Genomic DNA, 57671 nt, shown 5'->3' with positions numbered 1-57671 from the left:
CTCGGAGCGCCGGCCCCGGTTGTGGCGGGCACCACCGGCCCGCACGCAATCGTCGGAATCCTGCGCTCGGCATCGCTGCTCGTCAGCGCGCGCTATCACGCCGTGCTGCTGTCCATGGCCGCCGCAGTGCCTGCGATCGGCCTTGCCTACGACCAGCGGGTCCGCGCCCTGTTCGCCGAAGCTGGCCATCCCGGCCTCGCACTCGAAGCGCGCGCGCCTGGGCTGGCCGAACGCCTGTCCGCCGGTCTCCGGCTTCTGGCGGCGGAGCCGGATGCCGGCGCAGACTTCGCGGCCTTCGCCGCCGCCCAGCGTGCCGTTCAACGCGCCGCGGGCGAGCGGGTAGCAGCCTATCTTCGCGGATCTGCGGATTGAGCGGGCTGCCCGGCAATCGCAACGCTGTCTGGGACAGGGTTCTGGCGGACACGCTGCATGCCCATGGCATCCGCCGGATCGTCTTGTGCCCCGGCGGGCGCAACGGCTTGCTGGCCATGACACTCCACCGCACGCCCGGCATCGAGTGCCTGTTCCATGTCGATGAGCGCAGCGCAGGCTTTCTCGCGCTCGGCACCATTCTGGCAGACGGCCGTCCGGCAGCGGTGTGCACGACATCGGGCTCCGCCGTCATCAACCTCCTGCCTGCGATGGCGGAGGCGGAAGCGCGCGGGCTGCCGCTGATCCTGCTCACGTGCGACCGGCCAGTCAGCGGCCGAATGCCCGGCGAGCCGCAGACACTGCCGCAACAGGCGCTCTGCGCCCCGCTCGCACGGGTGCAGCTTGCCCTGCCCGATCCGCTCGATGGCTCCATGACGCTGCCCGCCATGCGCGATGCGCTGGAAGAAGCCCTGGCAGAAGGCATCGCTGGCACCAGAACCGGCCCGGTCCACATCAATATCCCGCAATGGGGCGACTATTGCGCGACCGAAGACGATCCGGCCAGCCTGCCTCCGCTCGAAGCCCGGCCGGGCCGCGCATGGCAGCCGCGCTTGGCATCAGCTTCCGGCGTTCGCGATGCGATCGGCGAACTTGGTCTTTCGAAGGCCCGGCGCGGGCTGATCCTTGCCGGACAGGACCTGCCCATATCGCCTTCCGAGGTTGCCGCGCTGGCCAGTGCAACGGGCTTTCCGGTGATCGCCGACATTTGCAGCGGGCTGCGCCATCACGCCCCGCCCGGATTGCTCACCACAGCCGACGCACTGGCCGAAGCCGGCGTTGCGGGGATCGAGGACGCGGACCTGCTCGTGCGGCTGGGCGGCGCGCCGGTGAGCCCCGGCCTGATCAAAGCGGTCAAGCGCTTCGACGGCCCGGTCCTGCACTTGGCCCGCCACGATCCGGGGGGAGATTTCCTGACGCCTTCCGCTATCGGACTTCCGCCTCCCGGCGCCGATGCGCTGGCCTTGCTGGGCGCGTCGCTCGGCCAGGCAGCCCCCGAATGGCAAGAGACGTGGCAGGCCCGCGAAGCGATGGCCGGGGCCGTGCGCGATATCATGATCGACGCGGTCGAATGGGGCGAACTGGCCGCTGCCGCGCAAGTGGTGCGCGCCAGCGGGTTTGGCGCCCTGCATTGCGCCAATTCGATGTCGGTGAGGCTTGCCGGGCTGCTCGCCGGGCGCGGCGATGGGCCCGCGCGCATATTCAGCGCCCGCGGTGTCAATGGAACCGATGGCACGCTGGGGCTGGTACTGGGAGAAGCCCTTGCCGCGAATGCCCCGATACTCGCGCTGGTTGGCGATCAGGCTTTCACCCACGACCTGCCCGCGCTCGCCAACCCGCTCTGGCACGAGGTTCGCGGCGCGATCTGCGTGATGAACAATGCAGGCGGCGGCCTGTTCGATCTGACCGCCGCCCGCCGCATCGAAGGATATGCCGCCACGATGCGCAATCCGCCCGCAATCGACTTCGGCGGGATCGCACGCAGCTTCGGATTTGATCACCGCCGCTGCGGCAACCGCCAGGCCCTCGCCGAAGCGCTCGGCGAAGCGACAGGCGCCAGCCGTCTCCTGCTGATCGAGATGGCCGTGCCCCCCGGCACTCCCGTGCGCGATCTGCCCCGGCTTATTTCGGCGATGGGCAGCAGCGCCCTTGCCGTGCGCCAAGAACCCGTATGCAGCAACACCGTGCCCGCCGCTTGACGCGCGCCCCTGCCCCCGGCACGGCTCCTTACGAAGCCCTCACCGGACTGGCAAAAGCGGGCATGACCTGTTCGGCGAACAATCGCATCGAGGCCAGTATCCGCTCTTGCGGAAGATCGCCGAACCAGAAGCTGCAATTGAACGTATCGGCGCCCAGACCGTCCTGAATGCGGCGGATCTGATGGATGCAGTGGTCCGGTGTTCCAATCACCACTTTGTCCGCGAGGATCGTTTCCAGACTGGGCTCGTTCGGGAACGGCTGCGGCAGCGCGACACCGTGGACGATCTGGCCGATGTCGTGACGCATGGCCACACTGACACGCCCGTTCCACTGCACTTCCTCCACCGCTTCCACGGCCTCGCTTTCACTATGCGTCACGAAGACCGGGCGCTGCGTGCCGATCCGGACATGATGCCCCAGCCCCAGCGCCTCAACTTGCGCGCGCACATTGGTGAGCTTCGAAATCGGCTCCAGAACGCCGGTAAAGAGGTTGAAGCCCCGCCTTGCCGCCGCCGCCACGGCATTCCCGTTGGTGGAATTCACGACATACCAGATCGGCGGCGGCTGCTGCACGGGATGCGGGTAAAGCAGCGTTTCGGCCACTTGCCGGGTCTTGCCATCGAAGTGGAACGGCTCCCTGCACAGCGCCCGGACCGTCAGGTCGACCATTTCGTCGAATGCCTCGGGATCGTCTTCCTTGCGGGCCGCCAGGCGATCGAACTGGTATTGCTGATACCCCTTGCCCAGCCCCAGTTCCAACCGGCCATGGCTCAGCACATCGACGGTTGCCGCCTGTTCGGCCACCAGCAGCGGATCGTGCAGCGGCAGGGGAATGATCGCCGTGCCAAGCCGGATCCGCCGGGTGTGCGCGGCGAGGTGAGACAGCAGCACGAAAGGCTGCGAACTGTGGCTGTAGTTCGTGAAATGATGCTCGGCCAGCCAGACCGCTTCGAAGCCAAGCTCCTCAGCGGTCTCCACGATTTCCAGCGCCCGCGCGTAGATCTCCGAAGATGGCTGGGCGGACGGCGACTGCATTAGAAGAAAGATGCCGAATTTCATGGCTTCATCCCGCAATTGACGGCAACAGACAAACGGCGCGCGCGCCCGGCATGGCGCTGCATTGGCTTACGGCGCACAGTATTGCGCGGTTGAATACGTGCCGATGAACTTCGCCATCGTGCCTTTCGGCACGACGTATTCGCTTTCCCCGACGCGGACATATTCCATCAGCTTGCTCAGCGTCGCGGGTTGCGGCGCCCAGTCGAACGTGTAGCCAAGCGAAGTCCAGGGATATTCGGCAGGCATCGCGGTTCCGTAGGAATCGTAATATTGCTGATAGAAGAAGGGTTGATTGGCCGTCGGCGTGCCAGCGGCGCAAGACGTGGTATCGGTTGCCGGAACCGCGCAGGGGCGAAACACCTTCTTCCCGCCGCTGGACGAGGCCGCATCAATCTCCAGCACCGCGAAATAGGCCTTGGCCGAGACCGGAGGCAGACCAAGCCGCTCTTCGAGACGAAGCGTCAGCGCGGCCGGATTGTCGCTGACGGTGCGAACATAGTCCTTGCAGAACGCCTTGAGGTGCGGCTCCAGCGTGACCCAGGTATCGCCGCCCACGGCATAGTTGAAACCGCTCGACGGTGAAGACGGGTAGCGGCTGACCTGATCGGCCCGGATCCATGTCGCCACCCGGTATGTCCCGGATTTCGGCAAGGGATCGAGCGTGTTAACCTCCTCCCATGGCTCGGCAAGGGACATGTCCTGCACGGCCGTCAGGTAGCGGTTGTACCGGCGGCGCATACGCTCCGCCTCGCCACTATGCGGAATGCACACTTTGGCGCCGGGTTTGAGCTGGTTCGGATCGCCAATAAACGCGAAAGTGCCGGTTCCAGAGCGGGCATTGGTCGCCAGCATGATCGCGTAGCGAAAACTGCCGTCGCCAAACCAGATGTCGGACAGATCGGTGAGGCTCGTCTTGGTGTCGATAACCGGCTCGGCCGCGCAGCCGGACGATTGTGCCTGCCCGCGTGCCTGTGCTGCCGTGGGCAGCGCCAAGACCGCAAGCCCGGCAAATGCCAGCGCCGGAATTCCTGTGTGTTTGCGATAGCGCAACATGCTCCTCCCTCTCCCTTTTGCACCTCCTGAAGATTCGAGAAGAGTATATTTATTTGCACAATACAACAGCTAAAATAGATGGGCGACCTTAGAAAAGGAAAGTGTAGTTAATTTTAAATAACTATAAGCTAATTATTACATGGATGGTTTCATTATTTTAATCCACCATCCTGCAAGGGGCATGACCCTGTGCCCCATCAAGGCGCCCAAAACGGACAACAGGCACCACGCCGGGCAAACGGAGCCCGGCAGCGCCTCGTCTCAACGGTCGCCGCCGGGGAGAGCCTGCCTGTCCTGCGCGGTTTCATCCGCAAGCCCGCCGGTGAACGACAGGCGGACCGTGAACGCCGTCTTCTCCAGACGCGTCCGGTATTGCGGCAGCGGCTTGCCGGATTCGCTCCACTGGTCGTCCCCGCCCACACCCCATTGCGCGGTGTCCACCAGCAAGGTGCCCTGCCCGTGCGGGCGGATATCGGTGGATTTCCAGGTGCCCGGCGTCCGGCGGTAGAGATCGGAATAGGGGAACGCGAGCGCGTTCATCATCAGCGGATGCGCCCCCGCCACGCGCAGCCCCCGGTGGGCGCCCATCAGTTCCATCCAGCGCACATCCACCTTGTTGCCGGTTTCCTGCGGGCGGATGTAATCGTGGTTTTGCGCCGCGAGCGGTCCTTTCCAGAGGCCAATGGGCGCTGACGTCTTGCGGTCCACATAGCTCTCATGCGGGCCGCGCCCATACCATTCGACCGTATCCAGAGCCGCCGGAAGACTGAACGCCAGCCCCACCCGAAAGGGGGCTGGCAAGTCCATGTCCACCGGCGTGAACAGATTGGCGATCGTCACCGATCCATCGCCCGCCATGCGGTAGACCGAACGGAACCTCGCCGCGGGACTGGCCGCGCTGCCGCCCAGAGCGAAGTCGACGACGGCCTCCTGGCCTCCTCCGGCGATGGGGCGCAGCGCGAAGGCCGTGACTGTGCGGTGCTCGCTCATGGCCTTCCAGGCCGCAAGCTGCTTTTCCGCGCGCGTGCCGATGTTGTTATCCGTGACCGCACGCCAGAAGTTCGGCGCGCCGCCTTCGGCCAGTTCCCGGCCGTCTTTCGCGTAGGAACGGACAAGCCCGCTCTTGCGATCCAGCGTCAGCACCGCGCCCGAAGCGGCAAAGGTCACTTCGCCGTCCGCCTCGTGGACGGCGACTGGCCCCGATGCGGGCGTCGCAGGTGCGGGTACGGAATCGCTCAACGCGAACTGCTCCCATCCGACAGCGGTTCCAGCCGCGACCTCGGGGATCACGCCTGCTTTCGCGCGCGCATGCACGGTCACGAAGTATTCCGCGCCGGGCTTCCGGCGAAAGCGCGCAACCGGCACGGCCATGACGCCAGATCCATGCGCGGCCACGTCCGGCGCGGACAGCTTGCCGCGCGCCACCGCAACGCCGTTTTCCTCAAGCTCCCAGTCGAAGAGATAGCCCGAAAGGTCCAGAAAATCCTGCCGGTTGCGCACGGTGAGGCGGCCGCTCACCGGATCGAAGCTATCGAATTCGACCGGGGCGTAGACTTTGCGCAATTCGTAGAGCGCCGGATTGGGCGTACGATCCGATTGTATCAGGCCGTCCCCGAACTCGATATCCCCGCCCGGATTGGGGCCGTATTCGCTGCCATCCGCCCAGTAGCGGCGCCCGTCCTTGGTATGGCCGTACATCGACTGATCCACCCAGTCCCAGATGAAGCCGCCCTGCAGCTTGTCCGGATGGGCATGGATCGTGTCCCAGTATTCCTTCAGGTCGCCGCCGGAATTGCCCATCATGTGCGCATATTCGCACTGGATCATCGGCTGTTTGTAAGTCCAGTTCGTGGCATAGTCCGCCATCTTGGCCGCCGTATCGTACATCGGCGCGTAGATGTCGGCATACCAGTTCGGGCGGTACTCGCCCGGCGGGAAAGGCCCCCAGCCGAGGTAGCTTATCAGCCGCCCCGGATCGCGCGTCCTGGCCTCTCTCGCCGCCGCTTCGAACGTGGGGCCGATCCCGGCTTCGTTGCCCAGCGACCAGAAGATGACGGAAGGGTGGTTCTTGTCCCGCTCGATCATGTTCATGACCCGGCTGACGTGCGCGGCCTTCCACGCCGGATCGAAACCGAGCTGGTAATAGGCCCGCTTTTCGGGGTGTTGATTGCCGTACTGCATGTACTCGTGGCTCTCGATATTCGCCTCGTCCATGACGTAGAGGCCATAACGGTCGGCGAGTTCGTAGAGGTACGGATCGTTGGGATAGTGCGCGGTGCGGATGGCGTTGACGTTGTTCTGCTTCATCAGCCGGACGTCGCGTTCCATCGATTCATGCGAGATGACATGGAAGGTTTCGGGATCGTGCTCGTGCCGGTTGACGCCCCGGATCGTCACCGGCCTGCCGTTCACCGTGACGAGCCCGCCCCGGATCGCCACAGTGCGAAAGCCCACTTTGGCCGAAGTGGACTGGATCAGACGCCCCTTTGCATCCTCGTATTCGACCAGCAGCGTATAGAGATGCGGCGTCTCAGCGCTCCACGCGCGGACCGAGGGCACTTCGCCCTTGAGCCTCAGCGTGCGTTCGGCCTTTCCGGCGGAAACCGCTTCGGTCCGCGTCAGCACCGTCTTTGCCCCGTCCAACAAGCTGATGCGCGCCGTTCCGGCAGCGCCGGGCGAAACCGCCAGATCGACGGCCAGTTCGCCCTTGCGGTAGGTCTCGTCCAGCCCGGCATGCACGAAGAAATCGCGCACCCGTGTTCTGGGCGCAGCGATCAGGAACACATCGCGCTCGATCCCCGAAACGCGCCAGAAATCCTGATCCTCCAGATAAGATCCGTCAGACCAGCGAAAAACCTGTATCGCTATCGTATTGCGGCCCTTGCGCACATAAGGCGTCAGATCGAATTCGGACGGCAGCTTGCTGTCCTGCGAATAGCCAACCTTGCGGCCATTTACCCAGACATAATAGGCTGATCCTGCCCCACCCATGTGCAGGATGATCTGCTTTCCCGTCCAATCGGAAGGAATATTGAAATCGCGGCGGTAGGAGCCCACCGGGTTGGTCTCGTGCCGGATCAGCGGGCGGTTCGCCGGGAAGGGATAGCGCCAGTTGTTGTAGCGCGCCTGACCGTATCCTTCGGCCTGCCAGTCCGCAGGCACCTTGATCGATTTCCATCCCGAGACATCGAACCCCGGTTGTTCGAAGCCCGTAGGCAGCTTGTCCGCATTCGGAGAGAAAGAGAACTTCCACAGCCCGTTGAGCGACTGGAACCGTTCGGACCGGGTGCGGTCGCCTTCCAGCGCCTTCGCCCTGCTTTCAAAAGGAAAGCCCGTCGCCCGGGCAGGCAGCTTGCCGACAGCGAATACGGCCGGATTTTCCCAGTCGGGGCGCGATGAATCGATCTGAACCGGCTGCACCTGCGGCGCATCCGCCATCGCCGCCGTGGCCAGCGCGATAGCTCCGGCCGCCGCCATCCCTCTCCAAATCCGCCGCATCTTCTTCCCCGTTGTTCTTTGCCGGCAGGCGGCAAGCCGATGTTCCAGTTGCGAGCCCAATCCGCCCCGCCCCCGGCAAAGACCGGCCTTGGCCGCCCCACTGCAGAAGCATCGCACCAAAAGTTAATTTGTCAGACTATATGAAGACGAGCCGCTACGTTCAACAACGTTCTGCCGATGCACACCCGGCTCCCGCCATGTCCCGATCGCCACGGACGGAAGGCCGGCAAGCTCCTCGCAGCGCCTGAGACTGGAATTGAACAGTCGTTTAGATTTTTTCATACCGTTGGGCACGGCATCGCCTCGGCGTATCTTCACCGTGCCAAACCCTCCAATTTTCCTTTGAAATTTCCGATTTATAGAAATTGAACGCTTGAACAATTTCGTTCCAGCGCTAAGGAACACCCCGGCTCCTTCGAGCAAGCCCCGTCATCGGCACGATCCTGTCGGGCACCACACGGCTGGAACTGCCGGGTCACGAACGCGCACCGCGTTCACGCGCCGCCTTGCGCGCCAATATCCGGCCCGATTCACCGTCAGCGCGCACCCGCGCGCGCATCAAAATTGGCAATTCTGCCGCAACGCATGAGGGATACGATGCGCTCCAAAGCCTTTTTGAACGCCAGCCTGCTGGCGCTAACGTCCGTGCTGGCCACCCCCGCCTTCGCCGCAGCGGACGATGCCGCCGCCAGCACCGGCGCACCGGCGGACAAGGAACCCGCCCGCAACGAAATCATCGTGCTCGGCACAGGCCAGACTCGTCAGGTCCAGGGACTCTCCGCTGAGGATATTGCCGTTGCCACCCCCGGCACCAGCCCGCTCAAGGTGCTCGACAAACTGCCGAGCGTGAACTTCCAGTCGGCCACCCCGTTCGGCTCCAACGAATGGTCGACCCGCATCTCGGTGCGCGGTTTCACGCAGAACCAGCTTGGCTTCACGCTCGACGGCGTGCCGCTGGGCGATATGAGCTACGCCAACTTCAACGGCCTGCATATCAGCCGCGCCATCGCCTCCGACAACATTGCCAGCACCGAGCTCTCGCAGGGCGCCGGTGCGCTCTCAACGCCCTCCAGCTCGAACCTGGGCGGCACGATCGCCTTCCGCAGCATCGATCCCGGTTACGACATGGGCCTGACGACATCGGCCACTTACGGCAGCAACGATGCCTGGCGCGTGTTCGGACGCTTCGAAACCGGCGATCTGGGCGGCGGCGTGCGCGCCTATATCTCAGGCGACTATGCCGATACACCCAAGTGGAAAGGTAAGGGTTCGCAGGAAGCCTGGCACATCAACTCCAAGCTCGTTGCCCCGATGGGAACGCGCGGCGAACTGAAGGCCTTCGTCAACTATTCCTATCTTGCCGACAGCGATTACGTCGACATGTGGCCGAGCCTGCTGGAGCGCAAAGGCTACAACTGGGACTACCTGCGCTACGATTTCAAAACGGCCAATGAAGTCGCCACCAACCTGCAGAACGGCACATACGTTGCCGGCTACGACGGCTACGGCACGCTGACCGGCGACGACGCCTATTACGACGGTTACGGCATCCGCAAGGATCTGCTGATCGGCCTCAGCGTCGATTACGACATCACCGACGACCTGCATGTGCGCGTGGCGCCCTACTACCACAACAACCGCGGCGTCGGCACGTGGTGGACGCCCTATGTCCCCACGCCGGGCGGCGCCAGCGTCTCGGTGCGCGGCACCGAATACTGGATCGACCGCATGGGCGTGACGGGCAGCCTGGCCTACGGCCTGTTCCAGGGCAACACACTGGAAGCGGGCGGCTGGTTCGAGATCAACGAATACAACCAGGCCCGCGACTACTTCGGGCTGGAAGACAACGACACCTCCAGCATCGGCGCGCACGAGTTCCCCTCGAACCCGTTCGCCTACGACTATTTCTACAAGTTCGATATCGACACCTACCAGTACTATGTGCAGGACACCTGGGAACTGACCGATACCTTCAAGGTTTCCGGCGGCTGGAAGGGCATCCAGGTCAATATCGATTCCCGGTACGATCCCTCCCGCACTTCGGACAGCTGGGCGACCCAGGGCTCGCTGACGGCCAAGGACATGTTCCTGCCGCAGGTTGGCGTGAACTACCGCCCGATCGAAGAAGCCGAACTGTTCGCCAGCTATGCCGAAAACATGCGCGCGTTCACGACAACGCCCTTCATCACTTCTCCCGCGCAGTTCGCAACGCTGCAGGAAAACGGCCTCAAGCCGGAAACGTCCAAGACGATCGAAGGCGGCGTGCGCTTCCACCTGCCCAGCTTCGAAGGCTCGGTGGCCGGCTATCATGTAAAGTTCGACAACCGCCTTTTCGCGGTATCGCCGTGCACGGCGATACAGAGCTGCGCAGCCGTGCTGAACAACGTAGGCTCGGTGACGACCAACGGCGTCGAAGTGACTGGCGAATACCGGTTTACCCCGGCCCTGTCGCTGTACGCATCCTATGCCTACACCGACGCCCAGTATGACGATGACGTGCTCAACGGCGCTGGCGAAACCGTTGTCGCCTCGGCGGACAAATCGGTCGTCGATCAGCCCAAGCACATGATCAACGGCGAGATATCCTACGACGATGGCACTTTCATCGGCCGCGCCCACGTCAATTACCAGAGCAAGCGCTACGCCACGTTCGAGAACGACCTCTCGTTCGCGGGCCGCGCCATTGTCGATCTGACAGTGGGCTATCGCCTGCATTCCGGCAACGCGCTGGACGGCACCGAGATCCAGCTCAACGTCACCAACGTGACCGGCAAGAAATATGTTTCGACCATCGGCCAGACTGGCGGCTACCTCACCAGCTATTCACCGGGGGACTACCAGTACTTCCTGGTCGGCGCGCCGCGCCAGTGGTTCGTCACGATCAAGAAATCGTTCTGATCACACCGCCACGGCCAAGACGTAACCGGAAAGGGGGCGAGCCGCAGGCCGCCCCCTTTTTCGTGCGCAGCGCCTCGGCACGGATGCCGAAGATGATGCCCTGTTCCATGCCGGTAACTTGTGCCTTTCCCGCTTGCATAAGGGTTCAAGGTCTGGCTACGTGCAAATTCAAGTTCACTTTAAGTCAAGAGCAGAATGGACATCTCCGAAGTCGCCAGACGCTCCGGCCTTCCGGCATCGACACTCCGTTTCTATGAGGAAAAGGGGCTGATCGCCTCAATCGGGCGCCGGGGGGTGCGAAGGATATTCGATCCCGGGATTCTCCAGCGCCTGGCCTTGATCGCGCTGGGCCGGCAGGCCGGATTCTCGCTCGACGAGATTGCGGGGATGTTTGACACGGACGGCCGCCCGGCGATCGACCGGGATCAATTGTCCGCAAAGGCCGATGAGCTGGACCGCGTTATCCAAAGGCTGTCCGCAATGCGCGACGGCTTGAGGCATGCGGCGGCCTGCCCGGCGCCCAGCCACATGGAGTGTCCTTCCTTCCAGAAGATGCTCGCCTCTGCCAGCACGGCTCCCAGAATCAGCGTTCAGGGCGTCCTGGACAAAACCTGAGCAAGGGCGGCGAGGGCGTCCTTGAGGAAGCGCGCCCCCGCTCAGGCCCGCTCAAGCCTTGTCTTCGCTGTCCTCACGGGCTTCCGGGGTATCGCCATCCTTGCCTTCCCCGCCATCCTTTTCCCCGTCACCGGCTTCCTCGCCGGAAGCAGGACCGGTCTCGCTCAAACGGCCTAGGATGTCCTGCCCGGTCGTGACACCGGCCAGTTCACCATCACGCATGAGGAGGACCGGATTGTCGGTCTGCGCGGCAATCCGCATGAGCGTGCGCACCGGGGTATCCGCAGAGACTTGCGCGAAGCCCTCCGGATATTCTTCCTGCGTATCGGGTTCCTCGATCTCGTTGACCTCATGCCACTCGTCCTCGAACGAGACCCGGCCGTCTTCGAACCGGTAACGCCCGGCTTCGTCGAGAAGGATGGCGCCATCCTCTTCCGACAAGTCCTCCACCGGCTGCATCACGGCATCGCCGGTCATCACGTGCAGCGGGTTCATGTGCTCCAGGAAGCTCACGACATAGGGCGTTGCGGGGTTGTTCAAGATATCCTGACGGCTGCCGCTCTGGACAATACGGCCGCCTTCCAGCAGCGTGATCTGGTCCCCCAGCTTGAACGCCTCGTCCAGATCGTGGCTGACGAACAGAATGGTCTTGTGCACCGCGCGCTGCAGTTCGAGCAGATCATCCTGCAGCTTGGCGCGGATCAGCGGATCGAGCGCGGAAAACGGCTCGTCCATCAGCAGGATGTCGGCATCGGTGGCAAAGGCGCGGGCCAGCCCCACACGCTGCTGCATCCCGCCCGACAGTTCGCTGGCATAGCTGTCCGCCCAGTCCTGCAGGCCGACAAGCTCCAGTTGCTCTTCCACTTTCGCGTCGATCGCGGCCTTGCTTTCACCGCGCAGTTCAAGGCCCAGCGCCACGTTCTCGCGAACCGTGCGCCAGGGCAGCAGCGCAAACTGCTGGAAGACCATGGCCACGCGGTGGCGGCGGATATCGCGCAGCACTTTCGTGTCGCCGCTGGCGATGTCCTGCGCGCCATCCTCGCCATAGACGAGCACTTGGCCGCGCGTCACTTCGTTGAGGCCGTTCGCCGCGCGCAGCAGCGTCGACTTGCCCGAACCGGACAAGCCCATCAGCACCGAGATATGCCCGCGCTCGACCGCCAGACTGGCGTTGTGCACACCCAGAACGACGCCGGTTTCGTCACTGATTTCCGAGCGTTCCTTGCCTTGCCCGGCCAGCTCCATCGCCCGGTCGAGCGCGGCCTGCCGCTTGCGCCCGCTTCCCGGGGCGAAGAAAATGTCGACGTCGCGAAATTCTATCGCCGTTCCCATCAGACGTCTCCCTTGGTTTCGCGCCGGGTTACGCGATCGAGAATGATCGCCAGCAGCACGATGGCAAAGCCCGCTTCGAAGCCCATGCCCACTTGCACGGTGTTGAGCGCACGCACCACCGGCACACCCAGGCCGCCCGCGCCGACCAGCGCGGCGATAACGACCATCGATAGGCTGAGCATGATGCACTGCGTAACGCCCGCCAGAATCGATCCGGCGGCGGCCGGCAGCTCGATCTTGAAAAGGAGCTGACGCCGGGTGGCCCCAAAGCTCTCCCCCGCCTCGATCAGCGGACGCGGCACCGAGGCGATGCCCAGCTGGGTCAGCCTGATCGGCGCGGGAAGCGAAAAGATGATCGTCGAGATCAGGCCCGGCACAATGCCCAGACCGAAAATGACCAGCGTCGGGATCAGGTAGACGAACGTCGGCAGGGTCTGCATCAGGTCGAGAACCGAGCGCAAATATTCGTAAGCGCGCGGCCGGTGTCCGGCCCAGATGCCAATCGGCACACCGATCACCGTGGACGTGGCCGCGGCGAAAACGACCAGCGCCAGCGTCTCGATCGTCGCGACCCAATAGCCCTGGTTGAGGATGAACAGCAGCGCCAGCGGCACAAACAGCGTCAGTCCCTTCGACTTGCGCAGGAACCACGTCAGCACCGTGGCCAGTGCGATGAACACCAGCGGCGGCACGGCATTCATCGCCGAAGTCAGGGCCTTCACGCTGACGCTGACCGCCCGGGCGACAAGGTCCAGAACCGCGCCGTGCGCCTTGGTCCACTCGACGGCGTCGGTCATCGCCGCGCCGACCGGGATCTTGTAGCGGGTGATCAAATTGCCACCCGCCGAAGGGGCAAGTCCCGCGCTCAGAGTCTCGTGCGCCGGCGCGCCGTCGAACGTGGTCACGCCCTTCAGCCAGGCCTTGAGACGCTCCGGATGCTTGGCCATCCACTCTTCCGCCGCCTGCTCGGCATTGCCGCTGGCGGTGACGCCCGCCATCAGCGCGTTCTCATCCTCAACCTTGAATTCCAGGTTGTGCAGGAGGCGTCCGACGTTCGGGCATTCTTTTAGGTAGCCCCGGCGCACGACCGTGTTCACCGTCGCCCCGCCATAGTTCGGTCCGAACGTATCGTCTCCGCCCGAGAGGTAGCGCATGTCGAAGCGGTCGTTCATCGGGTGCGGCTGCCAGCCAAGGAAGACGATCGGGCGCTGCTCGCGCACGGCCCGCTCGACTTGGGCAAGCATGCCCTGCTCGCTGCTTTCGACAAGCGTGAAATTGCCAAGATCGAAACGGTTATCGGCAATCATTTCGAGAATGTAGCCATTGCCGTCGTTGCCCGGTTCGATGCCGTAGATCTTGTGATCGAGCTGATCGCCGAACTTCGCGATATCGGAGAAATCGTGCAGCCCCTCGTCATAGAGGTAGCGCGGAACCGCCAGCGTATAGCGAGCGTCGGCAAGGTTCACGCGCACCCGCTCTATGGAACCGTTCTCGATATAGCTCTTGATCTGGCTGTTCTGCATCGGCAGCCAGTTGCCCAGGAACACATCGACGTCCTTGCGCGCGAGCCCGTTGAACGTCACCGGCAGCGAGAGCACCCGCGTCTGCGGCTGATAGCCCAGTCCGCTAAGCAAGCGGGACAGCACGCCCGTGGTGGCCGTGACGTCGGTCCAGCCGACATCGGCCAGGCGCACTGCCCGGCACGACGGTGGATCACCCGCCGCATGGGAGGCGGGAACGGCGATAACGAAGCCGATAAACAGGCACAGGGCCGAGAAAAATCGCGTTGCCAAACGGCGCATAGATTTCCTTTGTTCGCGTAATGCCACTGCGTATAACGCTATTGAAGGCCTGTTCAACCGCAGAAAGCCAACAAACTCCATCAACCCTTGCAAGGCAACGGGCGAAAGGCTAGCTGCGAACACCAGTTATTGAATGATCATTCAGGATAAGATCATGGCGACAAGTTCGGCTACAACTAAGTCCCCGTCAAGGCATGATGCCCGTTCGCGCCAATTGATCGAGATGACCATCGACAGTTTGGCCGAAACCGGCTTCTCCGGCACGACCCTGGCCGAGATCGCCGGGCGCGCCGGAGTCTCGCCCGGCCTTGTCGCGCATTACTTCAAGGACAAGAACGGCCTTCTGGAGACGGCGTTCCGCGCACTCGCCTTCCGGCATGGTGAAGCGGTGCGGATGCGCATGGTCGCGGCGGACACGCCGCGCGCAAGAGTGCAGGCGGTGATCGACGCCAGCCTCTCCCGCCAGGAGATCGACGCGCGCACCAGCACCGTTTGGCTCGCATTCTGGGGGCAGGCGCTGCAGCACCCCCGCCTCGGCCGCATTCAGCGCGCGTACCAGCGCCGCATGATCTCGAACCTCAGCCATGCGCTGCGTGCCATGGAAACGCCCGAGGAAGCCCGCAAGACCGCGGCCATGGTCGCGGCCATGATCGACGGGGTCTGGCTGCGCGGCGCCTTGTCCGGCTGGAGTGAGATCGATCCCGAAGCCGCCCGCGAGATGCTGACTTTCGTCGTTGACGATTCTCTCGCGCGCAATGCTCTTCCCCCGCAAACCGCCCCGGCCCGCGTGCGCCCGGTCAATCCGGCCACCGGTGAGACGATTGCCGATATTGCCGTAACCACGCCGGACGAAATTGGCGCCATGGTGGAAAAGGCCAGAACCGGTCAGGCCGAATGGGCGGCCATGAGCGGAACCGAGCGTGGCCGGGTACTGCGGCGGACCAGCGACATCCTGCGCAGCCGCAACGACAGCCTTGCCGAAATCGAGACGCGCAACACCGGCAAGCCAGTAATGGAAACCAAGGCGGTCGATATCATTTCCGGCGCGGATTGCCTTGAATACTACGGCGGAATCGCCTCCACCGTTGCCGGGCAGTTCCTCGATCTGGGCGCAGCGGCCTTCGGCTATACCCGCCGTGAGCCGCTGGGCGTGTGCGCGGGGATCGGCGCCTGGAATTATCCGATGCAGATCGCCTGCTGGAAAGCGGCCCCGGCGCTGGCCTGCGGCAATGCGCTGATCTTCAAGCCCGCCGAACAGACACCGATGACGGCGATGGAACTGGAAAGCATCTTCCGCGAGGCCGGTCTTCCCGAAGGCGTGTTCCAGGTGGCGCAAGGCTATGGCGAAACCGGGCGCGCGCTGATTGCGCATCCCGGCATCGCCAAAGTCTCACTCACCGGCTCGGTGCCCACAGGCCGCCTGGTCATGGGCGAGGCCGCGAAGGGCCTGAAGCCCGCGACGCTCGAACTGGGCGGCAAGTCGCCGCTGATCGTGTTCGAGGACGCCGATCTCGACAACGCGGTGAGCGGCGCGATGATGGCGAACTTCTATTCGACCGGACAGGTCTGTTCGAACGGCACCCGCGTGTTCGTGCACCGTTCGGTCCTCAAGGGTTTTCTCGACCGCCTGACCGCGCGCACGAAAGCGCTGCGCATCGGCGATCCGTTCCACCCGGAAACGCAGATCGGCCCGCTTGTCAGCGCCACGCAGCTCGATCTCGTACTCGGCCATATCCGCCGCGCCCGGCGCGAGGGCGTAAAGCTGATCCTGGGCGGCGAACGCCTGACGGGGGGCGAGTACGACCGTGGCTTCTACGTCGAGCCCACGATCTTCCAGGCAGACAGCGACAGCGCCGCGATCGTGCGCGACGAGGTGTTTGGCCCGGTCATGCTGGTGTTGCCGTTCGACAGCGAAGAGGAAGTCATCGCCCGGGCCAACAACACCGAGTTCGGGCTGGCCGCGGGTGTCTTCACCAATGACCTCATGCGCGCGCACAATGTGGTGGCCGCACTGCAGGCAGGCACCTGCTGGATCAACGACTACAACATCACGCCGATCGAGCTGCCCTTCGGCGGCTACAAGGCCTCCGGGCTCGGGCGCGAGAACGGCCTCGCCGCGATCGAGCACTACACCCAGATCAAGAGCGTCTACGTCGCCAAGGGCGATGTCGATGCGCCGTACTGATCGTTCCCTTCCATCACACTGACACACGGACCTTTCAGAGAAGACTTCATGGACGCGCAATTCGACTACATCATCGTCGGGGCAGGCTCCGCAGGCTGTGTCCTGGCGGACCGGCTGAGCGCGGACGGCACCTGCAGCGTGCTGGTGCTGGAATTCGGCGGCTCGGACCGTTCGGTGCTGATCCAGATGCCCAGCGCGCTGTCCTATCCGATGAACATGAAGAAGTACGACTGGCGCTATTACTCCGAACCGGAAGAGCACCTTGGCGGGCGGCGCATGCACACCCCGCGCGGCAAGGTTCTGGGCGGATCGTCCTCGATCAACGGCATGGTCTATGTGCGCGGCAATCCCATGGATTTCGAACGCTGGCAGGATCTGGGCGCCGAGGGTTGGGACTATGCTCACGTGCTGCCCTACTTCCGGCGCGCCGAAACGCGGGCGGAAGGCGGCGATGCCTATCGCGGCGGGAACGGCCCGCTGCACACGCAATACGGCAAGCTCCGGAACCCGCTCTATTCCAAGTTCGCCGAAGCCGCGCAGCAGGCCGGATATCCCTTCACCCCGGACTATAACGGCGCGCAGCAGGAAGGCTTCGGGCGGATGGACATGACTGTCCACAATGGCCGCCGCTGGAGCACCGCCAACGCCTATCTCAAGCCCGCGATGAAGCGGAAGAACCTGCACGTCGAAACCCACGCACTGGCCGAACGCATGCTGTTTGAAGGGCGCCGCGCCACCGGCGTGCGCTATGAGAAGGGAGGCCAGGTTCGCGAAGCGCGCGCCCTGCGTGAAGTGATCGTCGCCAGCGGCCCGATCAATTCGCCCATGCTGCTCAAACGCTCGGGCATCGGCCCCGCTGCGGAACTGGCCGCGCTCGGCATCGAGGTGCTGCACGATCTGCCGGGCGTGGGCGAAAACCTGCAGGACCATCTTGAATTCTATTTCCAGATGGAATGCACGCAGCCGGTCACGCTGTTCTCCTCGATGGGCCTGCTGGCCAAAGCCCGTATCGGCGCGCAGTGGCTCACCCTGAAAGAAGGTCTGGGGGCAACGAACCACTTCGAAAGCGGCGGCTTCATCCGTTCACGCCCCGGCGTGGCCTATCCCGATATCCAATACCACTTCCTGCCGCTGGCGGTCTCCTACGACGGCTCATCGATGGCGGACCGGCATGGCTTCCAGGCCCATGTTGGCCCGATGCGCTCAAAAAGCCGGGGCCATGTCACGCTGCGCTCGGCAGACCCGCACGAGGCGCCGAAAATCCGCTTCAACTACATGAGCCATCCAGACGACTGGGTGGAAATGCGCGCCTGCGTGCGCCTGACCCGCGAGATCTTCGCGCAGGAGGCCCTGGCCCCCTATTCCGGCCGGGAAATGCAGCCGGGCGCAGACGTAACCACCGACGAGCAGATCGATGCTTTCGTGCGCGAGGCGGTGGAAAGCGCCTATCACCCTTCCTGCACCTGCAAGATGGGCGCGGCGGACGATCCCATGGCCGTGCTGGACCCGCACCTGCGCGTGCGCGGCGTGGAGGGGCTGCGGGTGATCGACAGTTCGGCCATGCCCGCGATCACCACCGGCAATCTCAACGCGCCCACCATCATGCTGGCCGAAAAAGGCGCCGATCACGTTCTGGGCAAGGATACCCTCACGCCGGACAGGGCCCCGTTCACGCGGAGCGAAAACTGGGAAACCGCGCAACGCTGAACAGGCGGCGCGGCTTCCGCATGCCTCCTAGGCTCAGGAAAGCACGGCCTTCAGACGCTTCATGCCATTTCCAGCGCAGGGTCCGAACGGCTTGCCCTCCCGGTTTCGGCATGCCCTGCAAACCGGCGGCGCAGCGCGGCCCCTTCCTGGGCAACGTGCAGGTCATACCAGTGATCGTTTGCGGCAACCGGGATGGTCAGAGACCTTTGCTCACCGGAGGCCAGCGTCAGGCTTACCGGCTCGATCTCGCCATAGACCGGCGCTGTAATCGCGAAAGTCTCAGCGCTCCCGCTCATATTGACGATCGAAAGGCGAAGGATATCGGGATCGCTTTCATCCAGCACGATCACCGGCGTGCGCAGGCTTTCCTTGCCTGCATCGCCTGCCAGTTCCCGCAGCCAGCCATTCGGCCCGTGGACCGACAGATCGTATGCACCATCGAGAGGCAGTCCTGGCAGAACGTCCGAAACTTCCTTGCCCGGCTCCAGCGTATAGGACCACGGCCCCGGCGCGCCGCTGCCGTGGGCATAGACCTGATAGACAACGCCTGCCATGCCGCCATTGGCAAAGGTCAGTTCCAGCCCGGCATCGCCGCGGCGCGCGCTGACGTTCAGGCGGTAGGGCAAGGGCCGCGCCGGGCGGCGGCCCGGCTCCTGCCGCGGCACGGCCTGCGCTGCGGGAACTTCTGGCAGCGGCAGCGCGGCGACAGCCATGATCCGCGCAAGGTAATCATCCGTTGCCGGCAGAGCATGGAGTGCCGATCCATCCGGATCGCTGAAATCGAACAGGCTGGTGAGATCGCCCGTCACGGCACGGCGCCAGGGCGTGATATTGGGCTCCATCACCCCGAACCGCCGTTCCAGGAAGCGGATGACCGAAGTATGGTCATGAACCTGCGAATTGACCCAGCCCCCGCGCGACCAGGGTGAAATGGCCAGCAGCGGCACACGGATGCCGAGCCCCACCGACTGGCCGTCATAGACCTCCCCGCGCGTATCGGCAGTGCTCAGTCCCATGGCGGGGGCAGTCGCCGGAATCGGCCCCGGCATATGATCGAAAAAGCCGTCATTCTCGTCATAGTTGATGATCAGCGCGGTCTTGGCCCAGACTTCCGGATTGGAAACCAGCGCATCCAGCACGCGCGAGGTCATATCCTCGCCGAACGCGGGCGGCGCTTCGGGATGCTCGCAGAATTTGGTCGGCGTGACGATCCAGGACACTTGCGGCAGGCGATCCGCCTGCACATCGGCCTTCAGGGCATCAACGAGATACTGTCCCGTCGTCTCTGCCGCGTTTTCCTTCGTGGAGCCTGGCACCATCGCCCTGCCCCGGCGGTAGAGGCCGGATGCGGGATCGAGGCCGCGGAACTGCTCGAAATAGGCCAGCGAATTGCAGCCGAAGTTGTCGAACTCCTGATAGACTTTCCAGTCCACCCCGGCTTTTCCCAGCCGCTCGGCATAAGTCGTCCAGCGCGCGGCACCCGCCCAGTCCGGCTTGTCCAGACTGGCATCGCCGGTCCAGTTGCCATCGTCCTCGTTATGCACCGCATGGCGGCGCATATCGCCCACGGCCATGCCGCTGGTGCCCGTGAACAGGTACATGCGGTTGGGGTTGGTTGGGCCGTGGAGCGAGCAGTAATAGGCATCGCACACGGTGAAGGCATCGGCGAGCGCATGATAGAAGGGCACGTCCTCGCGCGTGAAATAGCCCATGGTCATCGCGGTCTTGTGCTTGATCCACACATCGTAACCGGCCCACTCGGCCGCATCGCCCTTCCAGCTGTGGTCGAGGCTCTTGAGAAGCTGGCCGCTCGTGGTTTTGGCATTCATGCGAAACGGCAGGACCTCCCCGCCTGCCGGATCGGGCTGGTGAAACACCGTCTTGCCCGGCCCCAGCCGCAGCGGACGCGGATCGGCAAAACCGCGCACGCCGGGCAGCGTCCCGAAATAATGATCGAAAGACCGGTTCTCCTGCATCAGGATAACGACATGCTCGACGTCGTGAAGCGTGCCTGTCCGCCGGTTCGCGGGCTGCGCCAGGGCCTTGGCGATCGGCGCAGGCACGGCCCCCGCCGCCGCAAGGGATGCCAGCCGCTGCATGAAAAGGCGGCGATCGATCATCAGATTCCTCCATCTGCGAGGAATCTTGAATAGCAATTCACATCGTCGCCCACAAGGCTGCCGCCGCAGGTCAGCCCGCTGCGGAAATTTAATCAAATATATGTTTTTGCATTGATTATTTTTTGAACAAACATTCAAATATGTAATCTTGCGGCAATATATGCACCGCCTCCAAACAACCCGGCACGTTCGGAGAGCAAGCTTTACTCCTCCCGCTCGCCCTCCAAGGCGGCATTCGGCCACCATGTAAGCGTGTGCTCGTCGTGGGCCGTAGTCCAGACGCCTGAAGGGGTGTACCGCAAGGCACCGCTGCCAGCCGCTTCGCCGAAACGTGCCTCGACCGCATCGGTTTCGGGATCGATCACCGCGAAGACCTGATCGTCGGTCGTGCGCAGCCAGACTTTGCCGTCACCGGTGTCGATGTCTCCCCATTTGAGGTTGTCGCCGACTTTGATGCGGCTCACCACTTCACCGCTTTCGGGGGCGATCCGGGCGACCGTGCCGTCGCCCTGTTCCTGTACCCAAACCGCACCCGCACCGGCGGCGAGGAAGCCCGGCTGCTTGCCCAGCGGCGTCTTGCTGGTCACGGCATTGGTCTCGGGATCGATGCGCTGCAGGGTCTGCTCCGAGGCACTGACGGCCCAGAGCGAGCCGAACCCGAAGGCGAGATACCAGGTGCCCGGATCGGCCTTGATCGTGGCCGTCACGGCGTTGGTGTCGGGATCGATGCGGGAGATCTGGCCCGCATTGTCGCTGGCGATCCAGATCGATCCGGCGCCGGCCACGACATTGAGTTCGCCCATGGGGCTGGCGATCCCGGTTTTGATCGTGGCCGTAACTTTGGCCTTACCCATGTCGATGCGGTTGATCGCGCCGTCCGCGCAGTTCGCGGCCCAGAGCGCGCCATAAGCGATCGCCATCGTGCCGCAGGGGCGGGCGAGAGGCACTTCGGCCAGCTTGCCTGCCCTTGACCAGCGCTCGATCCGGCCCTTGTTCGTGGTCCAGACCGTATCGCCATCGACGGCGAGGAAGTCCGCGAAGCCGGGCACCTTGATGACCTGCTCGCCTTCCGCCAGCGCCGGCGGTGCGATTGCAGCAAGGCCTGCCGTGGCCATGAGAAACATTAGCTTGAGCCTGTTCATCTTTTCCCCCTTCGGTCTTGCTGCGATCCGGCGCTGTTTCAGGCCAGTTGCGCGATGTAGTTGCGCCAGCCGCCCAGCGCGGTGATGTCCTCGGCGCCCACGGTCGCGCGCGGTTCCGACACGAACCCTTTGACGCTGGTCCCATCGGCCAGCGTGACGGTGCCGATGGCGAGCGGCGCGGGCACTTCGGCAACGAAGCTGCCGAATTCGGCCACGCCCAGTTCGTAGACTTCGACCGGAATCCCGGCGCCGTCCTCGCTGTGGACGAGCGCGGGCTTGGGCGGCGTGCTCTCCGCCATGGCATAGAGCCGGTAAGTCGGCGCGGTATCGAAAGCGCCCACGAACTTCGCATCGCGCGAGGTGAGCTGCCAGTGGAGCGGCATGTCCTTCAGGTGAGCGCCGACGACGGCGAGTTTTACAGTCTGCATATGTCCCTCAAAGTCGAGTGATGGCGGAGGCGGAAGGTCCGCAGCGGCAAGGTAGGCATCGACTGCGTCCAGCAGCGCGCGGTCGGTATCGGCCGGGCCGATCAGGGTTATGCCGAACCCGGTGGCGTTCGTGCGAATGCCCGCGGGCACGGCCAGCGCGGCCATGTCCAGCAGGTTCACGAAATTGGTATAGGCGCCAAGGTTGCTGTTGAGCGCGACCGGCGCGGCGAGCATTTCCATCACCCGGTACGTCGTGCCGGTGGTGGGGAAGGCCATCATGTCGATGTTCGCCCAGAGCGTATCCGCATGGCGCTTGAGCTCGGCGAGGCGGTAGATGCCGTTGAACAGATCGACGGCCGTCATCGGCAGGCCCTGCTCCACGACTTCGCGAACGGTCGGGTCCACCGCGTAGGGATTGTTGGCGAGGATATCGGCCATGGCGGCAGTGCGTTCGGCCACCCAGGGGCCGCCGTAGAGCAGCAGCGCGGCTTCCTGCAGCGGGGCGTAGTCGATCTCGACCACTTCGCCCAGCAGGCCGAGCTTCTCCAGCGCGCGGTCGTAGAAGTATTCGGATTCGGCATCGCCGAAGAAATTGCGCTGATCGCGGCGCGGCACGCCGATGGTCCGGGTCTGGCGCGGCTGATCGGCCAGCGGCCTGGAGAACGGATCGGCCGGATCGAAGCCCGCGATCACGTCATCGACCAGCCGGGCATCGGCGGTATCGCCGGTGAAGACGGTGATGCAGTCGAGCGTGCGGCAGGCGGGCACGAGACCGCGCGTGCTCCACCGGCCCTTGCTGGGCTTGAACCCGATCAGGTGGTTGAAAGCGGCGGGCACGCGGCCCGATCCCGCCGTGTCGGTCCCCAGCGCGAAAGGCACCAGCCCGGCCGCCACCGCCACCGACGAACCCGAACTGGACCCGCCGCTGACGTAGCTCAGGTTATAGGCATTGCGCGGAATGCCGTAAGGGCTGCGCGAACCGTTCAGCCCGGTGGCGAACTGGTCGAGATTGGTCTTGCCGAGACACAGCGCCCCGGCCGCCTCCAGCCGTTCGATTACGCCCGCGGAAGCTTCCGGACTGTAAGCGAACGAGGGGCAGGCCGCCGTGGTCTTGAAGCCCGCCACATCGATATTGTCCTTCGCCGCGTAAGGCACACCGGCGAGCGGCAGGCTCTCCCCGGCGGCCACGCGGGCATCGACCGCGCGGGCGGCGGCGAGGAACTGCTCCCGCTCCGCGCGGCTGATCCAGATCTGCGGCTGGATGGCGTCGTAAGCCTCGGCGCGCGCCAGCGTTTCCTCGGCCACCGCGAGGGCGCTTGTCCGTCCGGCGTTGACGTCTGCGGCGATGGCGGCCGCGCTGCGGCGGTCGAGCGCCGTCATGCGCGCCTCGTGAGGGCCAGCATCGGGGAGCCGGGTTGCAATGACTTTCCTTCCTGCATGTAGAGCGCCGAAACGGTTCCGCTGCCGGGGCTTTCCACCGGCGATTCCATCTTCATCGCCTCGATCACCGCGATCCTGTCTCCCGCCGTGACTTCGTCTCCCGCCGCCACGAGCAGTTTCGCCACGACGCCGCCGTAAGGCGCTTCTACGAGATCGGCGCCGTCCGGCACGTCCACGGCACCGGGCGCGCTGTCTTCGGGCGCTTCGGTTTCGGTGACGCGGTCGAACTCGCCACGGCGCTGCCATTCGGCGCGTTCCTCATCGAAAGCCGCTTGCCGCCGGTCCTGAAATTCGGCGATCGACTGCGCGTTTTCGGCGAGGAAAGCGCGGTAGTCGGAGAGGCGGAATTCGGAAGGCTCGATCCGGATCGAACGGCGCCCGTTGGGAAAATCGCGACGCCATTCGGTCAGCTCTTCGGGGCTGACCGGGTAGAAGCGGATCTGGTCGAAGAAGCGCAGCAGCCAGGGCTTGCCTTCCACGAAAGCATCGGTCTGGCGGTAGGTGTTCCACACCTGGATCGTGCGGCCGAAGAGCTGATAGCCGCCCGGCCCCTCCATCCCGTAGATGCACATGTACGCGCCGCCGATGCCCACGACATTGGGTGGCGTCCATGTCCGCGCCGGGTTGTATTTCGTGGTGACGAGCCGGTGGCGGGGATCTACCGGGGTGGCGACCGGCGCCCCCAGATAGACATCGCCAAGGCCGAGCACGAGGTAGTTCGCCTCGAAGATCATGGCCTCCACTGCATCGGCATCGGGCAGCCCGTTGACGCGGCGGATGAATTCGATGTTGTCCGGGCACCAGGGCGCATCGTCGCGCACCACGTTCATGTATTTCCGGATCGTCTCGATCGTTGCCGGATCGCGCCAGCTCAGCGGGAGATGGACGATGCGCGAGGGGATCGAGAAATCCTCAAGGTCTCCCAGCCGCTCTTCGGCTTCCATCAGCATGGCGAGCGCCGCGCGCTGGTCCATCACCGCGCCATCGAAATGGAGCTGGAGCGAGCGAATGCCGGGCACGATATCGACGATGCCGGGCGGCGCGAGCCGTTCCAGCTCGCGCATCAGCGCATGGGCGCGGATGCGCAGCTCGATGTCGAGCACGATATCGCCGTATTCGACGAGGATGTTGCGGTCGCCCTGCTGCCGGTAGACGGTACGCGGATTGCCCGGCCCTTCGGGTATCTCGGCCAGAATCGGCGTGAGCGTTTCCACCGGGCGCGCGGGCGCAGGCACGGGCGCCGTGCCCGTTGCCAGGAATGCGCGCTGCGCGGCATCCGCTTCGGCCGCATCCTCCATCGTCACCGGGGCAAAGCGGATTGTGTCGCCCGGAGTGAGTTGGCCGATCTTCCAGCGGTCGGCCGCGATGATCACGAAAGGGCAGACGAACCCGCCGAGCGAGGGGCCGTCCGGGCCGAGGATGATCGGCATGTCCCCGGTGAAGTCCACCGCGCCAATGGCATAGGCATTGTCGTGGATGTTGGAGGGGTGCAGCCCGGCTTCGCCTCCGTCGGTCCGCGCCCATTGCGGCTTGGGGCCGATCAGGCGCACGCCGGTGCGGTTGCTGTTGTAATGCACCTGCCATTCGGCATCGACGATCATCGCGATGTCATCGCCGGTGAAGAAATCCGGCGCCCCGTGCGGGCCGTAGAGCACGCGCAGGGTCCATTCGTGCGAAACGCCGGGCAGCGCGGGCAGGCTGAGCGGCGTGCCGGTGTCCTGCCCGGCGAGATGCAGCGTGTCGCCCGCGAGCAGCCGCCGCGCCGCGATCCCGCCGAACTGGCCCAGCTCGAAGGTGCTGCAACTGCCCAGATAAGGCGCAACGTCGAGCCCGCCCGCAAAGAGGATATAGCCGCGCATACCGCCGCCGGTGGAACGGCCAAGCGCCAGCGTCTGCCCTGCCTTCACGTCCAGCGGCACACCGCGGGCCACCGGGGTGCCGTCCAGCGCTGCGCCGAAATCCGCCCCCATGAGGCAGATCCGTGCGGCCGAGACGAAGGACAGCGTGGGCCCGGTAACGGTGACTTCCAGCCCCGGTGTCCCTTCGGGATTGCCGAGCAGCCGGTTGCCGAGACGGAACGACTGATCGTCCATCGGGCCCGACGGCGGAACGCCCACGGCCCAGTAGTTCTGCCGCCCCGGCCAGTCCTGCACCGTGGTGGCAGTGCCGCCGCCGATCACGCGGATGCACTGCGGATCGTAGGCAATGCCGTCAAGCACGCGGGTGGAAACGCTGCCGCTGACGAATTCGGGCGAGCGGGTGACTTCGCGCAGCCAGCGCAAGTTCGTCTCGATCCCGTCGACGCGGCTCTTTGCGAGCGCAGCCTGCGCGGCCTCTACGGCCTCCTCCCGGCTGGGGGCATGGACGATCAGCTTGGCCAGCATCGGATCGTACCACGAGGTGACTTCGCTGCCCGCCGCGCACCAGGTCTCGATGCGGATGTCTTCGGGAAATTCCACGTTCGTCAGCGTGCCGGATGTAGGCCGGTAATCGAGTGCGGGGTCTTCCGCATAGAGGCGCATTTGGATCGAGTGGCCCTTGGGCGCGCCCGGTGCGCTACCCAGGAAACTGTAGTCCCCCGCCGCGCCGCGCACCATCCATTCGACCAGATCGATGCCCAGCACCGCCTCGGTCACGCCGTGCTCGACTTGCAGGCGGGTGTTCATTTCGAGGAAGAAGAACTCTTGCGTCTCGGCATCGTAGAGGAATTCCACCGTGCCTGCCGAGCGGTACTTCGCCGCCTCGCCCAGCCGGACGGCGGCGGCGAACAGTGCGGTACGCACGGTTTCCGGCAGCAGCGGCGCGGGCGCTTCCTCGACGACTTTCTGGTTGCGCCGCTGGAGCGAGCAGTCCCGCTCTCCCAGCGCGACGATCCTGCCCTCGCCGTCGCCGAAAAGCTGCACTTCGATATGGCGCGCGCGGCGCACGAAGCGTTCGAGGAACACCCCGGCATCGCCGAAATTGCTCTTGCCCAGCCGCGCCACGGTGGCGAAGCCTTCGCGCACATCGGCCTCGTCCTCGCAGACGCGCATGCCGATGCCGCCGCCGCCGGCCGTCGCCTTGAGCATCACCGGAAAGCCGATGTCCCGCGCGCCCTGGACCGCCTCGGCCTCGCTGGTGAGCAGCTCGGTGCCCGGAGCCAGCGGCACGTCATGCGCGGCAGCCAGCGCCCGCGCGCTGTGCTTGAGGCCGAAGGTGCGGATATTTTCCGGCGTCGGGCCGATGAAGGCGATGTCCGCCGCCGCGCAGGCTTCGGCGAAATCGAGATTCTCGGCCAGGAAGCCGTAGCCCGGATGGATCGCGCCTGCCCCGGTCTTGCGGGCGGCCGCGACGATCGCTTCGATGTTCAGATAGCTGTCGGCCGCGCGCGCGCCGCCGATGCAGACGGCCTCGTCCGCCTCGGAGACGTGAAGCGAGCCTTCGTCCGCTTCCGAATAGACGGCGACGGAGCGCAACCCCATGCGCCGCAGCGTGCGGATGATCCGGGTTGCGATCGCGCCCCTGTTCGCGATCAGAACGGTATCGAAATTCATGCGGTAACGATCATGCGCACAGGGCTGGGATCGAAGCCGTTGCACGGGTTGTTGATCTGCGGGCAGTTGGAGACGACCACGATCACGTCCATCTCCGCCTTCAGGTCCACCGTCAGACCCGGCGCGGAAATCCCGTCGACAATGCCGAGCGAACCGTCTTCCTCCACCGGAACGTTCATGAAGAAATTGATGTTGGAGACGATGTCGCGCTTGCTGCGCCCCTCGGTGAGGTTGGCCTCCAGGAAGTTCTCCACGCAGGCGTGCTGCGCCTTGGTGTGGTGGCCGTAGCGCAGCGTGTTGGATTCGCACGAGCAGGCGCCGCCAATGGTATCGTGATAGGCGACCGAAGTGCCCGCGATCGTCATCATCGGGCGTCCCTCGTTCGAGCGCAGCACAGTGCCGGTGCGCAGGAACAGATTGCCTTGCGCGGAGACCGTGTCCTGCGCGCTGTAGCGCTCGGAATCGTCGCCATCGGCATAGAGCAGGAAATCGACGGCCTGGTTGCCCTCCAGATCGACGATGCGAAGCGTCTGACCGGCGGCCACGTGGTGCAGCCAGGGCGCCCGTGCCGGTACGGTCTCGTCATGGACCACGGCACCGGGGAGGTCAGCCAGATAGGGGTCGGCGTTCATAGCGGCCTGTCCTTTCAGCGGCGGAAGTAATCTTCGACATTGAGGAAGGCGCGCAGGCCTTCCGGCGTGGCATTGCGGACCGGATCGTCCACCGGCGTGACCGGGCCGCGCCAGGCGGACGCGCGCAGCGGCGCGACCGTCCAGTCCTCGCGCGGATCGAGAACGTGCGGGCAATTGGCGATCACCACGATCACGTCCATCTCCGCGCGCAGCACCACGCTGCGGCCGGGTTCGAACGGGCCCATCTGCGGGGTGATGGCGCCGTCCGCCTCGATCCGGGTGCCCTTGAACAGGTTCACGCAAGGGTGAACGTCCCGCCGCCCCAGCCCATGCTTGGCGGCGCCCAGCAGGAACCGGTCGCGCCCGTTGGGATAGGGGCCGCTATTGCTGCCGTTGCCGTATTTCGCGGCATTGGTGGCGGCATTGGAGGCGCCGCAGAAACAGTCGTGCGTGCCCGCATCGTCTTCCAGCAGGCTCATCAGCACGCGGCCCATGTCGGACAGCAGCAGCTTGCCCGCGCCGAGATAGGCGTTCCACTGGACTTTCACGGTATCGGCGACATTGAGCCGTTCGGCGGGCATCTCCGCATTGAACACTTGCAGCGCGGCGCAGGCATCGCCCTTGAGGTCGATCAGCCGCAGCCGGGTGCCGCGCGAGAGCCGCCGCGTGGCATAGCCGCCTGCCGCAATGGTCTCTTCCCACACGAGGTCTTCGCCCGCTACGCCGGCGGGCAGATCGTCCGCCGCCGGGGGCAGCACCGGCATGCTTTCGACCACGGTTCCTTCCATGCCGCGTGCGTGATCGCGCGCGGCCAGGGGATTTGCCAAAGTCCCGGTCGTGCCCAGAGTCTCTGTCATCTATTGTCTCCGATCGGATAGGAGTGGCCGCCATCCTGCTTGTGCAAGGGCGGCAGCAGAGCAGTCGTGGTGACGAGTTCGAGCTGCTGCACCCCGCGAATGCGCCGGATGGCGTCGCAAAATTCCTTCAGCCGCACTGCCGGTCCCTGCACCAGCAGGACTTCGAGCGACTGGTCGTGCTCCAGAAAGACATGCTGCGAGGAGATGACTTCCTTGAGGTAATTGGCCTGCGTCAGAGAGAGCTGGTGCCGCACGCGGCCCCGCTCGCCCCGGTAAACCAAGGTGATCGTGCCCGCGAGCATCTCGTCCGGGTGGATCAGCGATTCGTGTTCCGCCAGCGCGTGCCGGATCAGCTCCGCGATGAGCTGCGAGCGCGACGGCAGCCCGCGCTCGGCCACCATGGTATCGAGCTGTCTGAAGAGTTCGGCCGGAAGGCTCATGCTGAGCCGGGCCAGACTGGCGGATTCGGAACTCATGCCCGCACCCTCTCAATTATTACCAAACTAGTCAATGGTAATACTGCCATCTTCGGAAGCGGCTGGGCCGCTGCGGTTGTTAAGCGGCAGATCGTAGACCACCGTGGCGCCGAACCGGTGCGGGGCGTGCGGATCGTGGCGGCGCTTGTCGAGCGTCAGCACCCGCGTGCCGAGCGAGAAGGCCTCGCGGATATCGTGCGTGACCATCACGATCGTCAGCGAATAGTCGCGCCACAGACGGGTGATGAGCGCGTGCATGTCCGCCCGGATGCCGGGGTCCAGCGCGCCGAAGGGCTCGTCCAGCAGCAGGATGCGCGGGCGCATGACGAGCGCCTGGGCAATCGCCAGCCGCTGCTGCATCCCGCCCGACATCTGCGCGGGATAGAGGTCGAGACTGTGGCCGAGCCCCACGGCTTCCAGCATCGCTGCTGCCTCGTCCCGCGCTGCCCGGCGCGCCGCGCCGAACAGCCGCCCCATCAGCGGGGCCTGCGGGCATTCGAGGCCGAGCATCGTGTTGCGCAGCACCGAGAGATGCGGGAACACCGAATAGCGCTGGAACACCACGCCCCGGTCCGGGCCGCATTCGGGCGTCAGCGGCTCGCCGTCGAGCAGGATGTCCCCGCGTGTCGGCGCTTCCTGCCCGAGGATGAGGCGCAGGAAGCTGCTCTTCCCGGCGCCCGAGGGGCCGACGACGGAGACGAAGGACTGAGCCTCGATATCGAGGCTGAGCCGCTCGATGACGATCCTGTCGCCATATTCGATCCAGACATCGCGGAGGCTGAGAAGCGCGCTCAATGGCTTTCTCCATGGGCCCAGGGAAACAGCCGCTTGCTGAGGTGCGTGAGCGTCAGGTCCATCAGGATCGCCAGCAGCGCGATCCAGGCGACATAGGGCAGGATGATATCCATCGAGAGATAGCGCCGCACCAGGAAGATCCGGTAGCCAAGGCCGACATCCGAAGCGATCGCCTCCGCCGAGATCAGGAACACCCAGGCCGGGCCGAGCGCCAGCCGCATCGCCTGTATCAGGCGCGGCATGGCCTGCGGCAGCGCGACCCGGATCATCACTTGCCAGCTGCTCGCGCCCAGCGTCTGCGCCTTGATGATCTGCTCTCTGGGCAGGGCGGTGACATGGGCGGCGATGTCGCGGATCATGACCGGCGCGATGCCCACCACGATCAGCGCGACTTTGGCCGTCTCGCCCAGCCCCAGCGCGATGAACAGGATCGGCAGCAGCGCGATCGGCGGAATGACGGCAATGCCGGTGACGAGCGGGCCGAAAGTCGCCCGCACCGGCGGCAGCACGCCCAGCGCAAGGCCGACCACGAGCGCCATCAGCGTGGCGATCCCCAGCCCCATGCCCAGCCTTTCCAGACTGGCCAGCGTATCCGCCCAGAACACCAGTTGGCCCGAGAGCTTGTCCGGCAGGAAAATGAGCGCGTACATGCTCTCGGCCATCCGGCCGGGCAGGGGCAGGATCTTGTCCGCCGGATTGGCCGCGTGGCGGCTGGCGGCCATGATGAGATAGATCACCACCAGCAGCAGGATCGGCAGCGATCCCAGAAGCAGGCGATCCCCTCGCCGCATGTGACGATTTACCCAGCGCATGATTGTCCCACCACCTTGATGACGCGGATAGGGCCTGTTCGGGCCCGGATTTTGCCGATCAAAGCTTTCCGTCGGCCGCCAGCTTCATGAAGCTATCGTCGAAACGCATCGTCACATTCTGAGCATCACCCAGCGTCTTGCCGCCGGGGAAAGCCATGCCCACGGCATCGGCTGATGCGGCCCCCGGAAACAGCCCCTTGGAATAGCTGAAGTCGCGCACGCGGGTCATCGTCGTGATCAGGTCCGGAGACGAGGTCGCCGCGACGGCCGCCTTGGGATCGGAATAGAGATAGGTCGTGGAAAGCTGGCCGTCGAAAGCCTCCGGCGTGGCGCCTGCCAGCTTGGCCATGGCCGCGCGCGCCGCTTTGCCCGCCGCGTCCTGCTGCTGCATCAGCGCCACCGTTTCGTACCAGATCCCGGCCAGCGCCTTGCCCAGATCGGGATTGGCCTTGAGCGTCTTGGTGTCGACGACCAGCAGATCGAGAATCTCGCCCGGGATGTTGGCGGAACTGAACACCTCGTGCGCGCCCTTCTGCGCCTTCATCACCGAAAGCTGCGGGTTCCAGGCGACCGCCGCCGTCACGTCCGGGCTGGCGAAGGCGCCGACGATATCGGCATCGGAGGTATTGACCGTCTTCACGTCGCTGAGCGTCATGCCCACCGAATTCAGCGCGCGCGCCAGCAGGTAGTGGGACACGGACAGTTCGGCGAGATTGACCTTGCGGCCCTTGATCGCCTTGAGATCGTCCGCCCCTTTGAGCAGGACGCCGTCATTGCCGTTCGAATAGTCGCCGACGATGATGGCACTGGTATCCTTGCCGCCCGCGGCGGGGATGGTCAGTGCATCCATATTGGCGACGGTGACGCCGTCCAGCTTGCCCGCCGTGTACTGGTTCACCGATTCGACATAATCGTTCACCTGAACGATGTTGATCTTGATCCCGTACTTATCGGCCCACTTCTTCACGATCCCGGCCTGCTGCGCATAGGGCCAGGGCATCCAGCCCGCGTAGATCGACCATCCGATGTTGAATTCGTGGCGCGGCTCCGGCGCTTCATCGGACGGCTTGGAGCAGGATGCCAGAAGCAGCGCCCCCGCCATCACGGCCACGCCTGCTGCCTTGCGGATGGATACGATCATGACTCGGTCCCCTTTCGCAATGCAGCATTGCGTCATTCGCGGGGCTTGTCCATCGGAAAATTATTACGCTGGTGAGATTTTGTAATACGCACCATGAGCCACGGGCCATTGCGTTAAATGGCGGCTTCCTGGTTCGCGTGGCTCTTGCGCACCTGCGCGCCCGCGTTCTCCTTGCCGTCCTGCTCATGCAGCGGGGGCAGCAGGGCTGTCGTCGTGACAAGCTGCAGCTGGCGCACCCCGCGCACGCTGCGCAGCGCATCGCACAGTTCCTTCAGCCGCACGGCAGGCCCCTGCACCAGCAGCACTTCCAGCGACTGGTCGTCTTCCAGGAAGACATGCTGCGAGGAGATCACTTCCTTCAGATACTCGGCCTGGCTTTCCGCGAGCTGCTGCCGCACCCGTCCCCGGTCTCCCCGGTAAACGATGGTAATCGTGCCCGCGAGCATCTCTTCGGGATGAGTCAGCGCCTCGTGCTCGGCTAGCGCATGACGGATCAGTTCGGCGATCAGTTGCGACCGCGAAGGCAAATTCCGCTCTTCGACCATAACGTCCAGCTGACGGAACAGTTCGGCGGGAAGACTCATGCTGAGCCGGGCGAGACTGGCGTTTTCGGTACTCATACTATTGCCCCTCCAAATAGTCTTAAATTCATCGAGCGCAATACTGTCCTCCCGACTAGCAAGGATCAGCATCCCTGGACCCGCGAAACGGTCACAAATGTGCACGAACTATAGGCAAAATTATTACCATTGAAAGAAATGGTAATATCAATATCATACCCCCTGCCTGAGCGCGGCGGCGCATGCTCACGAACCATTCCGGGGGGAATTCTGTGGCAGAGAAACTGGCCTGTAGTCCTGCATCGTCCGGCCATCCATGGGATGGGCCCAAGCGCTGGTACCCGAACGGCAATCTGGCGCTGGGGTACAACCCGCCGGGCGTCCGCAACACCGACAGCGCCTTGCCGCTGCATCCATCCGAACCGGTCATCCATGACTACGCCTGCGATGGCCCCGCGCCGGGCAACCTGGCTTTCCGCTGGACCTACGGGTCCAATGTCGCGGCGAAGAACCGCGATCCGCGCGTGCAGGTGGTGCAGTATAACGAAGACACCTTCGTCCTGCGCCAAAACGTCTGCGTGCACTGGGAAGCGCCGTTCACGTATCTGCTGTTCGGCAATGCGGGCGCTCTGCTGATCGATACCGGGGCGACGGCGAACGCGCGGCACTATCCGCTGCGCGAGACGGTCGATGCGATCATCACGCGTTGGGGCCAGGCGCGGGGGCGCCGCAAGGTTCCCCTCACCGTCGCGCTGACCTCGGGCGAGGATGTCGCCCAGAATCAGGGGCTGGTGCAGTTCGCCGGGCGGCCGGACACCACTCTGGTGCCCAAGCCGCTGGAAGTGATGAAACGCTTCTATGGCCTCGAGAGCCACTGGCCCTCGGGCACCGGCGCGATCGATCTCGGCGACCGCGTGATCGAGGTGATCCCGACTCCGGGCGCGCACAAGGACGGCGTGAGCTTCTACGATCCCTATTGCGATCTCCTCTTCACCGGAGACCTGCTGTTTCCCGGCAAGATCAACATCGGCAACGACCGCGACTTCACCGCCTCGCTGGAGCGGCTCGAGGCCTTTGCAGGCAGCCGCCCGGTGAAGTGGATTCTGGGCGGGCATATCGAAATGATGTTCGTACCCGGCCGCTACTACCCGCGCTTCGCGACGTACAAGCCCTACGAGCGCGTGCTGGAGATGGAACCGGCGTTGATCGGCGAGGCCATCCGCTATGCCCGCGAAGTGCAGGGCAAGGACATGATGCTGATCCGGCCCGATTTCGTGCTGTTCAACGGCGTCAGCCCCGATCAGCGCACCCGCGTCTGGCCCGAGGGCGTGCCGTACTTCAGCCCGCCCCGCCCTTTTTGACGACAGGGAGAGCATTCGTGGATCGTCGCAGTTTCCTTGGCTACAATGCAGCAGCCGCCGCTATCCCGCTGTCGGGCGCGGGGCTGGCCGGCCTTTCCGATGCGGCGGCCGCCGCCACCCGTCCGGCCCCGGTCGATTTCAAGAGCAATCTTCCCGCCTCCGGCCAGTTTCCGGACAAGTGGATCTGCGGCTCCTCCTCCTGCATGGACAACACCGATCCGCCGGTGCAGGTCCACTGGTACAACGCGCACACCGCCATCCTGCGGCAGAACAAGGCCTACAGCTACGAAGCGCCTTTCGCGCCGCTCTATTTCGGCAACGACCGGGTGCTGCTGCTCGATGAAGGCTTCGTCCAGCTGCGCAACGACTGGGACCAGCGCGGCGTCGTGGACCAGTGCATTGAGGACTGGTGCCGCCGCAATGGCCGCGATCCCGCCAGCATGGAACTGCTGGTGGCCTTCACGCACCTCCATGCAGACCACTATGCCGCGGCCAACCAGTTCGCGGACCGCCCGAACACGCGCTGCATGGGACTGACGCATGAGGAAATGGTCGGCTTCTGGGGCATGACCGAGTTTCCCGAGGAACGCGTGACGCTGGATCTGGGCGGCCGCGACATCCTGATCTGGGGATCGCCGGGCCATGTCGTGTCCGAATTCGCCTATTACGACAGCTATACCCAGATCCTTTTCACGGGAGACATGTTCTACCGGGGGCGCTGCTACATCAGCTTCTGGCAGCCCTGGTTCGACAGCATGAAGCGGCTGATCGACTTCTGCGACACCCATCCGGTAACGCATGTCATGGGCTGCCATGTGGAGATCAGCAAGGACGGCCAGGACTATGCCTATGGCATGACCTACCAGCCCGACGAGGCGCCCGTGCAGATGACAGTGCAGCAATTGCGCGAGGCCTATGCCTATGCGCAGACAGTCACCGAACCGGGCATCTACTTCACGGGCACCGTCTTCCTGTGCAACCAGACACGCGGCACGACGACGATCGATCAAAATCCCTACCGCTACAGCTGATACCGGGCCTGCCGGCATGGGCCGGCAGGCCGCGAATCATGAGCGCTGCGAACGCCGTGTGTGGCATGCGCGCATCAGAAAGGTCTGGTGCAGGCTGCCTCACACTCCGGCAATAACGCTGAATTTCAGGCACTTTCCGATTTTCCGATCACAATTCACCGGCCTGAAATTAATACTCTTGACGCAATTGGTAATATCAATACCGTGTGTCAAATCGCCGGGTACGAGCGATACCTAACCGGGAGAGAGAATCTGAAACATCAAGCCGGTCTCCGGCTTGAAGGGGAGATTTTCGATGGATCAACTGCCGGCCTACAATGCTGCTTCTTCAGACGATGCGCGATCGATCGCTGGCGGCATCGACTCCAGCGAAACTCCTGTCCCGGTTCTCAGCCCTTCGGGTTCGCACAACACCGGCGGCACGGACGGTCACGGCAGGAAAACTGCAGGGAAGCTGCTTGTCGATCTGCTGCCGCCCGCAACCGTCACTGTGATCGTTCTGTTCTGGGCTTTCGGGCCCGAGGCATGGACCAGCAATCCCTTGTCCATACTCGTGGCGGGCAGCCTGACGACGGCGTTCGTCCAGGCTCTGGAATGGGTGCTGGAACGGCATGAAGGCTGGCGGCTGAACATACGCGAGTTCGTCACGGACGTCTTTTACGTCGTCCTGGGATACACGGCGATTGCCTGGGTTTCGGAGAAGCTGGCCGAAGAGCCGCTGAGGGCGCTGAAGCACTCGCTTGGCATCACCACCGAATGGACACTGCACGCGCCGTTTCTGGTGCAGGTTGCACTGGTGATCTGCCTGATCGAGTTCGGGCAATACTGGATGCACCGGGCCATGCACAATTGGCATCCGCTGTGGCTGACCCACGCGCCGCATCATCACATCACCCAGCTCAATGCGATGAAGGGGTCGGTCGGCAATCCCATCGAACTTTTCCTGATCAGCCTTAGCGTGGTTGCGCTGTTCGATTTCCAGCTGCCTGCGCTGTTCTGCGCCTTCAACGTGTTGAGCGCAGTGTCCATTTTCGCGCACGCCAATGTGCGCTCCAATCCGCCGCTGTTCTACTCGTATATCTTCACAACGATCCGGCACCACAGCCTGCATCATTCCGTGGATTACGAGAGCACCCGCTGCAACTACGGCAACTCGCTGATCATCTTCGATCGCATGTTCGGCACGTACCACGAAGGGGAGTCCACCATCGTAGGGCAGGACGAGCGCAGGCGGCTGTCGATCTGGGAGCAGTTCATGTTCCCGTTTCAGCCCTTGATAGAGCGGATCAAGAAAAAACAGGGCCACAAGACGGCATCTGCAGCCAAGTGACTGGCCGATCCCGGCCAGGACAGAAAACGGGATCGCACGCTTTGACGCATTCAATTTGAGAAAACCGGACCACAAGCGCGCTGCCCGCCCATTGGGGCAAACGGAACCAGCACGCTCGGGAGTTCAAAAATTCAACAACATCTCAGGTTCTGGCGAAGAGGCGTCAGGGCACGGGAGCACTTAATCCAGAAAAGGGGGTAGCACATGGCAAATCATGCGAAGCTAAGGGCGGGGCTTCTATCAGCAACCATATTCACGAGCGTCACGCTCGCGGCACCGGCATGGGCGGATGACGCGGCGGCAGCAGCCGCAGATGCCGACAGCGGCAATGCCATCGTCGTCACGGCCACCCGCCGCACGACGACGATCATGGACACGCCGATCAACATTTCTGCGGTCAGCGCCGAGGAACTCGACCGCGAGCGGATCGACGACGTGCGCGACCTGGCCGATTTCACCCCGGGCATGACCGTTTCGGACACCGGCTCGGGTTCGACCGGCACGATCGTGCTGCGCGGGCTCAGGGCATCCGATGTGAACGCGAGCGGCACATCCTACGACAATGCTCTGGGCATTTATCTGGGCGAAGTCCCGCTCTACTACGATTTCAAACTGATCGACATCCAGCGCGTCGAAACGCTGCTGGGCCCGCAAGGCACGCTTTACGGGCTCGGCACGCTGGCAGGCGCGATCCGCTACATTCCGAACCGGCCCAATGTCGAGAATTTCGAAGGCGCAGCGCATGGTCGGCTCTACGGCAAGAGCCATGCCGGCGATGCAGGCTATCAACTCGACGGCATGATCAACATTCCGATCGTCAAGGATCACATCGCTTTCCGTTCGGCCACGGGCTACTACTACGATCCGGGCTTCATCGACTATCCGCTGCTCCTTCAGGAACCGGGCGTTTCCCTGCCGCAGCCGGACGGCCCCGACAGCATCTCGGACGCAGGCCGTGCCGCAAACCTCTACAAGCGCAAGGATCTCAATTTCGAGAGAACCTTCACCACGCGCAACCAGTTGCTGCTTCAGACCAGCGATGATCTGAAAGTGATTTTCACTTATGCCTACCAGCGTACCAAGACCGATGGCGCGCAGGCCAACAGCGCAGGCGTGCTCGGCACCGGCAAGTACGAAAACGCCGGCCGCTATAAAGAGCCGGTCGACCGCCACGCGCATCTCGCCAGCATGGAGATCAACGCGAACATTGCCGATTTCGCCGATCTCGTTGCGACGACAGCCTATACAGAAGACAAGGGGCTTCTGGAGGGCGACAACACCGACTTGTTGCTCGACCTCGACTATGGCTATGAATCGTTCCCTGCCTTTTCGAGCTGGAGCGAGTTTGACCGCCGCCGCAAGCAGTTCAATCAGGAGATCCGCCTTGTTTCCACACATGGCGGCCCGTTCAGCTGGGTTCTCGGCGGTTTCTACAACGAGAACAAGTATCACAGCGATTATGCCGAGCATGTGCCCGGCCACCCGTGGGTCGATCTCGCCTCCAATCCGGACGAATTGGAGTATGTCAGCTACGTCAAGTCGAAGGTAACCGAGAAGGCCATTTTCGGTGAGGGCACGTTCCATGTGACGCCGGAATGGCAGGTCACCGCCGGCACGCGCTATTTCAAATACAGCTCGACCATTGCGGGCGCAGCAGCGCTGCCGCTGCTGGGTGATCCGCTCAGCCCCTACGACTTGCCCGTCAACGGCGGCAAGGCAGGCAAGGATGGCTGGGTGTGGAAGTTCAACACATCCTACAACTTCTCGCCGGACGTCATGGCCTACGCCACGTACAGCAAGGGCTATCGCATCGGCGGCCCGAACCGGGTTGCCCCTTGTCCTGCCGATGTCCAGCCCGGGCAGCAGATCATCTGTGCCTTGCCGGACGAACTCCAGTATGGCCCCGATACGACCAAGAACATCGAACTTGGCATTCGCACACAATTGTTCGACCGCAAGCTGTCGTTCAACTTCAATGTCTTCCACATCAAGTGGGAAGGCATTCAGGTCGCGTCCGCGACGCTCTATGGCGCCACGGGCATTACGGTCAACGGCGGCGCGGCGAGATCCAAGGGCTTCGAAACCTCGTTCCAGTTCAAGCCGGTCCCGCAATTGTCGATTCAGGGCACCTATTCCTACACCGACGCCAAACTGACGGAAGACGTGCCGGGGATCATCACCTACCGCCCGGTGCCGGGTTATTACGGCCCCTACCAATCGAATGCGAACCCGAGCGCGCCTCCCAAGTTCACGCAGGGGAGCGCTCTTGACGGCGATCGCCTGCCTGGATCAGCGAAGAACTCGGGCAGCCTGGGCGTGACTTACACCGCCCCTATGGCGAATGGCGATATCGTCGCGAACTGGACAGCCACCTATCGCGGCAGTGTCGTCTCCCGCCTCGGCTGGGAGCGCACCTATGGCGACAAGCTGCCCAGCTATGTGCTGCACCGTGCATCCCTTTCCTATGAAACGGACAAGTTCAGCCTCAGCCTGTTCGCGAACAACATCTTTGACAAATTTGCCGTGTCGGCGGTCGATCAGGACCGTTCGCGTTCTGGCGTCAACGATGGTGTTGTCGTGCGTTACTACAAGCACGCTGTCGTCAATCCGCGCACTTTCGGCATCGAGGCACGTATCAAATATTAATGGGGCGGAGGCTCTGAGGGTCGCACCCAGCCGCCAACGCAGGAAGGGCGGTGCCGCATCAGCGGTGCCGCCCTTTTCCTTGCAGCGTAAGAAAAGGCGCGTAGCCTTTCCCTCGCCGCAATCAGTCTGTCAAAATACCTTGCGCCTCGAAAAAGGCGCGAACTTCATCCATACCCTGCGCATGGGTCTTCCAACGGCAGATCCCTTCGCTGTTGAGCTTACGCCGCACCTGGGCGGCGCTGGGGGTCGCCACGGCGGCACTGTTTTCATGGAACGACAGGCAAGCCGCATCCCATTCAAGGCCGCAATGGTCCAGCAGGCGCCGGGTCTGCCCTTCCTGATCAGCCACAAGCTCTTCGTATGATAATTGCAGCACCCGCCCCGGCCAGAGGTGGTCCCACAAGGCCATCAGCCGGTCGAAACGCAGATAGTAGCGCGCCGTGTCCATCAGGTCATAGGAATAGGCATAATAGGCGGACTGGCTGGAAAACAGGTTTTTGTAGTTGCTCCAGACCGTATCCATCGGATTGCGGCGCAGGCAGACGATCCGCGCCTGAGGCAAGGCCCGCACGATATGGCCGGTATAGAGGAAATTCGCGGGCAGCTTGTCGACAAAGCGCGCTGCGCCTTTGGGCCGCTGATGGCTCGCCCGGGCCATATAGGCCTTGCCGATCACCATGGGATCGATGGCCCCGCTCGCCCTGATCGTCTCCGGATCTATGACGGTGCGCGATGCCGTTCGCGCGGCCTGCTTGACCGCCAGCGGCATGGCCTGCAGTTCTCCCGCCGATCCCACATCGCGGTGCGATGACAGGATACGATCGGTCAGAGTCGTGCCGGTGCGCGGCATGCCCACCACGAATATGGGGGCCGGGTCCGGATAGCCATCGCCCGCGGCCAGCGCATCGCCTCCCTCGCCGAAGAGCGCTTCCAGCGCATCGAACATCGCCGCATCCTGCTCGAAATCATAGCCGAGCGCCTGTTTCTGTGCGGCATTGGCGGCGGACAGGTAGCGAAAGGCACCCGAGGCATCGCCAATATCTTCCAGTTCCTTGGCCAGGGCATAGCGGATGCGCAGCGCGTCTTCGGGCCGGTCTGCCCCGGCGAGGGCCCTTTCCAGCCTCGGCACATGATTGGCTTGCACCGTCTGCCGGGCCAGGATCGCCAGTGCATAATGCGCGCGCGCATTGCCGGGATCGGCCGCCAGGATCGCCTCGTAGTGCGCGCGCGCATCGTCCACCCGGCCGGTGAAGCCGCTGGCAGCCGCCAGATTGTAACGGTACTCCAGATTGTCCGGCTCTGCCGCCACAGCCGCCGTAAAGGGCGCGAGCGACGCTTCATGATCGCCCAGCCGGGTCAGAACGCAGCCGATCGTATCGAGCGTCAGCGCATCGCGCGGGGCCAGCCCCATCGCGGCATGGGCGGCCTCCCCCGCCTCGCCTTCGCGCCGCAGCAAGATCAGCAGCCTGGCAAGCTGGGCGAGGTGTTCCGCCTGCGGCCCACGCGCCACCGCCGCCTGGACCAACGGCACCGCCTTGGCGATCTGGCCAGCTTCGGCCGCGACCATGCCCATCAGGAAAAAGCCCGCCGGGCTCTCCGGACGGCCCTGCGCAAGCGCTTTGGCCGCTGCCGCCGCGGCCGGAAGATCGCCCCGGGCAAGCGCCGCCCTCGCCTGTGCTTCCGGCGTCACGCGGCCACCTTGGCGCAAGCAGCGCGAGACACGCCTTCCCCCATTTCCCAACAGACATTCAGTCCATGCAGTATAACGGCCACTACTCCGCCCAAAGCGCTGCCCGCGCGAAAGCGGCGAGCCTAGCCAGCGCGCCCGGCCCATTCAATCGATAACCTCACCGGGAGGCAGGCCGGCCCGCCATCTGCGCTACCCGCTCCGCGATAGCCAGCGAAGCCGTGAGCCCCGGCGATTCGATGCCGAACAGATTGATCAGGCCCGGCAGACCATGCGCCTCTTCCCCCTGCAACACGAAGTCCGCAGTGGCCATGCCCGGCCCGGCCAGCTTCGGGCGGACACCGGCATAGGCAGGTTGCAGCCGCTCCTCTTCCACACCGGGCCAGATCCGCCGCGCCTCGGCAAGGAACCCTGGCTTCAACGCGGGATCGACGGTGTAGTCGATCGCGTCGATCCAGTGAATGTCCGGCCCGAAACGCGCCTGTCCGCCAAGGTCCAGCGTGAAATGCGTGCCAAGGCTCGCCGGTCCGGGCACCGGATAGATCAGCCGGGAAAACGGCACCTTCCCGGCATAGGAGAAGTAGCACCCCTTGGCCAGAAACAGCGGCGGCACCAGCGCCGGATCAAGCGCGTCTATCGTCTGCGCCAGCGCCTGTGCGCCCAGCCCGGCAGCATTGACGAGAACCGGCGCGGCAAGGCGCGTTTCGCCGACTTCAACCGTCCAGCGCGCGCCATCCTTTGCGATAGTGCCGACCGGCGCATCGCAAACCAGCATGGCCCCATGCGCTTCGGCTTCACCCAGCAGGGCCAGCATCAGGCCATGCTGATCGACAATGCCCGTCGAGGGAGAATGAACGGCCCCCGCGCAGACCAGTTCCGGCTCGATCGCCTGCGCCTCCGCAGGCTCCAGCCGCACGAGATCGGTGACACCGGCTGCGCCGCCGCGTGCCATCACCGCGTCGAGCGCGGGAAATTCCGCTTCGCTCGCAGCAATGATCAGCTTCCCGCAGCGCCGGTGCGGCACGCCGCGCCTTTCGCAGAAATCGTAAAGCAGGCGCCGTCCCTCTACGCAGAGCTGCGCCTTCAGCGATCCTTCGGGGTAATAGAGACCTGCATGGATCACCCCGCTGTTGCGGGAAGAGGTAACCGTTCCGAACTGCCGCTCCCGTTCCAGAATCATCACTTCGTGACCGGCCAGTGCCAGCGCCCGCGAAACCGCAAGCCCTACGACACCGGCCCCCACAACGATCGCACCGACTTCATCCATGCCGCATACTTAGCGACGGGACCTGCCGATTGCACCATGCGGTATCCCAATGGTGCAGATCAGCGCGGCTGCATTCCCAGCATCTGGCGCATTTCATTCGCCGTCGCCGGGCGCCTGCCATGCAGCGCCGCGATTTCCTTGGCAGTTTTCAGCATCTCGATATTACTGGTGAACTGCTCGTTGGAATTGGGATACTTCCACTGCGTATCCTCGGTGCCAATGCGGATGTGCAGACCCAGCATCGTTGCCAGCGTCGTCATGTACATCGTCGCCCGTCCCGCCGCGCAAACGAGGATCTGCGCCTCAGGATTGAGCTTTCGGATCTGGTGGATCATCAGCATCATCTGCCTGATCATGTCATCGGTATCCATGACACAGTTGCCCGAAAGCAAAGTGCGGCCGATATCGAACGGCAGGCCGAACAGCAGGCCCCACAGCACCGGCCCGGTCATGATCCCGGTATCGATGAGACGGCGCTTGGTCAGTTCGATTTCGCCCGAATTGTGGATCGCCAGCGCAGGCAGCACACCATTGGCAAAGAGCGTGCGCACGGCGGGCCCCACGAAAGCTTCCGGATGACCGGGCGCGCAAGGAGCGATTTCCGCGAGCCCTGCCACAGCCGGGCTCATGCACTCCTCGAACGTCTTGCCGTTGAGGACATTGAGGTCCGCGATGAAGTCATAGCCGTAGCGCTTGCGCAGCGGCTCCAGCACCATCTGGTAGGCTTCGACCGGCGGGATCTGATCCAGACGGCGGCCGTCCTTGTCCGTCACCCAGGTGAAGTCGATATGAACCGAGCAGACACCCTCCTCGATGACCGCTGATGCCTCGTCGATATATTGCTCGATCGAGGATACCGACGCGCCCTGATCCGCATCCTCGCCAAAGCGGTTCGAAACCGCGCAGGAAATGCCGATCGCTTCGGGAATATCCCATTTGGGCTGTTCGTAGTTGCCGAGGAAACCGTAACCTTCGGACTCCTGCCGGGCTGCTTCCCACAGCGAGGGGACTTCCTGTTGAGCCGTTGCATTCATGTTAGTTTTTCCTCTCCTCCGGCCCTGCCGGAACGAAACGCCTTTGGTGTGAACACTCGTGAGATCATTTTAGAAACAGTATGTCCTGATTTGTTGATGGCAGCAGTTAGGGGCAGTCAAATCGGTAAAATCTCCGGACCCGGCTCAACAGCGCCGCAGCCTCACAACAGGCCCCCTCGCCCCGGCACGCCCGCGAGCCGCGCGGCGGCGCCTGTCTATCGCGGCATCAACGGATCGGTATCCCGGCTGTCGTAATATTCCTCTATCCTGGCGATCCGGCCGTCGTCCGCCAGTTCTATCCGCATCATGCCGGGCAGCCTCAGTTCATCGCCCGATTTGAGCGATGCGGTGATGACATGCTGCACAAAACGGATGTTGCCCGCCTCAACAGCACGCCGGTCTTCGTAAGAGAGCCGGGTAGAACTCTGGCACAGGTGCGTAAGGGCGATGGCGGCCGTATCCACGGTCTTCTCCACCTCATCAACATTGTGCCAGATGCGGGCATCCGGAATGAAACAGGCGCCAAGCGCAGGCATGTCTCCCCGCTCGACCGCATCGTACATGCGCGCGATAACGTCCACGTCACAGCCTCCGCTGGTATCTGTAAATATCAGCCCTGCGCTTCGGCAGAGGCATGAGCATCCGGCGCGAAATTGAGCGCCTGGCGCAATTGCGCATCGTCCATGTAGCCAACGGCTTCGAACATCGGCGGCGGAATCGGCGTGGGGAACATCATGCCATCACCCTTGGGCTGCGGCACGGCGCCGCCGCTTCCGGCGTAGGCTTCCGGGTCGATGTAGCGCGCCAGTTCCTCGGGGCTGATACCCAGCTTTTCGGCAACGCTCTTGTCCATCCACGCAGGCGTCAGCCCCTGCGAGGTATCGCCAGTGGCGAATTCCAACAGGATGCCTTCAGGGGCGCCAAGGTACATCGACTGGCTGAGACCGTGATCAAGCGGGCCAACCACGGCATAGCCGTGGCTGCGCAGCCGGTCGCGCAAGTCGAGCATGTCCTGCAGCGTATCGACGTTGAACGAGACATGCTGCATCGCGCCGCCCGCTACCGAGGAGGTGATGTCCTGAGGATGGCTGACTCCGATTTCCGGCGCGATCTGGACGCCCTCCACCTCGACGAAACTGAGATAACAATCCTTGCCCGCCTGCAGGAACGAATGGGACGCCCCCTCCACGCCGTGCATCGGAATAAGGCCCACAAGTTTCATGCCCACGGCCTGAGTGAAGAACTCGATCTGCGCCTTCATGTTATTGGTACACAGTGCAAGGTGGTGAATGCCTGAAAGTCCCATCGTATGTCCTCTCGCTCCAATTGGCCGGCCGTGCGGCTTGGCCTGCCTGGCAGGCGTTCCGGAAGAGCCGGCGGCCTCGTCAGATCTTCATCGTATCAACATAAGCCGGATATCCTGTTTGTAACTTTGCACCTGCGAATTGTCAACGGCGCCCCGGCCTGGCTCGCGCGGATTTCCGCCTCACCCGGCGTCCGGCAGAAACAGGCCGCGATGCTCCTGCAACCAGCTGCGGAAAGTGTTGGGCCTGCGGCCGAGAATGGTTTCGGCAAAGCTGTTGAGGCACCACAGAAGGTGATCGTGTTCGTACTGGAAGTGCTTGAACCGGTATTCCACTTCGGTGTCCCGCCCCCAGCGCGCATTGATCATCGCGCCATATTCGGCGCTGAACGATTCCCAACTGGTATCGCTCCCGATCGGCGTCATGAACACATCGCTCATGATCTGCGCCAGTTCCTTTGTGGTGGGATAGTCGTATCCGTTGTTCACCGTGTGGAACGAACCGATATGCCGCGCATCGTCCGACAGGAACACGCGCGCGATCACTTCGCCAAGATCCCGCCCATCCATCAGCGGCACATGGCGCTGCGGCCAGATCAGCGTGTGCGAACGCTGCAGGGCGCCCACCGTGAACAGCAGATTGTCCATCAGCGAGGCGCCAAGGTTGATGTAAGTGACCGGCAACCCGCTCGCCTGCAGAATGGCCTTGGCGGTATAATGCTGATCCCCGTCCCCGCCGAGTTCGAGCAGCCGGGCAGGCATCGCGTCCGGCGTCGTTTCCGGCGCGTAGCCGACAAGGCGAATGATGTGCCTTGCACTCCCGGCCTGGCGCGCGGCATCGGCGAAATGGTCCATCGCCGTCTGCTCGTCCAGTCCGGAAGGGGTAATAACGAAGACGCCTTCCATGCCATCCAGCGCCGGGCCGAGCGACGCGCGGTCCAGATAGTTCGCAACCATGATATCCCCATCGGGATACATCTTCTGCAGTCCGGCCCGGCTCTCTTCCGAACTGGCCAGCAGCCGCAGGCGGATATGCGGCGCCTTGTAGCGCAAGTAATCGACGACATGGCGGCTGATACGGCCGCCCGCGCCGAAAAGGGCAATGCTCGCGAGGGGGGCTTTGACGGGATAATCCTTGCTCACTGATCCAACTCCATGGCTATCAAACGCCCCCGGCCGCACAGACTGATCCTTCGGGGCTTTCCATTCCTTCAACCGGCCACAGCCAAGCGGCCGCCCGCACCCTCAGGACCAGAAATCGTCCCAATGCGCCTGATCTCCGACGCTTTCCCAATGGCCTGACAGCAAGCCGTCCTTGAACTGCCAAAGGCCGAACCCCTGGGTATCGAGCGCCTTGCCATTGCGCTGCGCGGTCAGGCGGTGGACCACCATGCCCCAGCCGCCATCGGCCAGATACGTGCCGGTAAGATTGTGCGTCAGGGTGTTGCTGGTCATGGCATCCATCTGTTCGAAGTGGGCTTTCATGCCCTCCGCCCCGTGGAACACACCGGCAATCAGGTTCTGTCCCGGCGAATAGAGCATGAAATCGGGATGCAGCTTGCTGAATACCGTTTCGGGATTGGCATATACGCCCTTCAACAGTTCCAAGTTCGACACCGTAATCTCCCATCTTTTCCGCGCCGCAGCGCTCTCGTTTTCGACATGTGCGCATCCGTGTGCGGATGCACCTGGCGGCTATTTCCCTGCGGTCACGACGACCTTGCCCACCTGATGGCCGGCCTCCATGTACCGGTGCGCGGCAACAATCTCTTCGAGAGGGAAGGTTCTGGAAATGACAGGAACCAGCGCACCGCTTTCGAAAGCGGTGAACAGATAGTCCAGCCCCTGCTCCAGCAGCGTCCGGTCCTCGATCACTTCGTGCACATCGTAGACCTTGATGGTCAGGTATTTGCGGAAGGCATCGAGCATGGGCAGCACCGTCGGCTGGTCCGACAGTATGCCATATGCAAAGAGCGTGGCGCCTTTCGCCGCGCAGGCCACAAGCGCCTCCAGCGTATCCCCGGCGACCGGGTCATAGATGATCCGCGCGCCTGCGCCGCCGGTAATCGCCATGACCTCTCCGGCCAGATCCCCGGCTTCCGTCACGACCACATGATCCGCACCGGCATCGAGCAGGGCTTGTTTCTTCGCGGGACTGCGCGTGACCGCGATACTGATGCCACCGGCCGCCTTCACCATCTGGATGGCAGCCATGCCGGTGCTGCTGCTGGCCGCCGTCAGCAGTACAAAGTCCCCTTTGCGCACCTTGCCGAAATGGATCAGCGCCCCCCAGGCCGTAAGGTACTGGACCAGGCACGATGCCGCCTGTTCGAAGCTCAGGCTGGCCGGGAATTCGGCAATGCACGTTTCGGGGACAAGGGCCGCATCACCATAGACGCCGTATTCGTTCGGCGAAAACGCGGGAATGCACAGAACCCGCTTGCCGATCCAAGCCGCATCGCCTCCCGGCCCCACGGCATCGACGATCCCGGCAGCCTCCACCCCGATCCGCGCGGGAAGCTGCGGCGTCCACACATACTTGCCCTGCCGGAACAGCACGTCGGCCCGGTTCACACCCATCGCCCGTACCTGAAGCCGCACTTCGCCTTTGCCCGGCGCGGCAAGGGACGCAGTTTCAAGCTGCAGAACGTCTGCATCGCCAAACGCATGGAACCTTACGATCCTGGCTGTTTCCGGCATAGAAAGACCTCTCTCGAACAGGCCGCCCGGGCATCCGTTACCGGATGCCCGGGCGGCCTTTCGTCAGTAGTTGAAGGATACGGAAATGCCGTAAGTCGCGGGCATTCCGGTCGTCCATGTCTCAGTGTCGACCAGGTGCGCAGCCTGGATGAGATAGAACTGGTTGGTCACGTTGCGCGCCCAGACACCCGCCCGCCAGCGGCCATCCGGATCGGCGAAGCCCGCTCTCAGGTCGACAAGGGCATAGCCCTTCATCCGGAACAGCGGCGCCTCGCCGAATGCGGCGTATGTCGAACTGCGATAACGCGCGTTACCGCCCAGATAGACATCGAGCGTGTCCGACACCGGAAACTCGTAATCGGCGCTGCCGTTCAGTTGCCAGCGCGGCGAGTTCGGGAATGCTTCCCCTTTAAGATCGATGATGTTCGCATAGGGATCGGAGGAGAAGAAGCTGTCCGTCACCTTCGAGTTCACATAAGTTCCGCCAACGCTGACGTTCAGCCCCTCGACTGGCCGCGCGGTCACGGTCAATTCCGCGCCATAGACACGGCTCTTAGGCACATTCACAAGCGCCGGAGTATTGCCGAACAGCGTCGGCTTGATGCCCAGAAGCTGCTTGTTCTTGTAGTCGTAGTAGAAAACGGCACCACTCAATTGCAGCTGCGGCCCCAGAGGCGCGACCTTGAATCCAGCTTCGTAAGCCAGGACCGATTCCTGCGTAACGCCGTCATACTGGTCCTGGAAAATACCGGCGATCGTGGGGAAGCTGCCCGCCTTGTACCCCTTGGTCACGTTCGCATAGAGCAGCGTCTCGGCATCCGGCTTCCAGCTGAGATTGGCCCGCCACGAGAGATTGTCCTCGTTCAGGCGGTTCATCACCGGAACGCCATCGGGCACACCGTTGTTCTTGATCGTGATGCAGCTTCCGGGGGGCAGCGTCACCGGATTGCCCGTCAACTGCTGCGACAGGAAGGCGAAGGCATCGGCGATCAGCCCATCGCCCGGATCATAGAGACAGCCGGTGAAGCGCCGGTGTTCGTTGGTATAGCGCAAAGCCCCTTGCAGGGTCAGCGTATCGGTCAGTTCGTAGTCCAGGCTGCCGAAGACCGCCTTGGACTTGATCCGCTGGTTGTTGTCGAAAGTGAAGTGGTGGAATTCGAACGGCCCGACAATCGGGTTGGTCGCGGCGCCCAGAATGTTGTCGTTGTTATCCGCCGTCTTGTCGCTCGCATAGTTTCCGCCGATCAGCCACCGGACCCGGCCCATGTTGCCAGCCAAGCGCAGTTCCTGCGAAAACGAGCGGATGCGGCCATCGACAAGGATATCGAAGTTGTCGAGGATCGTGCCGTCGTAGTCACCCGGCGAATGCGTGCGATAGCGCGAATAGGCCGTGATCGACGTCAGCGTGATGGCATCGGACAGCGTCAGGTCGGCACGGGCGGCCAGTTGGTAGAACCAGTCGTCCTTGCGGAAGTCCTGTCCGGCATTCCAGTCCGCCACGCGCGCCTTGTGCGGTGCGAGAGGCTGCACGACGGGGATCTGATAGGCCGCTGCCAGTCCGCCAGGCAGCGAGGGGGCAAAGCCCTTGTACTGCACCGCCTGATTATCGGACTTGTCGCGCCAGCCGCTGGCGGAAAGTTCAATCTTCAGGTCGTTGCCCGGCTCCAGATCCAGCAGGAAACGGCCCGTCTGGAAATTGCGGCGGCCCAGGGTATCGTTCGGCCGCGTCTGGCTGACCTGCCAGTCGTCGCGCCGCTCGCGGCGGACGGCAAGGCGTGCCTTGACGCCATCCGCAATCGGCCCGCTGATGTAACCTTCCAGATTGGCCTCGTTGAACCGCCCGTATTCGAACCGGCCGCCGAAGGCGAGCACATCGGTCGGCTTGGCGGCGATATAGTTCACCGCGCCGCCCGTCGCATTCTGCCCGAACAGCGTGCCCTGCGGCCCCTTGAGTATCTCGACACGCGCCAGATCGAGGCTGGCGCCAGATGTCATCGGCGAATAGGCCAGCGGGATCTGGTCGACATAGACACTGACCGTCGGCGCAAGAGCCACGGCGGTATCGTAAAAGCCGATGCCGCGGATGGCGAAAACCGGATAGCCGTATGACGATTTCTGATAGGTGAAGCCGGGCGCGACCTTTTCCAGATCGGACACCGAACTCACCCCCTGATTGGCCAGTTGCTGGCCCGTCTGCGCCGTGATCGAGAGCGGCACGTCCGAAAGGCGCTCAGAACGCTTCTGGGCCGTCACGATGATCTCGTCGGTTGCCTGCGCGGCCTGCGGGGCAGCGTCTCCAGCCGCATCCTCAGCACAGGCCAGGCCGGGAAACGCCAGCAAGCTGACACCGGCCAGCAGCACACCGTGCCGCCGCATTTCGCCTCTCAACCCCAATTCTTTTATCCTTGTCATCCTCTTCACTCCCACCCTCAATTATCAGTTCTGGTTACTCCCGCCCCGGGAAGCCGGGATCAGCACTTCATCGCCACGCCGACACGGCATGTTGCCCCGCCATCGACGGGTAAATTGATACCCGTCACGAAACGGGATTCGTCCGAAGCCAGGAACAGCCCCGCGTAAGCGACATCGACCGGATCACCGGTCCGCCCCAGCGGCGTCATCCCCTCGAACAGTTCCCGGAAAGCCGGGTTGGATTCGATCACCGCGCTTGAAGCCTGCGTGACGATCGGGCCGGGCGAGATCGTGTTCACCCGGATCCCGTAAGGCGCACCCTCGGCCGCGAGCTGGGGCGTCAATCCAATGATGCCGCCCTTCCCGGTTGCATGGGCCGAATTGCCGAAGCCCTGCACCACTTGCGCCCCGCGCATTCCGGCAATGGACCCGATGTTGATGATCGAACCGCCGCCCCGGGCAACCAGATGCCGCCATGCGGCCTGCGTCGGCACGAACACGATGTCGAGCTCAAGCTTGAGCGTGTAGTGCCAGTCGTCCAGGCTCATGTCCGCGAACGGCGCGAAACGGGCCGATCCGGCGTTGTTGTACAGGATGTCGATGCCGCCATGCCGCGCGGCCACGCCATCGATCCACGCTGCCATCTGCGCCGGGTCCGTGGCATCCTGAACCGAAAGATCGAGGTCCAGCCCCTCCTTCCCGGCCAGAGCCCGCGTTTCCTCAATCGATGCCGTATCGACGTCGCAGCCCGCCACTTTCGCCCCGGCGCGGGCGAACAGCAGCGCGATCTCACGCCCCTGCCCGGCCCCGGCCCCGGTGATCACTGCAACCTTGCCTGCAAGACGCCCGGCAACAGGCCCTTCACTCACACTCATGCAAGCATTGGAAACAGACATATCGCCCATTCGGATCCTCCCTCTTCTTCCTTCGCGGGTCCTGAAACCGGCGGCGTCACGTCACTTTCAGCGCGTGCGTTTTCGTTGCCAGTTTCATGATCCCTGCCTGTTTCGATGTCAATATATTAGCCGGACATCCTGTCTTTTTATTTAGCGCCAAGAACGGGAACACGGCAAAGGAAAGACAGATTGCCTGCGCCCTCTCCCTAGTCCGCAGCCGATGCCTGCAGCATGCGCTCGCCGAACACGTTCGACCATTCGTCCTCAGTCAGCACCGGCGCCGTGTCATAGTAGCGGCCCGGGTCCATTTCCGGACTGTCGATAGCCGCCTTCACGCCCGGCCGTGCCAGCAGCGTCTCGTACCAGCGCCGCACTGCCGCCAGCGACAGGAAATCGAACTCGAAGTACTGCCCGAAGTAATGGATAACCGGGAAGCAGGCGATGTCCGCGATCGAATACTCTTCGCCCGCAAGATAGGGCACGCGCTTGAGCCGGTAGTCCATGACATGCAGCAGCCGCACCGACTCGTTCACATAGCGGTTGCGCGAATATTCGTGCGGCCCGGGAGGCGCATAGCGCAGGAAGTGCGCGGCCTGCCCCATGAACGGCCCCAGCCCCGAAATCTGCCAGGCCAGCCACTGGAACGCCGCGATCCGGCCGCGCGGATCTTCCGGGATCAGAGCCCCGCAACGTTCGGCCAGATACGTCAGGATCGCCCCGGTTTCGAACACCGGCAGCGGCTCCCCGCCATCCAGAGGCGCGGTATCGACGATCGCCGGGATCTTCAGGTTGGGATTGATCTTCCGGAAATCGGCGTTGAGATGCTCGCCCTGATAGAGATCGTAACGGATCACCTTGTACGGCAGATCCAGTTCCTTGAGCGCGATCAGGATCTTGGCCGCGTTGGGCGTCTGCGCGAAGTAGAAATCAATCATGGATTTGTCCTTTGACTGGTCTGAAACGGCGGAGTGGCAAACGCCTTCACGGCAAGGCAGCCGCCCCGTCCACGACCATCGCATGGCCGGAAACGAACGAGGCGTCGTCGCTGGCAAGAAACAGGGCGGCTTTCGCCAGTTCCATCGGATCGGCAAAGCGGCCATTGGGCTGCCCGGCCAGGATCTCCTCTTCAACGCCGGGAATATCGAGCCAGCGGGAGAACATCTCGGTCCGCGTCGCCCCCGGCACCAGGGCATTCACCCGGATGTTGTCCTTCGCGTATTCCACCGCGCCAAACCTGGTCAGCCCGATCACGCCAAACTTGGAGGCGCCGTAGCCCGAGAGCCCCGGCTTCGTGACGATCGTGGCCAGCGAGGACGTATTGACGATCGATCCGCCGCCAGCCTTGAGCATCTCGGGGATCTGGCTCTTCATACACAGGAACACGCCCTTCAGATTGACGGCGATGGTGTGATCGAATTCCTCTTCTTCAAGTTCGAGGATAGTCTTGCCGACCTGCTCCACCCCGGCATTGTTGAAAGCGATGTCGAGCTTGCCGAATTCGGCTACCGTGCGTGCCACAAGGTTGCGGCAGTCGCTGGCCCTGGACACATCGGTGGGCACGAAGATGGCCTTGCCGCCAGCGGCCCGGATGCTTTCGGCCACAGCCTCCCCTTCCTCGACCCGTCGCGCCGCCAGAACGACACTGGCCCCTTCCTGCGCGAACAGGCGGGATGCGGCGGCGCCGATACCCATGTTGCCGCCCGTAACAATGGCGACTTTGCCTTCCAACTTTCCCAACAGTCTTCTCCCAAACGTCAGGCTATCTTGCGCAGCCTGGCCAAGCAGCCGCGTTCCCCCTTCCTGCTCAGGAAAGGTCGGACTCGTCCTCCTCCACCTGCAGAAACAAGCGGATGGCGGACCTGTCCGCGAACCTCGCTTCGTCCTCGGCGAATTCGTCCCGCATCTCGCCGCCCGCGATCGCAAAGCATTCCTGGAAACTCGCCATGTCCGGGAACCAGAACTCGGTGACGACATCGAAATCGGATTCCGCCGCCTCCTCGTGAAGGCCGCTGACTGCCGGAACGACATAGTGCCGGATGTAACGGCTCGCTCCGGCCCGCTTCATCACTTTCTCGCCCAGCTTGGAATGCCTGGTCTTGTAGTACTCGACGAAAGCCTCGAACGAGGTCCCCGGCTTTCGTTTGCCAAGCGCAATGGCCTTGATCATTGTTCCGTTCTCCCGATTTTCCGATGGGTCAGCATGCTGCCCAACTCTGTTTATTGCAGCCCGGTCAGGCTTAGCGGCACAGGCCCGGGGGCAGTGCCTTAGAAAGCCACGTTGTCGCCGCCTTTCAGCGCCAGAATATCCCGCGCTTCGGCCGGCGTTGCGATCTCCATCGACAGGGATTCCAGAACAGAGCGTATCATCCTCACCTGCTCCGCATTCGAAGACGCCAGACGCCCGCGCCCCGCGTAGAGCGAATCTTCCAGCCCCACCCGGACGTTGCCGCCATTGATCGCGCCCATCGTCACGAACGGCATCTGATGGCGGCCTGCGGCCATGACCGACCAGCGGTAGTCATCGCCGAACAGCCGGTCCGCCAGCCGCTTGGCATGCATCAGGTTTTCGGTGTCGGCCCCGGTGCCGCCCAGCAGCCCGAAGATCGACTGCACGAACAGCGGCGGCGTCACCAGTTTGCGGTCCAGGAAATGCGCCAGATTGTAGAGGTGCCCCGTGTCGTAGCATTCAAACTCGAACTTGGTGCCATGCCCTTTGCCCAGCGTTTCCAGGATATACTCAATATCGCCGAAGGTGTTGCGGAAAATGAAGTCGCGCGATGCTTCCAGATATTGCGGCTCCCAGTCGTACTGGAACTGCTTGTAGCGCTGCAGCATCGGATAGAGCCCGAAATTGATCGAACCCATGTTGAGCGAGGCCAGCTCCGGCCCGGCCCTCAGCGCGGCGGCAAGCCGCTCTTCCATGGCCATGCCCTGTCCGCCGCCCGTTGTGATATTGAGCACGGCATCGGTTGCTTGCTTGATGCGCGGCAGGAACTGCATGAACAAGTCAGGGTCAGGGCTCGGCTTGCCCGTTTCTGGATCACGCGCATGCAAGTGCAGCACGGCCGCGCCCGCTTCTGCCGCGCCGATCGCTTCGCTCGCGATCTCATCGGGCGTGACCGGCAAATGCGGGGACATGCTGGGTGTATGCACGCTGCCGGTGACCGCACAGCTGATAATGACTTTCGACATCCTTCTCCCTCAATCCGCTGTTCTTGCCAGGCTGTGGAATCGAGTCCCGCCCGTTGCCCACAGACCTAAGCGAAGGGCGGGATCAAGTCAACTTATCGGCAGGATGTCCTGTTTTAAAATTACATGGCGCGCTTGCGCAAACGCATGGAAGGCCATAGGCGGGGTGCAGATGACGAGAACTCAAGCTTTGAAGGCCGATGGATGAGCGCATCTCCCGATCAACGCGCTGCTGACAAGCCCGCACGGCGCAAGCGGCGGACCCAGGAAGAGCGGCGCACGGAAACCTCGGGCCGCCTGCTCGACGCGGCGATCGAGTTGCTGCTCGAACGCGGCTATTCCCGCTTCCGGATCGCCGATGCGGCCAAGCTGGCGGGCGTTTCGCGCGGCGGGCAGACGCACCATTTCGCGACCAAGAACGACCTTATCGAAGCGGCCATCGAACGCGTTTTCCAAAGCGAAGTCGATCTGGCCGAGAGCGAGGCGGGCAACGCGGGCACCGAGGACCTTCTGCGCCACGGCGCCGCGCACATCGATGCCTTCCTGGCCAGCGATCTCTACAAGGTCAGCCTCAACATGCTCATCTCCGCCGGAGAATCGGAGCATTTCGCCGACAGGATCCGCACGATTTCCGCCAGAAGCCGCAAACCGATCGAATCCGCGTGGATCGACAGGCTGACCGAGGGCGGCACGGACCGCAAAAAGGCCGAAGATGCGTTCTGGCTCTTGTGGAGCGTGCAGCGCGGGATCTCCGTACAGCGCCGCATCGGCGGCGACCCGGGCGGCACCGACGACATCCTGGACCTGACGATCGATCTCCTGAACGGCTACCTGCGCTCGGATGAGAAGGCCGCGCCAGTCCCCCAATAGCCGGCAGCTAGGATAGCTGATCCTCCGCTGGCGCAGCCTTCTTGCGCCCGGGCAAATTGCAGCGTCTGGCCGCAAGGTCATGGGCGAGAGCGATAACCCGCTCGGTATGCTCTTGATCGTCGTTGACGAACGAACGGACAGCAAGGCCCTTCACGGTATTCCACAGGAACGAGGCTACCTGACCGGCCAGCTCGGGCTCAACGCCTGCTGCCGCCAGACGGGCCGCCCAGCCCTCACGAGCCGGAGCCCGCTCGCCGTCGGCCTGCGTCTTCAGCGTTTCCGCCAGCGGCTCCTCTTCACTGGAAGCCACCAGAATATCGAGGATCACCTTGAAGGAATCGCTGAAAAAGCGCTGACGCGCATCGGCAATGATGGCTTCAAGCAGTTCCTCGTCCCCTGCCGCCTCGATCCGCTGCCAGCTTTCATCTTCAAGCCGCTGCACCGTCCATTCGTAAACGGCCGCGATCAGCAGTTCCTTGGACGCGAAATGATGCAGCAGGCCGCCTCGCGACACACCCGATTCCTGGGAGATATTGGCCGAACGCAACCCCGCATGCCCCACGCTCAGCAAAAGCCGGTAGGTTCCGTTCAGCAGCTTGTCGCGCGTGGCCGCGCTTCGTTCCTCACGAGTCTGCCTGCGCGGCTTCGCCACCGTTCCCGCAGCCCCTTTGCGATCCACCGGCTCGCCCTTTTTCTCAGGCAAATCCACCCGCCTCATTCAAACGGCACTCCACTGCTGGCGGCTGATGATCCGGCTCCCGCCTCATGGCGCGCCACGCGATGACCATTGCTCCACCCTGGAAAAATCCCCTTCCCCTACCGCAAGCACAGGCGATCCGCCAATCCCTGCGGAGTTTCCGGCACGCCATTTCCCCAATGCCCTACTGACGGCGGCCGGCCCGGCTTCGTTCTAAGATGTATAAACCGGATATCCTGCCTTTATATTGACAAGCGCCGTGAGAGCAAGGTACGGGTTGCCGGAAAATTGGCAGGACCGCGATGGCCCGCCGCTTCCGGACGAACCGGAAGCAGAAACGAGGGAGAGAAACCATGCGATCGCATCATCGCCGCCCACGGGCCCTTGCCCCACGCATCGCGGCAAAGCCGTGATGTGAACGGGCCCCTTTTCCCAGCTCACGATTTTCGCTCCACCCGCTTCCGCGGGATCTTCTCCTGTCATTGCCCAGGGAACAGACCATCATGATCGATCTGCATTTCACACCGTCTCCCAACAGCCTGAAAATCAAGATTGCCCTGGAAGAACTCGGGTTGCCCTACAAGGTCATCCGCTACGACCTGTACAAGGGCGATCACCTTGCCCCCGCCTATCGCGCGGTCAATCCCAATGTGAAGCTGCCCGGGATCGTCGATCATGATCCGCAGGACGGCGGCGAGCCCTTCAGCGTTTTCGAAAGCGGCGCGATCCTCCAGTACCTGGCCGAAAAGACCGGCAAGCTCCTCCCCGAAAACTGGCGCGAAAGGTCGCAGGCGATCCAGTGGCTGACATGGCAGGTCGCGGGTGTAGGCCCGATGATGGGGCAGGCCGGACACTTCCTGCGCTACGCCCCGCCCGGAGACCACGCCTATTCCACGCAGCGCTACGTCAATGAGTCCAAGCGTCTGGTGCAGGTTCTGGACAACCGGCTGAAACGCAATGCCTACCTTGCGGGCAGCACTTATTCGATCGCGGACATCGCCGCCTGGCCAGTGGTTCAGATCTTCAGCCCCTACGTCGGGATAGACCTCGAACCCTTTCCCAATGCCCGGCGCTGGCTCGGCACGATCGCGCAGCGCCCCGCCGTGCAGGCCAGTCTCAACAGCCCGGACATGGGACCGGGCCGCCACTACGACGCGCAGCCCAAACTGAACGAGGAAGAGTGGTCCAACACGTTCGGCGAGCGGATGTTCAACGCGGTACGCGAGGACTGACCGGGCACTTGGCACGAAACGCGAGACCTGCCTCCCGGGAGAGAGAAGAATGACTGAGAGCAAGACCTACATCGTCACCGGCGCATGCGGCGGCATCGGCAGCGCCGCCGCGCGCGTCTTGTGCGCCGCCGGTCACAACGTGGTGCTGAGCGATATCGCGCCGCCGCAGGAAGGCCTGCTGGACGAACTCCATGCGCTTGGCGGTTCCCCCCATTTCATCTCATGCGACATCACCAGCGACAGGCAGGTTCAGGACCTGGTCGCGGCGGCTGTCAAAACGTCGGGACGGCTGGATGGCGCCGTCAACAGCGCGGGGATCGAGCAAGCCATGAAGCCGCTGGCCGATCTGGAGCTCGAAACCTGGGAACGCGTCATCCGCGTCAACCTGACGTCCGTGTTCCTGTGCATGAAGCATGAAATCAGGGCAATGCTGGAAACCGGCGGCGGCTCGATCGTGAACATCGGCTCCGCCATCGGCGCCGTCGCGATCGAGAACGGATGTGAATATGTGGCCTCCAAGCACGGCCTGTCCGGCCTCACCAAGGCTGGTGCGCTCGACTATGCCAAGGCCGGAATCCGGGTCAATGCGGTCATGCCAGGAGTCATCAAGACCCCAATGCACGAGCGGCACGCCGATGCCCCATGGATGAAAGACTTCGAAACCCTCATGCACACACGCCACCCGATCGGCAGGATGGGCATGCCCGGCGAAGTGGGCGAGGCGGTCAAGTGGCTCCTCTCCGATGCGTCGTCTTTCGTGACGGGGAGCCTGATGTTCGTGGATGGCGGGTATACGGCAGTATAGCAGCGGCGTTTGTCGCGGACATGCAAAGCCCCTTGCGCGATCCCCTTCCAGTAGCACCACCGACAGCATCTATGCAGTCTGTCAAACAGCAATTCCGACTCAATAGATGCGGCGATTGAGTGGATATGGTGTCCGGCGAGACGCGGTTGAGGGGGATGCTGTCGATCGACAACTCCCTCGGCGCCGGCCCCAACGCTGCCATCTTCTCAAACAAGCTCTGCCAGATACGCCGCTGAAACCAGCGTTTGTAGCGGTTGTAGATCGTTGTTAGCGCCCCATAAGCTGCAGGAACATCACGCCAGCGACAGCCTGTTTTCAAGGCATGCAGGATGCCTGAAATCACTGGTGGAACAGATAACCGATTGTCTGTGAACGGATGTCTTTGGATTCTGCGGTTTGGTACGCACTGACGCGACCTGCCTGAACGGCTACGGCAAATGGAAGACGGTGACCGCCGTCTCAGCCGCTGGCGCCATGTCGGCAATGTCACGCAAGCTTCCGCCTTGCTCGCCGACAAAGCCTCTCACCTCCATTCATGCTGAATGACACGGGAGGGATTGGGGATTCATAACGAAGGTGCTTATGAAACGCCCCTTGGTTCTGACATGCTTGGCCGCATCCGTCCTTTCGCTCTCGGCTTGCTATGACGGATACGACAACCATGTCGCGTTGGGATGGTCGAGCTATCCCTATTATGGTTGGTATGATGGCTTTTACGGGCCGATCCATTACGGCTACTGGACCCAACGACATCTTCTACTACCGCCTGACCCCGCGTTCCGGCGCGTTCCGGCGCGGTACACCGCTGCACTTCCGACAAGGCACCGTGCCCGCCCTGCCCAGCCGCAGTTCCGGCGTTTCGAGGGCACGCTGCCCCCGCCGCCACGCGGCACGCGGCACGCGGCACGCGGCACGCGGCACGCGCATGCCGCGCTTCCGGGCCCCGCGCAACTAATTGTTTGGTCCCGGCATTTGATGGAGCATTATCCATGGAGG

46 protein-coding genes (1 of these 46 running past the window's edge) are annotated in these 57671 nt (G+C 63.5%); 13 read left to right on the top strand and 33 right to left on the bottom strand.

Annotated elements, in window-relative coordinates; genetic code table 11:
* Both MTR66_RS16835 and menD read left to right on the top strand, forming a co-directional pair.
* On the top strand, window positions 1-372 hold the 3' end of the coding sequence (locus tag MTR66_RS16835; RefSeq protein ID WP_243923197.1) for a polysaccharide pyruvyl transferase family protein. Its footprint begins 978 nt before the window's first position; only the last 372 of its 1350 coding nucleotides appear in the window; the start codon falls outside the window, past its left edge; the stop codon is at window positions 370-372.
* Window positions 369-2129: a 2-succinyl-5-enolpyruvyl-6-hydroxy-3-cyclohexene-1-carboxylic-acid synthase gene (gene menD / locus MTR66_RS16830; RefSeq protein ID WP_243923196.1), complete on the top strand. Its 1761-nt coding sequence runs from the start codon at window positions 369-371 to the stop codon at window positions 2127-2129. The genes MTR66_RS16835 and menD overlap by 4 nt, the downstream gene beginning before the upstream one ends.
* Before the next feature lie 28 nt (window positions 2130-2157).
* Here the strand turns inward: menD and MTR66_RS16825 are convergent, their stop codons facing one another.
* The 3 genes from MTR66_RS16825 to MTR66_RS16815 form a co-directional block, all read right to left on the bottom strand.
* Window positions 2158-3189 carry an LLM class flavin-dependent oxidoreductase gene (locus tag MTR66_RS16825; RefSeq protein WP_243923194.1) on the bottom strand — a complete coding sequence of 344 codons (1032 nt, stop codon included), beginning with the start codon at window positions 3187-3189 and terminating at the stop codon, window positions 2158-2160.
* A 66-nt stretch (window positions 3190-3255) separates the two neighbouring features.
* Window positions 3256-4242: a hypothetical protein gene (locus MTR66_RS16820; RefSeq protein WP_243923192.1), complete on the bottom strand. Its 987-nt coding sequence runs from the start codon at window positions 4240-4242 to the stop codon at window positions 3256-3258.
* 261 nt (window positions 4243-4503) lie between these two features.
* The gene (locus MTR66_RS16815; protein WP_243923190.1) at window positions 4504-7740 is read right to left on the bottom strand and encodes a glycoside hydrolase family 2 TIM barrel-domain containing protein; all 3237 of its coding nucleotides are present in this window, start codon (window positions 7738-7740) and stop codon (window positions 4504-4506) included.
* 585 nt (window positions 7741-8325) lie between these two features.
* On the opposite strand from MTR66_RS16815, the gene MTR66_RS16810 reads away from it, so the two are divergent.
* The gene (locus MTR66_RS16810) at window positions 8326-10638 is read left to right on the top strand and encodes a TonB-dependent receptor (RefSeq protein ID WP_243923189.1); all 2313 of its coding nucleotides are present in this window, start codon (window positions 8326-8328) and stop codon (window positions 10636-10638) included.
* Here MTR66_RS16810 and MTR66_RS21270 read toward each other — a convergent pair.
* Window positions 10622-10747 carry a hypothetical protein gene (locus tag MTR66_RS21270; RefSeq protein WP_268740565.1) on the bottom strand — a complete coding sequence of 42 codons (126 nt, stop codon included), beginning with the start codon at window positions 10745-10747 and terminating at the stop codon, window positions 10622-10624. The two genes, MTR66_RS16810 and MTR66_RS21270, sit on opposite strands and share 17 nt — an antisense overlap.
* An 86-nt stretch (window positions 10748-10833) precedes the next feature.
* On the opposite strand from MTR66_RS21270, the gene MTR66_RS16805 reads away from it, so the two are divergent.
* Window positions 10834-11253: a helix-turn-helix domain-containing protein gene (locus MTR66_RS16805; protein WP_243923188.1), complete on the top strand. Its 420-nt coding sequence runs from the start codon at window positions 10834-10836 to the stop codon at window positions 11251-11253.
* Window positions 11254-11304: 51 nt separating this feature from the next.
* Here the strand turns inward: MTR66_RS16805 and choV are convergent, their stop codons facing one another.
* The gene (choV, locus tag MTR66_RS16800) at window positions 11305-12585 is read right to left on the bottom strand and encodes a choline ABC transporter ATP-binding protein (RefSeq protein WP_243923187.1); all 1281 of its coding nucleotides are present in this window, start codon (window positions 12583-12585) and stop codon (window positions 11305-11307) included.
* Window positions 12585-14378, bottom strand: coding sequence for a choline ABC transporter permease subunit (gene choW / locus MTR66_RS16795; RefSeq protein WP_243923186.1), 1794 nt, complete (start codon window positions 14376-14378; stop codon window positions 12585-12587). The genes choV and choW overlap by 1 nt, the downstream gene beginning before the upstream one ends.
* A 142-nt stretch (window positions 14379-14520) precedes the next feature.
* Here choW and betB point away from each other — a divergent pair, with 142 nt between their 5' ends.
* On the top strand, window positions 14521-16572 hold the full coding sequence (betB, locus tag MTR66_RS16790) for a betaine-aldehyde dehydrogenase (RefSeq protein ID WP_407673068.1): 2052 nt from the start codon (window positions 14521-14523) through the stop codon (window positions 16570-16572).
* A 48-nt stretch (window positions 16573-16620) separates the two neighbouring features.
* Window positions 16621-18279, top strand: a complete 1659-nt coding sequence (gene betA, locus MTR66_RS16785; protein ID WP_243923185.1) for a choline dehydrogenase — start codon at window positions 16621-16623, stop codon at window positions 18277-18279.
* Between the two features lie 59 nt (window positions 18280-18338).
* On the opposite strand, the gene MTR66_RS16780 is transcribed toward betA, so the two are convergent.
* The 11 genes from MTR66_RS16780 to MTR66_RS16730 form a co-directional block, all read right to left on the bottom strand.
* Window positions 18339-20399 (bottom strand): phosphocholine-specific phospholipase C, encoded by a 2061-nt coding sequence (locus MTR66_RS16780; protein ID WP_243923183.1) that lies wholly within the window; start codon window positions 20397-20399, stop codon window positions 18339-18341.
* A 203-nt stretch (window positions 20400-20602) separates the two neighbouring features.
* A complete protein-coding gene (locus MTR66_RS16775; protein WP_243923180.1) occupies window positions 20603-21541 on the bottom strand; it encodes a Vgb family protein in 939 nt (312 codons plus the stop codon).
* A gap of 38 nt (window positions 21542-21579) precedes the next feature.
* A complete protein-coding gene (gene atzF / locus MTR66_RS16770; RefSeq protein WP_243923178.1) occupies window positions 21580-23349 on the bottom strand; it encodes an allophanate hydrolase in 1770 nt (589 codons plus the stop codon).
* Entirely contained in the window at window positions 23346-26942 is a 3597-nt protein-coding gene (gene uca / locus MTR66_RS16765) for an urea carboxylase (protein ID WP_243923176.1), read from the bottom strand. Before uca ends, atzF begins: the two co-directional genes overlap by 4 nt.
* Window positions 26939-27574, bottom strand: a complete 636-nt coding sequence (locus MTR66_RS16760) for an urea amidolyase associated protein UAAP2 (RefSeq protein WP_243923174.1) — start codon at window positions 27572-27574, stop codon at window positions 26939-26941. The genes uca and MTR66_RS16760 overlap by 4 nt, the downstream gene beginning before the upstream one ends.
* Before the next feature lie 14 nt (window positions 27575-27588).
* Window positions 27589-28431, bottom strand: coding sequence for an urea amidolyase associated protein UAAP1 (locus MTR66_RS16755; protein ID WP_243923171.1), 843 nt, complete (start codon window positions 28429-28431; stop codon window positions 27589-27591).
* Window positions 28428-28907 (bottom strand): CopG family ribbon-helix-helix protein, encoded by a 480-nt coding sequence (locus MTR66_RS16750; protein ID WP_243923169.1) that lies wholly within the window; start codon window positions 28905-28907, stop codon window positions 28428-28430. The genes MTR66_RS16755 and MTR66_RS16750 overlap by 4 nt, the downstream gene beginning before the upstream one ends.
* Window positions 28908-28934: 27 nt before the next feature.
* Complete coding sequence (locus MTR66_RS16745; RefSeq protein ID WP_243923166.1) at window positions 28935-29702, bottom strand: ATP-binding cassette domain-containing protein; 768 nt, start codon at window positions 29700-29702, stop codon at window positions 28935-28937.
* Window positions 29699-30514 carry an ABC transporter permease gene (locus tag MTR66_RS16740; protein ID WP_243923164.1) on the bottom strand — a complete coding sequence of 272 codons (816 nt, stop codon included), beginning with the start codon at window positions 30512-30514 and terminating at the stop codon, window positions 29699-29701. Before MTR66_RS16740 ends, MTR66_RS16745 begins: the two co-directional genes overlap by 4 nt.
* Window positions 30515-30572: 58 nt before the next feature.
* Window positions 30573-31655 carry a putative urea ABC transporter substrate-binding protein gene (locus tag MTR66_RS16735; RefSeq protein WP_243923162.1) on the bottom strand — a complete coding sequence of 361 codons (1083 nt, stop codon included), beginning with the start codon at window positions 31653-31655 and terminating at the stop codon, window positions 30573-30575.
* 113 nt (window positions 31656-31768) lie between these two features.
* Complete coding sequence (locus MTR66_RS16730; RefSeq protein WP_243923160.1) at window positions 31769-32275, bottom strand: CopG family ribbon-helix-helix protein; 507 nt, start codon at window positions 32273-32275, stop codon at window positions 31769-31771.
* A gap of 212 nt (window positions 32276-32487) precedes the next feature.
* Between MTR66_RS16730 and MTR66_RS16725 the strand changes: the two genes are divergently transcribed.
* The 4 genes from MTR66_RS16725 (at window position 32488) to MTR66_RS16710 (ending at window position 38583) form a co-directional block, all read left to right on the top strand.
* Window positions 32488-33576, top strand: coding sequence for an MBL fold metallo-hydrolase (locus MTR66_RS16725; protein WP_243923158.1), 1089 nt, complete (start codon window positions 32488-32490; stop codon window positions 33574-33576).
* 17 nt (window positions 33577-33593) lie between these two features.
* The gene (locus MTR66_RS16720; RefSeq protein ID WP_243923156.1) at window positions 33594-34607 is read left to right on the top strand and encodes an MBL fold metallo-hydrolase; all 1014 of its coding nucleotides are present in this window, start codon (window positions 33594-33596) and stop codon (window positions 34605-34607) included.
* 295 nt (window positions 34608-34902) lie between these two features.
* A complete protein-coding gene (locus tag MTR66_RS16715; protein ID WP_243923154.1) occupies window positions 34903-35937 on the top strand; it encodes a sterol desaturase family protein in 1035 nt (344 codons plus the stop codon).
* Between the two features lie 204 nt (window positions 35938-36141).
* Complete coding sequence (locus tag MTR66_RS16710) at window positions 36142-38583, top strand: TonB-dependent receptor (protein ID WP_243923153.1); 2442 nt, start codon at window positions 36142-36144, stop codon at window positions 38581-38583.
* Between the two features lie 121 nt (window positions 38584-38704).
* Here the strand turns inward: MTR66_RS16710 and MTR66_RS16705 are convergent, their stop codons facing one another.
* The 14 genes from MTR66_RS16705 to MTR66_RS16640 all read right to left on the bottom strand — a co-directional run bounded on the left by MTR66_RS16705 (window position 38705) and on the right by MTR66_RS16640 (window position 53074).
* Window positions 38705-40273 carry a tetratricopeptide repeat-containing sulfotransferase family protein gene (locus MTR66_RS16705; RefSeq protein ID WP_243923152.1) on the bottom strand — a complete coding sequence of 523 codons (1569 nt, stop codon included), beginning with the start codon at window positions 40271-40273 and terminating at the stop codon, window positions 38705-38707.
* 157 nt (window positions 40274-40430) lie between these two features.
* Window positions 40431-41537, bottom strand: a complete 1107-nt coding sequence (locus tag MTR66_RS16700) for an NAD(P)/FAD-dependent oxidoreductase (protein WP_243923151.1) — start codon at window positions 41535-41537, stop codon at window positions 40431-40433.
* A gap of 59 nt (window positions 41538-41596) precedes the next feature.
* Entirely contained in the window at window positions 41597-42571 is a 975-nt protein-coding gene (locus tag MTR66_RS16695; RefSeq protein WP_243923150.1) for a 3-keto-5-aminohexanoate cleavage protein, read from the bottom strand.
* A 215-nt stretch (window positions 42572-42786) separates the two neighbouring features.
* The gene (locus tag MTR66_RS16690; RefSeq protein WP_243923149.1) at window positions 42787-43152 is read right to left on the bottom strand and encodes a nuclear transport factor 2 family protein; all 366 of its coding nucleotides are present in this window, start codon (window positions 43150-43152) and stop codon (window positions 42787-42789) included.
* Between the two features lie 29 nt (window positions 43153-43181).
* Window positions 43182-43877, bottom strand: coding sequence for a VOC family protein (locus tag MTR66_RS16685; protein WP_268740563.1), 696 nt, complete (start codon window positions 43875-43877; stop codon window positions 43182-43184).
* A gap of 180 nt (window positions 43878-44057) precedes the next feature.
* On the bottom strand, window positions 44058-45017 hold the full coding sequence (locus MTR66_RS16680; protein ID WP_243923146.1) for an SDR family oxidoreductase: 960 nt from the start codon (window positions 45015-45017) through the stop codon (window positions 44058-44060).
* A gap of 102 nt (window positions 45018-45119) precedes the next feature.
* The gene (locus MTR66_RS16675) at window positions 45120-45482 is read right to left on the bottom strand and encodes a nuclear transport factor 2 family protein (RefSeq protein WP_243923144.1); all 363 of its coding nucleotides are present in this window, start codon (window positions 45480-45482) and stop codon (window positions 45120-45122) included.
* A gap of 87 nt (window positions 45483-45569) precedes the next feature.
* Window positions 45570-46574: a zinc-dependent alcohol dehydrogenase family protein gene (locus tag MTR66_RS16670; protein ID WP_243923142.1), complete on the bottom strand. Its 1005-nt coding sequence runs from the start codon at window positions 46572-46574 to the stop codon at window positions 45570-45572.
* Between the two features lie 63 nt (window positions 46575-46637).
* Window positions 46638-48950 carry a TonB-dependent receptor gene (locus MTR66_RS16665; protein WP_243923141.1) on the bottom strand — a complete coding sequence of 771 codons (2313 nt, stop codon included), beginning with the start codon at window positions 48948-48950 and terminating at the stop codon, window positions 46638-46640.
* A gap of 95 nt (window positions 48951-49045) precedes the next feature.
* Entirely contained in the window at window positions 49046-49855 is an 810-nt protein-coding gene (locus tag MTR66_RS16660) for an SDR family NAD(P)-dependent oxidoreductase (protein WP_243923139.1), read from the bottom strand.
* Window positions 49856-50088: 233 nt separating this feature from the next.
* Entirely contained in the window at window positions 50089-50817 is a 729-nt protein-coding gene (locus tag MTR66_RS16655; RefSeq protein ID WP_243923137.1) for a glutathione S-transferase N-terminal domain-containing protein, read from the bottom strand.
* Between the two features lie 46 nt (window positions 50818-50863).
* Window positions 50864-51619, bottom strand: coding sequence for an SDR family NAD(P)-dependent oxidoreductase (locus MTR66_RS16650; protein ID WP_243923135.1), 756 nt, complete (start codon window positions 51617-51619; stop codon window positions 50864-50866).
* A 67-nt stretch (window positions 51620-51686) separates the two neighbouring features.
* Entirely contained in the window at window positions 51687-52049 is a 363-nt protein-coding gene (locus MTR66_RS16645; protein ID WP_243923134.1) for an EthD domain-containing protein, read from the bottom strand.
* Between the two features lie 98 nt (window positions 52050-52147).
* The gene (locus MTR66_RS16640; protein WP_243923132.1) at window positions 52148-53074 is read right to left on the bottom strand and encodes a 3,5-dioxohexanoate:acetyl-CoA acetone transferase; all 927 of its coding nucleotides are present in this window, start codon (window positions 53072-53074) and stop codon (window positions 52148-52150) included.
* 201 nt (window positions 53075-53275) lie between these two features.
* Between MTR66_RS16640 and MTR66_RS16635 the strand changes: the two genes are divergently transcribed.
* Window positions 53276-53941 carry a TetR/AcrR family transcriptional regulator gene (locus MTR66_RS16635; protein WP_243923131.1) on the top strand — a complete coding sequence of 222 codons (666 nt, stop codon included), beginning with the start codon at window positions 53276-53278 and terminating at the stop codon, window positions 53939-53941.
* Between the two features lie 7 nt (window positions 53942-53948).
* On the opposite strand, the gene MTR66_RS16630 is transcribed toward MTR66_RS16635, so the two are convergent.
* Window positions 53949-54644, bottom strand: coding sequence for a TetR/AcrR family transcriptional regulator (locus MTR66_RS16630; protein WP_243923130.1), 696 nt, complete (start codon window positions 54642-54644; stop codon window positions 53949-53951).
* 497 nt (window positions 54645-55141) lie between these two features.
* Here MTR66_RS16630 and MTR66_RS16625 point away from each other — a divergent pair, with 497 nt between their 5' ends.
* Together MTR66_RS16625 and MTR66_RS16620 are read left to right on the top strand one after the other, a co-directional pair.
* A complete protein-coding gene (locus tag MTR66_RS16625) occupies window positions 55142-55870 on the top strand; it encodes a glutathione S-transferase family protein (protein ID WP_243923129.1) in 729 nt (242 codons plus the stop codon).
* 49 nt (window positions 55871-55919) lie between these two features.
* The gene (locus MTR66_RS16620) at window positions 55920-56675 is read left to right on the top strand and encodes an SDR family NAD(P)-dependent oxidoreductase (protein WP_243923128.1); all 756 of its coding nucleotides are present in this window, start codon (window positions 55920-55922) and stop codon (window positions 56673-56675) included.
* Here MTR66_RS16620 and MTR66_RS21460 read toward each other — a convergent pair.
* The gene (locus tag MTR66_RS21460; protein ID WP_407673067.1) at window positions 56596-57018 is read right to left on the bottom strand and encodes a transposase; all 423 of its coding nucleotides are present in this window, start codon (window positions 57016-57018) and stop codon (window positions 56596-56598) included. The genes MTR66_RS16620 and MTR66_RS21460 overlap by 80 nt on opposite strands.
* Window positions 57019-57671: the final 653 nt, after the last annotated feature.

The organism is Novosphingobium beihaiense (assembly GCF_022832375.1).
GTDB classification, from domain to species: Bacteria; Pseudomonadota; Alphaproteobacteria; order Sphingomonadales; family Sphingomonadaceae; genus Novosphingobium; species Novosphingobium beihaiensis.
Note: the sequence above shows the minus strand (reverse complement) of the source record. Positions and strands in the feature narration are given on the sequence as shown.

Bases quoted from the DNA above. Each gene is read 5' to 3' on its own strand.
- MTR66_RS16670 (WP_243923142.1), bottom strand. From the start codon at position 46,574: ATGCCGGAAACAGCCAGGATCGTAAGGTTCCATGCGTTTGGCGATGCA.
- MTR66_RS16815 (WP_243923190.1), bottom strand. From the start codon at position 7,740: ATGCGGCGGATTTGGAGAGGGATGGCGGCGGCCGGAGCTATCGCGCTG.
- MTR66_RS16645 (WP_243923134.1), bottom strand. From the start codon at position 52,049: ATGATCAAGGCCATTGCGCTTGGCAAACGAAAGCCGGGGACCTCGTTC.
- betB (WP_407673068.1), top strand. From the start codon at position 14,521: ATGATCATTCAGGATAAGATCATGGCGACAAGTTCGGCTACAACTAAG.
- MTR66_RS16685 (WP_268740563.1), bottom strand. From the start codon at position 43,877: ATGGGACTTTCAGGCATTCACCACCTTGCACTGTGTACCAATAACATG.
- MTR66_RS16750 (WP_243923169.1), bottom strand. From the start codon at position 28,907: ATGAGTTCCGAATCCGCCAGTCTGGCCCGGCTCAGCATGAGCCTTCCG.
- MTR66_RS16715 (WP_243923154.1), top strand. From the start codon at position 34,903: ATGGATCAACTGCCGGCCTACAATGCTGCTTCTTCAGACGATGCGCGA.
- MTR66_RS16625 (WP_243923129.1), top strand. From the start codon at position 55,142: ATGATCGATCTGCATTTCACACCGTCTCCCAACAGCCTGAAAATCAAG.
- MTR66_RS16655 (WP_243923137.1), bottom strand. From the start codon at position 50,817: ATGATTGATTTCTACTTCGCGCAGACGCCCAACGCGGCCAAGATCCTG.
- MTR66_RS16635 (WP_243923131.1), top strand. From the start codon at position 53,276: ATGAGCGCATCTCCCGATCAACGCGCTGCTGACAAGCCCGCACGGCGC.
- MTR66_RS16620 (WP_243923128.1), top strand. From the start codon at position 55,920: ATGACTGAGAGCAAGACCTACATCGTCACCGGCGCATGCGGCGGCATC.
- MTR66_RS16820 (WP_243923192.1), bottom strand. From the start codon at position 4,242: ATGTTGCGCTATCGCAAACACACAGGAATTCCGGCGCTGGCATTTGCC.
- MTR66_RS21270 (WP_268740565.1), bottom strand. From the start codon at position 10,747: ATGGAACAGGGCATCATCTTCGGCATCCGTGCCGAGGCGCTGCGCACG.
- MTR66_RS16810 (WP_243923189.1), top strand. From the start codon at position 8,326: ATGAGGGATACGATGCGCTCCAAAGCCTTTTTGAACGCCAGCCTGCTG.
- MTR66_RS16665 (WP_243923141.1), bottom strand. From the start codon at position 48,950: ATGCGGCGGCACGGTGTGCTGCTGGCCGGTGTCAGCTTGCTGGCGTTT.
- MTR66_RS16740 (WP_243923164.1), bottom strand. From the start codon at position 30,514: ATGCGCTGGGTAAATCGTCACATGCGGCGAGGGGATCGCCTGCTTCTG.
- MTR66_RS16700 (WP_243923151.1), bottom strand. From the start codon at position 41,537: ATGGATGAAGTCGGTGCGATCGTTGTGGGGGCCGGTGTCGTAGGGCTT.
- MTR66_RS16825 (WP_243923194.1), bottom strand. From the start codon at position 3,189: ATGAAATTCGGCATCTTTCTTCTAATGCAGTCGCCGTCCGCCCAGCCA.
- MTR66_RS16775 (WP_243923180.1), bottom strand. From the start codon at position 21,541: ATGAACAGGCTCAAGCTAATGTTTCTCATGGCCACGGCAGGCCTTGCT.
- MTR66_RS16735 (WP_243923162.1), bottom strand. From the start codon at position 31,655: ATGATCGTATCCATCCGCAAGGCAGCAGGCGTGGCCGTGATGGCGGGG.
- atzF (WP_243923178.1), bottom strand. From the start codon at position 23,349: ATGACGGCGCTCGACCGCCGCAGCGCGGCCGCCATCGCCGCAGACGTC.
- choV (WP_243923187.1), bottom strand. From the start codon at position 12,585: ATGGGAACGGCGATAGAATTTCGCGACGTCGACATTTTCTTCGCCCCG.
- MTR66_RS16780 (WP_243923183.1), bottom strand. From the start codon at position 20,399: ATGATCGATCGCCGCCTTTTCATGCAGCGGCTGGCATCCCTTGCGGCG.
- MTR66_RS16805 (WP_243923188.1), top strand. From the start codon at position 10,834: ATGGACATCTCCGAAGTCGCCAGACGCTCCGGCCTTCCGGCATCGACA.
- MTR66_RS16710 (WP_243923153.1), top strand. From the start codon at position 36,142: ATGGCAAATCATGCGAAGCTAAGGGCGGGGCTTCTATCAGCAACCATA.
- MTR66_RS16695 (WP_243923150.1), bottom strand. From the start codon at position 42,571: ATGAATGCAACGGCTCAACAGGAAGTCCCCTCGCTGTGGGAAGCAGCC.
- MTR66_RS16760 (WP_243923174.1), bottom strand. From the start codon at position 27,574: ATGAACGCCGACCCCTATCTGGCTGACCTCCCCGGTGCCGTGGTCCAT.
- MTR66_RS16730 (WP_243923160.1), bottom strand. From the start codon at position 32,275: ATGAGTACCGAAAACGCCAGTCTCGCCCGGCTCAGCATGAGTCTTCCC.
- MTR66_RS16640 (WP_243923132.1), bottom strand. From the start codon at position 53,074: ATGTCGAAAGTCATTATCAGCTGTGCGGTCACCGGCAGCGTGCATACA.
- MTR66_RS16755 (WP_243923171.1), bottom strand. From the start codon at position 28,431: ATGACAGAGACTCTGGGCACGACCGGGACTTTGGCAAATCCCCTGGCC.
- uca (WP_243923176.1), bottom strand. From the start codon at position 26,942: ATGAATTTCGATACCGTTCTGATCGCGAACAGGGGCGCGATCGCAACC.
- betA (WP_243923185.1), top strand. From the start codon at position 16,621: ATGGACGCGCAATTCGACTACATCATCGTCGGGGCAGGCTCCGCAGGC.